Raw genomic sequence first — 43729 nt, 5'->3', positions numbered from 1 at the left:
CGACGGAGAACCCACGCGGTTCTCCGACGACTCCGTCTCCGTGTGAGACGCCCGGTGACGATCGCGATCCCGAACGATCCTCCGCGAGATGGATCGCCCGTTCCGGCACGCCCCCCGAGCCGTCCGGGGTGGCACGGGCGGCCAGGATCACGGCCGCGCCACCGCTACATCGGCCCGGGGTCGTCGGGGTCCGGGTCCGTCTCTTCGCCCGAGAGCAGGGCGACCACCCGGGCGAGCAGCTTGCCCGCGCGCGTCTTGGCCGCGCGGTCTTCTCCCGCCTTCTGCAGGGCCTTCCCGTAGCGCTCGGCCTCCCGCAGCACCGACAGCTCGACGGGCGGCTGCCGCTGCGCCTTGCGCAGCACGCAGCGGATGAACAGCTCGTAGCGCACGTCCGGGCGCTGGAGGAGCTTGATCGAGCCGCGCAGGTGCCTGACGGCCAGGTCGTCGTCGCCCTCCAGGTGCGCGATCCGCGCGAGCTGGTACAGGTTCCAGTGGTGGCTCCGGCCCCCGGCCTCGAAGTGCTGCTTGGCCGCCTCGTAGTTGCCGCGCTCCGCCTCCAGCCGCCCGAAGTAGTAGTGCGCCTTCTCGTTCAGCGGGGAGAGCTCGAGGGCCTTCTCGAGGGCGTCCTCGGTGTGCTCCGCCCAGCGGCGGTCGCCCTCCTGCTTCAGCTTCAGGTACGCCGCCGCGATCCCGATGTACGGGTCGACCATGTCCGGGACCCGCGCGCGCGCCTGCTGGAAGACGGTCAGCGCCTGCTGGTAGTCGCCCATCAGGTGGAGCGAGCGCCCGTGGGCGTTCTCGGCGGCGGCCAGCGCCAGCTCGTAGCTCTCGCGGTCTTCGCCGCCCTCGGGCGTGGGGATCTCGTCGAGCTCCCGCACGATGGTGGCGATCTGGGCCGCGATGCAGCGGAACTCCTCGCTCTCGCGCACGGCGTTGCCGTCCCGCTCCAGCAGGGCCTCCTGCTTGGAGGAGAGCGCCGACGCCCGCGCGCTGCGGACCAGGAAGACGAGCCGCCTGCGCTGCTCGTCCGGGATCTGCGGCGAGCGCCGGCGGCCCTCGCGCGGGAGCAGGCCCTGTGCGTTCGTCATCGTCTCGGCCTCCCCTCTAGTTGGCGGATGGAGAGGAGACGACGGGAAGCGGAGCGAGCTCCTCCAGCAGCTGGTCGAAGATCCGGATGGCCCGGTCCTGCTCCTCGACGGTGAGGAACATGGAGAGCGTCATGCCGCGGTGGTAGTCGAGCACCAGCGGGAAATCGGGCGAGCGGGCGAGGAAGTCCCTGAGCCGCTCCGAGTGCCCCCGGTGGTCGCCGTTGACCAGCCGGTCGAGCGAGTTGAAGTACTGGATCGCCTCGCCGGGGCGGTTGAGCCTGCGCAGCGTCTCGGCCAGCTTGAACTTCGCCATCCAGTTCCCGGGATCCTGCCTCGCCGCGTCCTGGAACTGCTCGCGCGCGTCGTCGAGCAGCTGCTCCCGCACGTCCGCGTCGTCGGCGTCGGCGAGCAGCTCCAGGCCGCGCTGGTAGTGGAGGAAGGCCGACCAATTCGAGGCCGGCTTGGACTCGGCCAGGTCGTACATGTAGTGCAGGGCGAACTCGCGGATCGCCTGCTCGCGGGCGTCGTCTCCGGTGCCCCTCTCCTTCCAGCGCCCGGCGTGCCCCCTGCCCGCGTGCGGCGGCCCGCCGGCGGCGGCCAGGCGCGGCATCGCCGCGGCGGCGCCGGGCCGCGCCCGGCCGGTCAGGCGCAGCAGCCCGGCGTGCAGGCGCCGCAGCGGCCCCCAGACCTGCAGCTCCCGCCTGCCGGGGACCCGCTCCACGAACAGGGTGACGGTGCCGTCCGGGGCCGCGCTGAGGTACCCGCTCAGCAGCCACTCGTGCGAGAGGTTGAAGAGGCTCTCGAAGAACGCGAGCACCTGCGTCGGGCGCAGCATGAAGAGCCCGATGGTCACCGGCTCGTCGGCGAGCATCGACCGCATCTCGGCCATGATCGAGAAGTTGGTGGGGAGGTAGGGGAAGCCGTCGAGGTCCTTCACCCGTCCCGCCGGCACGATGTCGCCGCGCTCCTCGATCTCCTTCATGGTCCGGTGGATTTCGCGCATGAGGATGCGGCTCTGCCGCTCCCGGTCCGCCTCCGGGGCGGTGAGGTCCACCACGGCCAGCCCGGTGCCCTTCCTCACCGGGAGCAGCTTGCGGATCCCGCCGACGAGCATCGTGAGCAGCCCCGCCATCACGACGCCGACCGCCAGCCAGCCCAGGAGCCGCAGGAGGGTCTTGCTGGAAGTTCCGAACTCGCTGAGCGCGCTGGCGGCGAACTCCCGGCTCATCGTGCGCTTCTCCTCCTGGGCCCGGCGCAGCTCGGCGTCCACGAGGTCTCGGAACGCGCGGGAGGTGCCCTTGGCGGACTGCAGGGCCGTCAGCTTCTCGATCGCCATGTCGAGCCGGCCGGCCCGGAAGTCCGCCTGCGCGAGCCTCAGCTTTTCACGGCCCGCCGCATCCGCGCGCTGGCGGGCGAGCTCGTGGAGCGAGTCGACCATCCGCAGCCGGCGCATGTTGAGGTAGACGTCGCCCACGGGGTCCAGGCGCAGCCCGGTTACCACCGACATCGCGCTGTCGGGGTAGCCCGCGTGCAGGTACGAGTGGGCGGCGTCCAGCGTGCGCAGCAGCAGGTCGAGCCTGCGCGCGTGCTCCGCCTGGGCGGTGTCGCGCAGCACGGCGGGGTGGCGCAGGAGGGCGCGCGCGCCCGCGAAGTCGCCGGCGGCTTCCCGCTCGAGCGCCTGCGTGAAGCGGTCGGCGTGCTGGGCCGGCGCGGGGGCCGCCAGGAACAGGGCGGCGGCGCCGCAGAGCCCGGCGAGGCGGCGCCGGTGGCGGGAACTGGGGAACGGAGAGCTCATCGGACGGTGGGGAAAGAGATTGGAGAGAGACCTGGAGATACCGACCGGCACCGACAGCGGCGGAACCGGGCCGGCCGGTCGCCGGCGCTTCACGTGATCAGCGTGGAGCGCGAGCCCGGCGAAGCGGATCCCGCCAACGGAGATCGTTCAGGAGGTCGACGGCTTTCCCGGCCCGGGGATCTGCCCGGGCCGCGTGCCTTCGACTGGATGGATGATGGGAAGCTTCGAGGGGGGCGGAGGCGTCCGGAGGCGTGGCGGAACGTCGGCCCGGACGACTTCGAGGGGTGCCACGCCCGGCCCTCACCGCCGATCGGTGCGGCGGGACAGCCGAATGGTACCTCGATGAACGGTAGCCCCTTTCGACCCAACGCGTTACGGACGACAAACATGCGCTGTGAGCGGCGACCGCGCAACCCCCCCGGACGTCCGGATGGCCCGACCGGGACGGCGTGTACGCGGGGCGGAGTCGTGCCCGCCCGCGGGAGGCGCTCATCCCGCGAACCGTTCCAGCCGGAACGGCGCGAGGTCGAAGCGGGTGCGGCCCTCCAGCAGGAGGTCGGCGTGGAGCTCGCCGATGGCGGAGGCGAACTTGAAGCCGTGGCCGGAGCACGGGCTGGAGAGGAGCACCTGCGGGTGCTCGGGATGGAAGTCGACCAGGAAGTCGCCGTCCGGCGTGTTGGTGAACAGGCACACCTGGCCCCCGCGCACCGGCGCGCCGGCCAAGCCTGGCAGGATCTGCCGCAGCGCCGCCCGCAGCGGCTCCACCTCGGCCGGGTCCACCTCGCGCCGCACCTGGTCCGGACCCGCGCAGACCTCGCCCTGGTGCATCAGCGCCGCCTTCACCCCCCGCTCCAGGCGCGGGAAGCCGTAGCCGATGAACCCCGGCGTGTGCTCCCACGCGTAGATAGGGCAGCGCTCCGGCTCGTACTCCTCTCCCGCCGCGCCGAGCCAGAACGGCACCTGGCGCTCGACGGCGAGCGGCAGGTCGAGCCCCGGCAGCAGCTCCCGCGTCCACGCGCCGGCGGCGACGAGGAGGCGCCCGGCGCGGTAGGTGCCCGCGGGGGTGCGCACCCGCACGCCCTCGCCGTCCGCCTCCCAGGCCGTCGCCGGCTCCTCGAAGCGCAGCTCCGCCCCGCGGCCGGCGGCCAGCGCCAGGTGCGCCCCGGTGCAGTCCTCCGGGCGCAGGAAGCCCGCCCGCGGGTCCACCACGGCGACGAACTCCTCGACCGGGTCGAACGCGGGCCAGCGGGCGTGCACCTGCCGCGCCGAGAGCACCTCGTGCGGTAGGCCGTGCTCCGCCGCGCTGCGCAGCGTCCCGGTGACGAGCATGCCGTCCGCGGGGCCGAGCATCAGACCGCCGGCGACGTGCATCAGGGGCGCGCCCGCGTCCCGCTCCAGGGCTTCCCACAGCTCGTACGCGCGCTGGACGAGGGGGACGTAGAGCGGGTGCTCGAAGTACATCTCGCGGATGATGCGGCTGTCGCCGTGCGAGGAGCCCAGAGCGTGGCGCGGCCCGAAGCGCTCCAGCCCCAGCACCTTCGCCCCGCGCGCCGCCAGGTGGTACGCCGAGGCGCTCCCCATCGCCCCCAGCCCGGCGACGATCACGTCGTATCGATCTGCCATCGCTCGGAATCGAGATCGGTAAACCGCATGTCTCACACGGAGTCAACGGAGTCAACGGAGAACCCCGATGCAGTTCTCCGTCGACTCCGTTTCCTCCGTGTGAGGCTTTGGGGTTTCGTCTTCAGGCCGGGGCCGGCGCCCTCGCGCGGTCGTCGGCCGGCTTGAGCCCGTACGCGGCGGCCAGCATGATGGACGACACCACCACGTGCGGCAGGTTGAGCATGATGTCGGCCGTCCAGGGCTGGTCGTTGACGAAGCCGTTGAGGAGCCAGAAGGTGGCGTCGAGCGCGTAGTACGACCCGAACGTCACCAGGAACAGCCGGCTGGCGCGCTCGGAGTGCAGCGCGGCCGCGAACGCCGCCAGCGCGGTGAGCCCGTGGGTGATGTCGTCGACGGCGCTGATGGCGAACGCGCCGAACATCATGCGCTCGTGCCCCGCGTGCGGCGAGATCCCCGGGATCCATCCCAGGATCACCACGATCGTGCCGAACAGCCCCACCCCGAACGCCACCTTCCTGAGACTGAGCATCACCCCTCCCGGTGTGTGTGATGGAGAGACGTTGATTTGAGCACGACCCTCAATGCTGTCATCCTGAGGGCGCGTGCGCTCGACTCGTTTCCGCGCGAGAGCCTGCGCGCCCGAAGGATCTATGGCCCGTATCGGCGAAGATCCTTCGCAATGCAGGCCACGGATCCTTCGGCCTGCGACGATTCGCGTGGACGCGGCTGCGGTCTGGCCGGCCTCAGGATAACCTCTTTCCGTGGTGCACAGCTGATTCCGGAGCCGGCCCTCAGTAGTCGTAGACGTGGTCCACCGCCAGCCGCCCCTCGGCCTCCATGCGCCGCAGGAAGGGGAGGAGGTCGCGCGTGCGCACCTTCAGCACGGGGCGGATGCGGCGCGCGTCGCTGGCCAGCGGGAGCGCGTACAGGAACTCCGCGTCGGGGCCCACGTAGCGCCACTCCCGCGGCGCCACCCCCGTGACCACGATGTCGTCGTTCCCCGCGATCTCCACCAGCGGCGTCGTCTCCCCGCGGCGGGCGCTCTCCCGCAGCAGGCCGCCGAACGCGTCGTAGCGCTCCGTGGTGAGCAGCGCGTGCCGGGGCCCCAGCGGGCGCCGCGCGAGCACGCGCTTGTCTCCCGGCGCCAGCGACGCGGTGTCGCCGAACACCACCAGGCCCATCCTGAGGTCCTCGGGCGCGTACGCGGCCCCGGTGGCGCCGCCCAGCATCCACGCGTAGGCGCCCTTGACGGCGTACTCCAGCGTGAGCGACAGGCGCCGCTCCCACTTGCGCAGCGGGTGCGGCCCCCAGAGCGGCACGTCGCTCCACAGGCGCCCGAGCTGCGCGCCGAACGGGTAGCGGTACCAGGGGATGGTGTGGATGAAGCGGCCGTAGTCCGCCGCCACCTGGTGCGCGAAGCGGTCCTCGTCGGTCATGCGCCCGCCGGCCGTCCAGGCGCTCAGCCGGCCGAGGGTGTTCTCGTACGCGTTCTTGATGCTGTACTCCACCGAGAAGCTGGTCCCGATCACCCCCAGCATCAGCGCGTACCCCGCGTTGCCGGGGTTCTCGCGGCGCGACGCGCGCGACACCTGCGCCCAGTTGCGCCAGAACTGCCCGATCGAGCGCGCGTAGGGGAAGGCGTGCGGGAGGCGGTCCTTCGTCCACGCGGCGTACTCGTCGGCGCTGTAGACGATGAACCACTCCGGGTGGGCCAGGAAGCTCTGCGACTCGGGCCGCGCGTACCCCTCCACGCGCGCCAGCGCCGCCCGCTCCGGCGTCCCCACGTCCAGCCGCGCCGGGCCCGCGGGGTCGTAGCGGTCCCACAGCTTGTTGCGGAAGCGGTTGCCGGGGTCCAGCCGGCGCTTGAGCGCGAAGAACTCGCCCGCGCGCGGGTAGGCGCGCCGGAACTGCTCGGGGGTGGCGTGCGGCTGGTACGGCAGGTACCAGCTGCCGCCGCTGGCCAGGGCGGCGTCGGACATCTCGCGCGTCCACGCCGCCACCTCGCGCCGGGCCTCGGGGCTGGTGCGCTGCTTGTAGTAGACCACGAAGGCGAACTTCTCCTCCCCCGCCCAGGCCAGCAGCGAGCCCGGGTCCGGCGTGGCGTGCCGGATGGAGACGTTCACCACGTTCACGCGGTGGCGCCGGAAGATGCGCCTCATCCGCGGCACGAACTCGTCGAAGCGGCCCACGGGGATGAAGTACTCCTGCAGCACGTAGGTGTACTTCTTCCGCGAGGCCGGCTCCAGCTCGGCCACGTCGTAGCTCGCCTCGTAGTTGCGCCACACCACGTGCTCGCCGCGGTACGCCAGCGGGTCCAGCACGTGCTCGCGGATCTCCTTCCCCCCCGGCCAGCCGGTGACCACGCGCGTGCCGAAGCGGCTGGTCGGGTAGCTCTCGCGCCGCGGCATCAGGCGGTCGGGGACGGTGACGGGGTCGTTAGTGCGCGTGAACGTCACCACGCTCACGCGGTCGTACTCGTTGGGGTAGATGTCGGCGTTGTGGAAGACGACGTCCGGGCGGCCGCGCACGGAGCGGCTGAAGTACGCGGCGTACCGGCCGACGGGCATGGTGGTGCGGGTGCGGCGCACGCGCACGTTGTCGGCCAGGTCCAGCGTGGCCTCGGTGATCACCCCCAGCCCGCCGTACCCGCCGATGGCGCCGTAGAAGACCTCTGCGTTCTCGGTGGGCGACGCGGTGAGCGCCGTGCCGTCGGCCAGGAGGATGCGGAAGCTCCGCACGGTGGAGATGATGGGGCCGAGCCCGGCGTAGCGCCCGTGCACGTTCACCGAGAGCGAGCCGCCCACGGTGAAGTTGCCGTACGACTGCATCACCTTCACCGAGAGGCCGTACCGGTCGATGGCCTCCTGGATCTGCCGCCAGGTGGCGCCGGCCTGCACGGTGAGGGTCTTGGCGGCGGTGTCGAGCCGGACGACGCGGTTGTAGCGGCGCATGTCGATCTGCAGCGCGCCCTCGGTGGCCGTCTGCCCCCCCATGCTGTACCGCCCGCCGCCGATGGAGACGGGGCCGGTGGTGCCGCGCAGCGCCGCCACGATCTCGGCCTCGCTGGTGGGGGCGATCACCCGCGCCACCTCCACCGGGTTCAGCTTCGTGACGTCGTTGACGATGGGCCCCGACACCGGCCCGATCACCGGCGTGTGCGCGATCCCCCACGCCGTGGTGACCACGGTGAGCAGCGCCACCGCCAGCACGAGCCATAGGACCACGCGCGCTGTCCGCCGCACCCCGCGCCCGAGCGCGCGGACGGCCCTGCGGCCGCGCCCGCCGGCAGGTCTGGGGGCAGCTTCTTTCGACTTCCTGGACCTCGAATCGGACGCAGCTGGCTTTGCAGGTGCGTCCGGAGGCCGCGTCGTCTTGCTGTCGCTGGCTTCCATTGGGTCTGCCGGCGGGCTGGTGGGGCGGGAGACTCGTCTCAGGGGGCGTACTGCGGGGGCGCGGTTCGCTCGTAGAAGGATCGAAACTCCCTCATCGTTCGACCACACCGTCAATGTAGCGGGTGCGCGCTTCCTTTCGCCACCCGAGGTGCGTGACGTCCGGTGGCCCGCGTGCGGACGGCGGGCGCGGTGGGAGCGTCCGCGTGGAAGCCGTGATGTGTCGCGGTGGACTGGCGGCCAGAGGCAGGGCTGCACGCCCCATGCGCCGGAGGCCCCGGCGGTGCGAGCGCCGGGGCCTCCAGGCAGTGGGCGTGGCGATGGTTCCCTTCGTACGCGCCGAGGTGCCGCGTCAGAGCACTCCGACGATCTCGAGGTAGCCGAACTCCACCGGCGAGTCGTCGGCGCTGTGGGGCTCTCCGGGGCGGAGCCTGACGCGCTTCAGCGTTTCGTTCTTCACGTGGGAAAGCCGTGCCTGCCGCAGGAGGTCGGCGAAGGTGCCGGTCACGTACCGCCACTGCCGGTTCGCGGGGTCGACGGGCAGGTTGCGCTCGTCGTTGCGGTAGTCGCCACGCTTGAGCCAGGAGCTCAGCCCCAGCCACACCTGGCGCTCCTTCTTGCGGGCGTCCTGGAACCCGAGCTCGAAGTAGACCGCGTAGTGCGCCTCGCTGGGGCTGCGCACCGCGATCTTGAACCGTGCGTGGGGAGACAGGCTTCCGTTGATCGACAGGTTCAGCGGGCTCTCCCACCGCGACAGCCGGACCATCCGGCCGAACGGGCCGTCCTCGACGATCTCGCATCCATCGCACCTGACCTCGATCTCGTCACTCGCGAGCAGGTTCTGGCCCGGCTTGGGGAACGTATACGTGGGCCACGGAGCGATGTCTTCGAGCTCGGCGAACAGGCGGTCCAGGTACTTGTGGATCAGCGTCTGGAGGTTGCTGCTCGTGAACTTCGCCGTCGCGGCGCCGGCCAGGTCCGAGATCTGGCGCCAGGACCGGCCCGGCGAGCAGGAGGTGAGCAGGAGGACCGGGGCGCCTTTCCCGTGGAAAAAGCCGAGCTCGTAGGCAATGTTGGGCCGCAGGTCGTCGACGAAGGCGATGGCGCCCACGCACCGTTTCAGCGCCTTCACCAGCTCGGTGTTGAGGGTGCGCCCGGGAGACACGCCCTCCGGAATCCCGAACACCTCCGCGTGTGTGCGTACCAGCCGCCGGGGATCGTGGGGACGGTCGTCGCGGATGTCCGGGCGCTCATAGGTGTTTACGGCGTTCTCGGCGGCCTGCAGGTACTCCGGCGCGGTCTGCGCGACTGAGAAAATGACCAGGATCGAGTCCTCGATCGGCCGCCTGGGTGGCGGAAAAACCGATGGAACCTGTAACCCTGTCTCCTGCGTTAGCATGATCGCCCTCCCCTTCGTCGATCAAAACAATCGCGCGCTGAAGTTACCGCACGCCTCCCGCCAAACTGCGGACCTTCATGATGTGGAGCCGGGTTCGCGCGGGCAAGCAAACATTTGTGGAAATCGACTCTGTCTTACAGGGCGGGACGAAGCTCGCCCTCGCGCCCCTGGAGTCCGGTGCGCCCGCACTGCATCGCAGGCAGAGGCGGCCTCGGCGGCACCTTTCGGAGCCACTTCGTTCCGCGACGATCATTGACAGTGGAAGACGTGAGAAGTACGATGCCCCTCCGTCGTCTTTCCCCGTAACTGCCTCCGTCGGGAGTAGCAGTTCCGCCCCCGCCAGCCGCACTTCGGGAGACACCGCGCGAACAACCTCGTTCGCGCGGGCCGACCTCCATCCCCCGCCCGGAGGGCACCCATGACCCGTCCGCTGGTCCACGAGATGTTCTCTCCCTTCACCCGCGAGCAGGCCGACGCCGAAGCGGTCGACGTGGCCGTGGTGGGCGGCGGGATGGGCGGCGCCTACACCGCGTGGCGCCTCAAGCAGGAGAAGCCCGAGCTGAACGTGGTGCTCTTCGAGTACAGCGACCGCATCGGCGGGCGGCTGTACACGGACCAGCTCCCCGGGATGCCGCACGTGAACGCCGAGCTGGGCGGGATGCGCTTCATCCCCAAGACGCAGGCCTTCGTGCGCGAGCTGATCGAGCAGCTGGGCCTGGAGACCCGCCCCTTCCCCATGGGTCCGGAGAAGGACCCCGGCGGCTCCAACAACCTGATGTACCTGCGCCGCCGGCTCCTGCGCGCCTCGCAGCTCACCGACCCCGCGCTGGTGCCGTACCTGATGAACCCCACCGAGCAGGGGATGACCCCCGACCAGCTGCAGAAGTACGTGATGGACTCGCTGGTGCCCAACGCCGGCGAGCTCACGCAGGACGAGTGGAACGAGGTGGAGGTGCTGAACGGCGAGAAGCTGTACAAGCTGGGCTTCTGGAACCTGCTGTACGAGGTGCTGAGCAGCGAGGCGTACCAGTACATGGACGACGCCGGCGGCTACTACACCAACGTGGCCAACTCCAACGCCGTGCTCTCGCTCCCGGTGTTCGAGTTCGGCCCCAGCGTCAAGTACGAGACGCTGGTGGACGGCTACGAGGCGCTCCCGCGCGCGCTGGCGGCCGAGTTCCAGGCCGCCGGCGGCGAGGTGCGCATGAACCGGCGCCTGGACTCGATGGGGCGCAACGAGCAGGGGTCGTACGCCCTCCTCTTCGCCGAGACCGAGCCGAACGAGCTGGGCAAGTCGCGCGACCGCCGCGAGCAGGGCGCCACCCGCACGCACCGCGTGGTGGCCAAGCGGGTGGTGCTGGCCATGCCGCGGCGCTCGCTGGAGCTGATCAACTGGGAGCCGTTCGCGCGCGACCGCGAGGTGCGCGAGATGGTGGAGGCGGTGATCATCCAGGCGGCGTTCAAGATCTTCCTGGCGTACCCGTACCCGTGGTGGCGCGTGCTGGGGCTGCAGGCCGGGCGCTCCATCACCGACATGCCGCTCCGGCAGACCTTCTACTTCCAGACCGAGGGCGAGCAGCCCCACAGCGACCCTAAGAACTACAACTCGCTGATGATGGTGAGCTACAACGACCTGGGGAGCGTGCCGTACTGGAAGGCGCTGGAGGAGGGCGACCCCTTCCTGGGCGAGCGCAACCGCTGGAACCCGGGGCGCGAGGCGAAGCCCGTCAACGGCTTCCCCGTCACCTGCCAGATGGTGGAGGCCGCGCAGGCGCAGGTGCGCGAGGTGCACGGGCTGGAGTTCGTCCCCAGGCCGTACGCCGCCGCCTACCACGACTGGTCCGACGACCCGTACGGCGGCGGGTGGCACGCCTGGAAGGCGGGCTTCAAGTTCTGGGAGATCATGCCGAAGATCCGCCAGCCCGTCCCCGGCGAGGAGGTGTTCGTCTGCGGCGAGGCGTACTCCATCAACCAGGGGTGGGTGGAGGGCGCGCTGCAGACCGCCGAGCTGATGCTGGAGGAGCACTTCGGCCTCGACCGCCCGAAGTGGCTCCCGCCCCCGGACAAGTACAGCCTGGGCTACTGAGGCTCCCTGCCGATCTGCCGGTAATCCCGCCCACCGTCCGAACGCGACGGGTTCCGTAGGGGCGAGCATGCGAGTCCGAGCACAGGCGGCCCGGCGCGGGAGCCCGCCTCCCGCGCACGAGCCGGCGTCCGCCGGTCGAGGCATGCCTCGCCCCTACGGATTTGCCCCGGCGCCGTCCGTCCGGCGGTCCGTCCACCGACCCCTGCACCCGGAGCTCGCATGGCTGCGACCTACACCGTCTCGGACTACCTGATCGACCGCCTGAAGGAGATCGGCGCCGAGCACGTCTTCGCCGTCCCCGGCGACTACGCCGGCGCCTTCCTGAGCACCATCGACGCCGACCCGGAGAAGCGGCTCGTCCGCGTGGGCACCACCAACGAGTGGGTGGCGGGCTACGCGGCCGACGCCTATGCGCGCATGAAGGGCGCGGGCGCCATGTGCCTCACCTACGGCGTGGGCACCTTCGGCGTGCTGAACGCGCTGGCCGGCTCGTACGTGGAAGAGGTGCCGGTGGTCCTGATCATCGGCTCGCCCTCGTTCAAGCAGCGGCACGTGGAGCGGCACGAGGGCATCCTCTTCCACCACTCCACCGGCACCCTCTGCGCCGACGCGGAGTCGGTGCAAAACGTGACCGTCGCGCGCGAGGTGGTGAGCGAGGGGTGGCGCGCCCCCCGCCAGATCGACCGCGCGCTGCGCGCGATGCTGGCGTGGAAGCGTCCCGTGTACCTCGAGTTCTACTCCAACGCCTGGACCGCGGAGTGCCGCCGCCCGCTGGGCCCGCTCGCGCCCGGGAAGCTGCCGACGTCCAGGCGCCGCCTGGAGCGCGCGGTGGAGGCGACGCTGGAGAAGCTGCGCGGCGCGCCGGCCCCCGTCGTCTGGGCGGGGGTGGAGGTCGCCCGCTTCGGGCTCCAGGATCCGCTCCTCGGCCTCATCCGCGCCACGCGGCTCCCCTGGGCGAGCGACCTGTGCGGGAAGGGGCTGCTCCCGGAGAGCACGGCCGGGTTCCTGGGCGTCTTCGACGGCGCCTCGTCGGTGGAGAAGGTGATGGACCTCTTCGACGCCTCCACCTGCGTGCTGGGGCTGGGGCCCATCGTCACCGACGACTTCGCCGTGTGGGCGCAGGAGCGCTACGACTACATGGTGCTGGCGTACGGCAACGCGGTGCGCGTGGGGCGGAAGACGTTCCGCGACGTGCCGCTGGCCGCGTTCATGGAGCGCCTGCTGGAGCGGCTGCGGGAGGAGGGCTGGAGCGCCCCCAAGGAGGCCGCGCCCGCGCTGGAGGCGGTTCCCACCCCGGGCGAGAAGGCGCGCGCCCTGCTGGCGTCGGTCGACACCACGCCGTCGGCGTCGGTGCCGGGAGGGGAGCGGCGGGTGACGTACAACCGCTTCTTCGAGCGCATCCGCGGCTGGGTGGACGACTCGATGGTGCTGCTGGCCGACACCAGCATCGTGCTGTACTCGGCGGCCGAGCTGCCGGTGGAGCGGAAGGGCGGCTTCATCGCGCAGGCGGCGTGGAACTCCATCGGCTTCACCCCGGGCGCGGCGCTGGGGGTGGGCTTCGCCGACCCTGGGCGGCGCGCGGTGGTGTTCTGCGGCGACGGCGGCTTCCAGGAGATCGCGCAGGCCGTCTCCGACATCGTGCGCGCGGGGCACGACACGGTGGTGTTCGTCTTCAACAACGCCCTGTACGGGATCGAGCAGGCGTTCGTGGACCCGTACTACTTCGTCCCCGATTCCACCGGGAAGCGGCACCCGCCCGAGGCGTTCGACCTGCTGCACGCGTGGGACTACGCGAAGCTCACCGAGGTCTTCCGCGGCGGGTGGGGCGTGGCGGTGGAGACGCTCGACGAGCTGGACGACGCCCTGGCGCGGGCGAAGACGCAGCGCGGCCTGTCGCTGATCGACCTGCGCATCCCGCAGGACTCCATCACCCGGCAGATGCTCCTCCAGGCCGGCGTGCAGCCGAAGGACATCCCCCCGCTTCAGGCCGCCGCGCCGGCGGTGGGGAGGGAGGTGACGGCGAAGAGACCGGCCAAGGCGAAGCGCGGCTGATACCGAACCCGGGAGATCGGTTGCCGTGTCGAGGCGGACGCGGCGCTCGCGCGCGGTGAGGCTGTCATCCTGAGGCCCGGTCACACCGGAACCAGTATTCGCCCGGATGACGGCAGGGCCGAAGGATCTACTCACCCTGGCAGGTGGGTGGGGCGCGGTAGCGGCACGGATGCCTGCTTGGACCTGGTGTGGTACCATCCTCCGGGATTCGCTTTGCAGTGGGAGCTGTCATTCCGAGCGGAGCCCGATGCGCTGAGCTCGCGTTCGCCACCGAAGCCGGCCGGGCTCCCGAGGAATCCATCCGCGGGCGGCAGGAGGCCGGATCGATGTACGGAGCCGGCATCCGGGCGGGGTGAGTAGATTCCTCGGGCGCCGCCCAGCTCAGGCGTGGATTCCGGATTGGTGCCGCGGCGCCGCTCGGAATGACATAGTTCGCGAGAGGACCGGGTTGCACACTGATTCCTGAATCCGGTATGAGCCGCACCTCGCGGCTGGACGCGCGAAGGCCCCGGCGATCCGCTCGCCGGGGCCTCCTCGTTCGTGACGACTCGATGACCCGCCGACTCAGTCCGCCGCCACCGGCTCCTTGACGGGCTCGCCCTCGGGCGCGCCGGGGAAGCCGTCGCCGGGGTAGCGGTACACGGGGCCCAGCGGCTCGCCGTCGCGCAGCATGGTGCCCTTGTAGCGCATGTGGTCTTCGTGTACGCCGAAGTTGGTGCGCTGCAGCTCGGCCACGCGCGCCAGGTCCTCCGGCGTGAGGTCGGGCTTGTCGGGCGCGGCGGCGAACTCCTCCAGCTGCTCCAGGTTGTAGATGTTGGGCAGCGTCGTCATCACCGCGGGCGAGGCCAGGATCCACTTGAGCGCCGCCTGCCCCAGCGTCATCCCGCGCCCCTCGTGCAGGAAGCCGAGCGTCTCGATCTTCTTCAGCCCGTTGACCAGCCAGGAGCGCGGCCGGTGGCGCCGGTGGTCGTTCTTGGCGAACTGCGTGTCCTCGGTGTAGTGCCCCTCCAGCATCCCCGACGAGTGCGTCACGCGCACCTGGATCCCCGCGCCGGCCTGCTCGGCCGCCTCCGTGAGGATCTGGCCGGGGAACGGCTCCAGGACGTTGTTGATGACCTGCAGGTTCTTCACCCGCCGCTCGCGCACCAGGTCGAGCCCCTCGAACAGGTAGCCGTTCGACGGCCCCAGCGCCGCGCCCCACGCCCGGATCTTCCCCTCCTCGCGCAGCCGCTCCAGCGTCTCCCAGACCGCGTCGTCGGCGACGTGCTCCTCCTTGGCGTTGTGGAAGCTGACGATCTCCACCACGTCGGTCCCCATCCGCTGGAGCGAGCGCTCCACCGCCGAGCGGAGGAAGGCCGGGTCGGGGTTGTGCGGGATCTCCTGCTGGCCGCGGCGCGCGTCGGGGTGGGCGTAGAAGTCGTAGCCCACCTTGGTGGTGATGGTCACCCGGTCGCGCCGGCCGGCGAAGGCGCGGCCCAGCAGCTCGTCCGCCCGCCCGTTGCCGTAGGTGTCGGCGCTGTCGAAGAGGGTGATCCCCAGGTCGTAGGCGCGGTGCAGCAGCGAGACCGCCTGGTCGTCGGTGAACTCGCCCCACCAGCCGGCGGCCAGCGTCCACACGCCGAACCCCACCTCCGAGGCGGTGATGTCGGTTCCGGGATAGGTGCGGTACTTCATGGTGCCCTCCGTCGGGCGGGAGTTGCGGGCATGATACGAGATCCAGCGGCATCGGGGACGGCGCGCCGGCGGGCTCCCGCGCCGGGAGCGGCCCACCAGCCGCGACGAGCTGGATTCCTCGGGTCGCTACCGCTCCCCTCGGAATGACATTCGTCCGCAAACCAGGCGGCGCGGCCGCTTCGGCGTGCCGCCGCGTCCGTCCCGATCCCCTCTGCGCGCGTCAGAAGACCAAGGTCGGCTGATTCGCCGCCCCGGGCAAGAGGGAGATTCCCCTACGCCGAGCGCGAGCCGCTTTCGCACTCACGCACTCACGCACTCCCCTAGCAGTGCGAGCTCATCGCCAGGCCGTGCTCGGCGTCCACCAGCGGGGCGCGGTAGTCGCCGGTGAAGCAGGCCACGCAGTAGGTCTCCTCCTTCTCCTTCACGCAGTCGACCATCCCCTCCAGTGAGAGGTAGCCGAGCGAGTCCACGCCCAGGTAGACCCGCAGGTCGTCGAGGGAGAGGCTCGCGGCGATCAGCTCCTCGCGGGTGGGCATGTCGATGCCGTAGAAGCACGGCCAGCGCACCGGCGGCGAGGCCAGGCGGAAGTGCACCTCGCGGGCGCCCGCCTCGCGCAGCAGGCCCACCAGCGCGCGGCTGGTGGTGCCGCGCACCAGCGAGTCGTCCACCACCACCACGCTCTTGCCGTCCAGCACCTCGCGCACGGCGCTGAACTTCATCCGCACCTTGAAGTCGCGCCCCGCCTGCCCGGGGGTGATGAAGGTGCGGCCCACGTAGTGGTTGCGGATGAGCCCCAGCTCGAACGGCAGCCCCGACGCCTCGGAGTAGCCCACGGCCGCCGAGTTGGCCGAGTCGGGGACGGAGATCACGATGTCGGCGCCGGGCGCGGGGCGCTCCTCCGCCAGGCGGCGGCCGAAGGCGCGGCGGGCGCGGTCGACCGTGTACCCCCACAGCCGCGTGTCGGGGCGGGCGAAGTAGACCAGCTCGAAGATGCACGGCTGCGGATCGGCCACGAAGCGGGGGATGCGCATCACCTCCTCCACCTCGCCGCCGCGGATGCGGATCAGCTCGCCGGGGAGCACGTCGCAGTGGTGCCGGGCGCCCACGATGTCGAGCGCGCACGTCTCCGACGCCACCACCAGCCCGCCGTCGGGGAGCTTCCCCATCACCAGCGGCCGGTAGCCGTACGGGTCGCGCGCGGCGTAGAGGACGTCGTCGACGGTGACGAGCAGGCAGTACGCGCCCTCCAGCTGCGCCAGCGCGTCCAGGATCTGCTCGTCGGCGGTCTCGGCGCGCGAGCGGGCGACCAGGTGGACGATCACCTCGCTGTCGATGGTGCTGCGGAAGAGCGCCCCCTCGTTCAGCAGCCGGTCGCGCAGGACGTGGAAGTTGGTGAGGTTGCCGTTGTGCACCAGCGCCAGCTCGCCCGAGCGGTACGTCTCGCGGATCGGCTGGGCGTTCTTGAGCCCCGCGCCCCCGGCGGTGGAGTAGCGGATGTGCCCCACGCCCACGTCGCCGTGGAGCTTCTCGAACACCTCCTCGCGGAAGACGTCCGACACCAGCCCCGCCTCGCGGTGCCGGTGGCTCTCGCGGCGCACGCGGTCGTACGTGGCGATGCCGGCGGCCTCCTGCCCCCGGTGCTGCAGGGAGTAGAGCCCCAGGAAGATGTGGCGGGCGGCGTCCGCGTTCCCCGAGACCGCGACGATTCCACACACGGGAGAGGAAGTCCTGCGTTGAAGGTTTCCAGAGCGCGGGTACTACACCGGTCTGCGGGAGCCGTGCGGCTGTCGACCGACGTTCGCGCCGCCGCGGATGGGGTGCCCCCTCCCCGGCCCTCCCCCGCTGCGCGGGAGAGGGAGCTTCGCGGGGCGGAGATCCACGCTTATCGCCAGGATCCCCGTAGGGGCGAGGCCCGCCTCGCCCGCCCCCGCCCCCGCGCAGATGCCTGCTCCCCGTCGCGAACCCCGTCGAGTACCCTCTCCCGGAGTCGGGAGAGGGTGGCGACGCGGTAGCGGCGCCGGGTGAGGGCCCCTCGCGGGCCCCTACGGCCGGTAGACCTCGGACTCCAGCGACGTCTCCACGTCGGCCGGGGTGCCGTCCATCCGGCGCGGGATGGCGTCGAAGTAGATCGCCGCCAGCCCGTCCACCGGCGCCTCGATCGTCCCGCCCCGGGCCGCCACGCGGAAGACGCCGCCCGGCTCGCCCACGGTGCCGATGCGCCGGGCCGTCACCTGGTGGAAGCCCAGCTCCCGCGTCAGCAGGTCCAGGTCGGCCGGCCGGCAGGAGAGGAGCACGCGCCCCTGCGCCTCGCCGAAGAGGAGCGCGTTCGCCGGCAGGTCGTCGTCCAGCTCCACGTCCACCCCGAACGGCGCGCTCCCGTCGCCGAAGGCGCACTCCGCCAGGGCCACGGCCAGGCCGCCCTCGGCGCAGTCGTGCGCCGAGGCCGCCAGGCGGGCCTTGATGGCGTTGTAGACGGCGCGCTGCAGCCGCATCTCCCAGGGGATGCTCACCTCGGGCGCGTCGCCCGCCACCAGGCCGTGGACCACCTTCAGGTACTCGCTCCCCCCCAGCTCGGCGGTGTTGGAGCCCAGCAGCAGGATCACGTCGCCCGCGCGCTTGAACGCCGCCGTGGTGGCGAAGTCCACGTGGTCCAGCAGCCCCACCATCCCGATGGTGGGCGTGGGGTAGATGGCGCCGCGCGGGTTCTCGTTGTAGAGCGAGACGTTGCCGCCCGTCACCGGCGTCTGGAAGGCCGCGCAGGCCTCGCCGATGCCGCGCAGCGCCTCGGACATCTGGTGGTAGACCTCGGGCTTGAGCGGGTTGCCGAAGTTCAGGTTGTCGGTCACCGCCAGCGGCATCGCGCCCGAGCAGACCAGGTTCCGCGCCGCCTCGGCCACGGCGATCTTCCCGCCGCGGTAGGGGTTCAGGTAGACGTAGCGCCCGTTGCAGTCCACCGTCATCGCGATGGCCTTCTCGGTCCCGCGCAGCCGCAGCACCGCCGCGTCGGAGCCGGGGCCCACCACGGTGTTCGTGCGCACCGTGCTGTCGTACTGCTCGTAGACCCAGCGCTTCGACGCGATGGTGGGCGAGTCGAGCAGCCGCTCCAGCGTCCACCCCGGGTCGCGCTCCTCCCAGAGCGGCTCCAGGGTGGCCGGGTCCCACGCGCGCAGCGCCGCGATCTCGGGGGACTCGACGCCCTCGCGGGTGTAGGTGGGGCACGCCTCCACCAGCGGCTCGCCGGGGAGGTCCACGATCACCGCGCCGTTCTCGCGCACCACGTAGCGCCCGGTGTCGGTCACCCGGCCGATCGTCTCCGCGTCCAGGTCCCACTTCCCCAGGATGGCGCGCACGTCCTCCTCGCGCCCCTGCTTCGCGACGACGAGCATGCGCTCCTGGGTCTCGGAGAGGAGGACCTCGTACGGCGTCATCCCCCGCTCGCGCACGGGGACGCGGGTGATCTCGATGTCCACCCCGGTCCCCCCGCGCGCCGCCATCTCGGTGGACGAGGAGACGAGCCCCGCCGCGCCCATGTCCTGGATGCCCACGATGTGGCCCGAGCGGATCAGCTCCAGCGAGGCCTCCAGCAGCAGCTTCTCGGTGAAGGGGTCGCCCACCTGCACCTGCGGCCGCTTCGCCTCGCTCTCCTCCGACAGCTCGGCCGAGGCGAAGGTGGCGCCGTGGATGCCGTCGCGCCCGGTCCTGGCCCCCACCGCCATCAGCGCGTTGCCGACGCCGGCCGCCACGCCGCGGATCAGCTCGTCGTGCTTCAGCAGCCCCACGCACATGGCGTTGACCAGGGGGTTGCCCTCGTACGCGCCGTCGAAGTAGACCTCGCCGGCCACGGTGGGGATGCCGACGCAGTTGCCGTAGTCGCCGATCCCCTTCACCACGCCGGCGAAGAGGTAGCGCACGCGGTCGCCCTCCGCCCCGTCGATCTCGCCGAAGCGGAGGGAGTTGAGCATGGCGATCGGGCGCGCGCCCATGGTGAAGACGTCGCGCAGGATGCCGCCCACGCCGGTGGCCGCGCCCTGGTACGGCTCCACCGCCGAGGGGTGGTTGTGCGACTCGATCTTGAAGGCCACCGCCAGCCCGTCGCCCACGTCGACGACGCCCGCGTTCTCGCCGGGGCCCTGCAGCACCCACGGCGCCTTCGTGGGCAGCTTGCGCAGCAGCGGCTTGCTGTTCTTGTAGCCGCAGTGCTCGCTCCACATGGCGCTGAAGACGCCGAGCTCGGTGTAGGTGGGCTCGCGCCCGAGGATGTCCAGGATGAGCCGGTACTCCTCGGGGGAAAGGCCGTGCTCCGCGACCAGCTCCGGCGTGATCGCGGGGTCTCCCGGGCGCGGTTGTGCGGCCAAGGTGCTCCGTGCGGTTGAATCGGTTCGGTCGAGGGCGCCGTTTCCGCGCCCAAAGGGCGGCTAAAGCCGCGGCTACAACAGATTGAACACCAATCCTGATCGAAAGCCCCTGCTGTCATTCTGAGGCCCGGCCACCCCGGACCAGCCTCCGCTCCGACGACCGCAGGGCCGAAGAATCTACCCGCCTCGCCGCGTGGGTCGGGCGCGGCAGCGGCACGGATGCCGGCTCGCGCCACCCCCCGGAAGTTTACCGGGCCTCGAAACGAGTCCGCGGAACCGGGCGGGGGCCCGGTTCCGCGGTAGTCTACCACCTCCACCCGACCCGCTCAAGGATTGCCGCGGGGGACGACGCGGGGCTGCACGCGGCGCTCGCGGGCGCGGCGGTCGGCGTTCATGGTGTCGGGGCTCGCGCGCACCGTGTTGGGCTCCACGCGGCCCTCGCGCTCGCGCCGCTCGTCGTCCACCGCCGTCGCCGGGGGGCCGAGCGCGCTGTCGCGCACGGCGCCGAAGCGGCGGGAGTCGGTGGGCTCGGGGCGCCCGCCCTCGGCCGGCCGCGTCTCGCCCGCGCGGATGACGGTGGAGCGCCCCTCGCCCGCGGCGTCGCTCCCGGCGCGCGCGGGGGGCCGCGCGCCGCCCGAGTCGCCGGTGCGGATGCGGGCGTCCTCCTCGCCGCGGCGGGGCTCGCCGCCCTCGCCCGGCTCCACGCGGACGCCGCCCACGCGCGCGGGCTCGGCCTGCTCGCCGCGGCGGCGCACCTGCATCTGCACCGGCGGCTCGGCGGCCGGCGCCACCGCGCCCGCGGCGGCGCTCACGTCGTCGTAGCGCTCCAGGGCGTCGTTCGCGCGCGGGCCCTCGAAGCGGCGGCGCGGGGTGCGCAGCACGGCGGCCACCACGCGGTCCTCGCGGAAGAACACCACGTCGTCCGAGCCGCAGCGGACGGGGCAGCCGTTCAGGTAATACCAGTACGTCCACTCGCCCGAGGCGCGCACGGCGGCCGGCGCCCCGAAGACGCCCCGCACCTGCTCCGCGGTCATCCCCTGCGAGATCGTGCCCCCCTGCGCCAGGGCCGGCGAGGCGGCCAGCACCAGCGCTGCCGCGGCCATGAGCCTAAGCCTCATCGTCCACCTCCGGTGTTGGAACCCCGGTGCGAAGTGCGAGGTGCGAAGTGCGAAGTGCGAAGTGCCCGGTCTCCTTGCAAACTGCTTTGATGATTCCGCCCCTGGGCGCAGACCGTTCATCCTTCCGGAGTCCCGCACTTCGCACTTCGCACTCAGCACTTCGCACTTGCCGTCACCAGCCCCGCGGCCAGCGAGCGGAAGAGCCCCAGCCCGTCGGTCGAGCCGAGCACGGGCTCGACGGCGCGCTCGGGGTGCGGCATCATCCCCAGCACGTTTCCGGCCGCGCTGACGATCCCCGCGATGCTGCGCGCCGAGCCGTTGGGGTTGGCGATGGGGGAGACCAGCCCCTCGGCGTCGCAGTAGCGGAAGACGACCTGCCCGTTCGCCTCCAGCTCGTCCAGCACGTCGGGCTCGGCGAAGTAGCGCCCCTCGCCGTGCGCGATCGGCACCTTCAGCACGTCGCCCACCCGGTACTCGGCGGTGAAGAGGGTGTCGGCGCGCTCCACCAGCAGGTGCACCGGGCGGCTGCGGAACTTCAGGCTCCGGTTGCGGATCAGCGCCCCGGGAAGGAGCCCCGACTCGCAGAGGATCTGGAAGCCGTTGCAGATCCCCACCACCGGCCCGCCGCCCTCCGCGAACGCCTTCACCTCGCGCATGATCGGCGAGAGCGCGGCGATGGCGCCCGCGCGCAGGTAGTCGCCGTAGCTGAAGCCGCCGGGGAGGAACACCGCGTCCACCCCCTGCAGGTCGTGCTCCTTGTGCCAGAGGAAGACGGCCTCCGCCCCCAGCCCGTCGCGAACCGCCTTGTAGCAGTCGTAGTCGCAGTTGGAGCCGGGGAAGGTCACCACGCCGAATCTCATCGCCCCGCGCTCCCCGCGAGCCCATGCACGCGCACGTCGTAGTCCTCGGTCACCGGGTTGGCCAGCAGGCGCCGGCACATCTCGTCGGCCCGCCCCGCCGCGTCCTCCTCGGAGTCGGCGGAGAGGGTGAAGACGATCAGCCGGCCCACGTGCACCTCGCTCAGGCCCGCGAAGCCCAGCGAGCCGAGCGCGCCCTCCACCGCCTTCCCCTGGGGGTCCAGGATCCCGCGGCGGGGCGTCACCCGCACCTCCACCCGAAAGTCCCTCACGTCGGCTCCTCGTGGTTGTCGCCGGGGCGCGGCTCCGCCCCGGCCCGCGGCCCCGGCCGCATCGCCTCGTACTCCACCGTCCGCACCTCCTCGGGGTGGGGCTCCTCGTCCAGCAGGGGGTCCTGCTCGGGGAGCCGCTCCTCGAAGCCGTGCAGCACCGTCCGGACCAGCCCGTAGGTGATGTAGAGGATGGCGAAGGGGAAGAAGAAGTACTCGGGCACCGTGAACGCCGCCACCAGCGAGGCGACGGCCAGCAGCACGGCGAAGCGCCCGCTCCACGTCCTCAAGGAGAAGCGCGGCACCACCGGGTAGAGCACGTTGCTCACCATCAGGAGGGCGATGAACATCATCAGCCACCCCGCCGCGCGCCCCGCCTCCACCCCCGAGAACCAGCGCGCCCACAGCTCCGTCTGCGTGAACGCGTAGAAGGTGGCCACGCAGCTGCCGGCGGTGGGCGAGGGGAGCCCGTGGAAGGCCACCTTGGCCGTGCCCGCCTGCTCGATGTTGAAGCGCGCCAGGCGGAAGACGGCGGCCACGATGTAGAGGAAGGCGACGATCCAGCTCCACTCCCCGCCGCGCTGCAGGAAGGTGAAGTACACGATCAGGGCCGGCGCCACGCCGAAGGAGATGGCGTCGACCAGCGAGTCCAGCTCCTCGCCGAACGCGCTCCCCGTGGCGGTGAAGCGCGCGATGCGGCCGTCCAGCATGTCGAACACCGCCGCCAGCACGATCAGCCAGCCGGCGGAGGCGTAGTCGCCGCGGGCGGCGTGCACCACGGCCCACACGCCCAGGAACAGGTTGCCGACGGTGAAGGCGCTGGGGAGGATGATGATCCCCCGCTTCAGCCGGCGCCGCCGCGGCGGGTCCCACAGCCGGTTCACGACGCCCTCCCGCCGCTTGAGGGAAAGTCGTCCAGCTCCATCCCGGTGAGCCGGCGGAACGCGTCCCGGTACCTCCGCGACGTCGCCTCCACCACCTCGGGCGGCAGGCCGGGGGCGGGGTACGCCTTGTTCCACTCCCCGCGCGCCACGAGCTCCTCCAGCCAGTCGCGCAGCGGCTGCTTGTCGAGCGAGGGCTGGCCGCGGCCCGGCCGGTAGCTCTCGGCCGGCCAGAAGCGCGACGAGTCGGGGGTCATCATCTCGTCCATCACCCGGATCGTGCCGTCCTCGTCCGCGCCGAACTCGAACTTGGTGTCGGCGATGATGATGCCGGCGCGCTCGGCCAGGTCGCGCCCGCGCCCGTACAGCGCCAGCGAGTGGCGGCGGAGCGCCTCCGCGGCGTCGGCGCCCACGATCTCCCGCATCCGCGCGAAGGGGATGTTCTCGTCGTGCCCCGTCTCGGCCTTGGTGGCGGGCGAGAAGACCGGCGGGTCCAGCCGGTCCGACTCCGCCAGCCCGGCGGGGAGCGGCTCGCCGGCCAGGGTGCCCGACTCGCGGTACTCCTTCCAGGCCGAGCCGGAGAGCCAGCCGCGCACCACGCACTCCACGGGGAAGGGGCGGAGCCTGCGCACCAGCATGGCGCGGCGCGCCCACAGCTCGCGGGTCTCCGCCAGCTCCGGGTGGCGCGCGGCGATCTCGTCGGGGTCGACCGAGAGGAGGTGGTTGGGCACCAGGTCGGCGGTGCGCGCGAACCACCAGGCGGAGATCAGGGTGAGGACCTCGCCCTTGCGGGGGACCGGGTCGGGCATGACCACGTCGAACGCGCTCACCCGGTCGGTGGCCACCATCAGCAGCGCATCGCCCAGGTCGTACACGTCCCGCACCTTCCCGCGCACCCGGAGCGGGAAGGGGAGGTCGGTGGTGACGAGCGTCGGGGTCAGGGCGCGGCTCCGTCGGTCGAGTGGTTTCGGTGAAGCGGAGAAAGTAATCGGCGCGCGGGCGCGCGGCAAACCCGCGCACGGGAACGTTGCGCCCATGTCTCGAAACGATGCGCCGCCGCCTCGGACGGACGCCCGCCCCCGCCCGGTGCGTTTCCTCTTATCCGTTGCCGACGAACGACTTACCATCTTCGACACACTTGCATCCCAGAATTCCCGTTTCTTGCACGTAGTGGCTTCTGCCCGCCGTGCGACCGGCGGTTCATGCTCCCATCCTTCATCCTGCCCCGTACGCGGCCCACCCTTCGCCGCGTTTCCGGGAAGAGGCACATCGTGCAGACGCAGTGCAGTGCATGGCGGGTCCCCGCGTTGCCGCCCAAGCTCCTCGCGCTCGCCGCCTTCCTCGCGTGCCTGGCGGCTCCCGCGCCGCTGCGCGCGCAGGACGACAGCGTCGCGGTCCCCGACGTGACGCGGCGGGGGATGCGGGAGGTCCGGCGGGAGCTGCGCGGCGCGCGGCTCGAGCTGGGGAGGGTCGATTCGGCCGACTCGCGGCTCCCGGCGGGGACGGTGGTCGCGCAGGACCCGCCGGCCGGCTCGCGGATGCGGCCGGGCTCTCGGGTGGACGTCACCGTCTCGCGTCCGCGGCGGCTCACCGTCCGCCAACTCCTCTTCCCCGCGCTTTCCTCCGGCGCCGATCCCTGTTCCTGCGCCCCCCCGGCAGTTCCGGTGCGGCCGGGCATCTCGGTGGGCCCGGCGCTGGTGCATCACGACTTCGTGCGCGTGCCCGACCTGTCCGGCGACACGCGGCGCGAGGCCGAGCGCGAGCTGACCGGAGTGGACCTGGTGCGCGGCGCCGTCGACTCGGCCGCCTCGACGCGCCCGGCGGGGACGGTGGTCGGGCAGCACCCCGCCCCGGGGACGCTCGTGCGGCGGGGCACCCCGGTGCGCCTGACGCTCGCCCGCCGGCCACCCGTCCGCGCGCCGGGCACGGCGGGAGACACGCTGCGGGAAGCCGGGCCCCGGCGGGCCGGCGCGGATTCGGTTTACGGGGGGCGCACCGATCCGGCCGGGCCGGCGCGCCCGCCGGGGACGGTGCCTGTTCCGGAGCCCGCGGCGCCGGTTCAGGTGCCGCCGGGGACGCGGCCGGGCGTTCCACCCGCCCGGCGGCTCCCGGTCCCGGTACCCGGCTTCGTCGGCCGGCCGCCGTCCTCCGGCGTCCCGACGGCCGGGTCCCATCCCGCTGCGGTCCCGGACGTCGCCGGGGGTGCCCCGCCAGCCGGGTCCCGTCCCGCCACGGTCCCGAGCGTCGGCGGAGGCGTACCGCCGACCGGGCCCCGTCCTGTCACTGTCCCGGACCTCGCCGGGGGCACACCTCCGACCGGGCCCCGTCCCGTCACGGTCCCGAGCGTCGGCGGCGAGGCGCCCGCGTTCCCCGTGATCGTCCTGTCTCCCGGGGCGGGCGAAGGCGGGTCCGCGGGGACCGGCTCCCGCCCGGCGGTGTCTCCCGGGTCGAAGCCCGTCGCGGTTCCCGACCTGGTGAAGCTCACGCTCGCGGAGGCGTGGGCCCGGCTCGAAGCGGCCGGCTTCACGGTGCGCACCGACCCGCGGCAGGCCGACGGCGCCTGGAGGGTGGTGTCGCAGCACCCCGCCGCCGGCGGCGACGCGCCGGCCGGGACTCCCGTGCTGCTGACCCTGGAGCCTCCCTCCCCGCCTCCCCCGAGCGTCGGCAGCCTCCCCTGGCTCGTCGCGGCGGGCGTGCTGGCGATGGGCGGCGTGGCGGCGCTCTGGCGGAAGCGATGGGAGCGGCGCGGCGGCGTGAGCGCCGTTCTGGTGGTGACCGGCGCCGCCGGGCGGACGCCGGGCTCGGCGAAGGTGCCGGTCGGAAAGCTGGTGTCCGCGCCGGAGGCGACGCCCCGCGCCCACGGCGGTGCCGCGGGCGTGCTGGGCGGCGCGGGCGTGCTGTGGAAGAGGCTGCGGAAGCGGCGCGGCGGCGCGAGCGCCGCTCCGGTGGAGACCGGCGTTGCCGGGCGGACCCCGAGCTCGGCGAAGGTGCCGGTCGGGAAGCTGGTGGCCGGACCGGAGGCGACGCCCCGCGCCCACGGTGTCGCCGCGGGCGTGCTGGGTGGCATGGCCGCGCTGTGGAAGAAGCTGCAGAAGCGGCGCGGCGGCGCGAGCACCGCTTCGGTGGAGACCGGCGCCGCCGGGCGGACCCCGGGCCCGGCGAAGGTGCTGGTGGCCGGGCCGGAGGTGGCGCCGCGCGCCCACGCCGGCGCCGCGGGGGTGCTGGGTGGTATGGCCGCGCTGTGGAAGAGGCTGCGGAAGCGCCGCGGCCGCGTGGGCACCGCTCCGGTGGTGACCGCCACGGCCGAGTGGGACCCGGGCCTGGCGCGGGTGGTGGCGGCCGGGGCGCTCGTGTCCGGGCCCGGGGTGAGGCTGCGCGCCCACGCCGACCCGGGAACCCAGAGCGTGGAGAGCGGTGGGCCGCTGGTCGCCGCGGAGGTGGAAGGATGAGCGGGGAGGTGACCACGCTGGCCGGCGCGCTGTCGCTGGACCGGGCCACGGTCGAGCGGATGCTGGCGGTGGCCGGGGTGAAGGAGAAGCTGGGGGAAGTCCCCGCCCGGATGCTGGGCGGGGTGCTCGACAGCGTCCGGGACCAGGTGCTCTCCCGCGTGCACCTGGTGCTCGACGTCCCCCTGCCGACGCTGCTGGCGGGCGCCTGGAGCCGCTGCATGGACCTGCGGAAGTTCTGCGACCCGAAAGCGCACCCGCCCGACGAGGTGAGCGTGGTGACGCTGGCGAAGCACACGGTGCGCTCCGTCCACCGGCCGCACGTGGCCGTGGAGGTGACCGGCGGGCCCGTGCCGGTCAGGCTGCGGATGGACTTCGAGGTGGGGTTCTGGGCCGAGGTCGAGGCGGCGAGGCTCACCATCCAGGCGGCCAGGCTCCGCAGGCTCCTGCGCGGCACTCTGGCCTACGGGGTGAAGCTCTCGTTCCAGGGGCGGGAGCTCAGGGAGACGAACGGGACTTTCACGCTGCCGGGGGAATTCTCGTTCGGCGAGGGAATCCCGATCCTCCCGACGATCCGGGTGGAAAAGCCCGTGGAGCCCGCCGCGGGTGCCGTCGCGGATCGATGAGCGCCGGTCAGGCCGCCTTCGCGACGGGCGGGCGGCAGGTGATGATGTAGCCCTTCTCGATAAACTGGAGTCCGAACTCGCGGTTGCGCACGATCACCTTCCCGTGCTCCACCGGGTGCTCCTCGTACAGCTCCTCCAAGTCCTCGAAGTCGGTGGGGATCACCATGGTGCGGTAGATGTAGCGGCGCTCCTCGGGGGTGATCTCCTTCCCGATCTCCTCGAGGAGCTGCTTGCTTGCCTCCCATTCGTCGGAGTCGGCCCAGGGCGCCGAAAACACAACATCCCAGGAAATCCCGGCATCCTCGCGAAGGAACAGCGCGAAGAGGGTGAACGGACCGTGCTTCTCGGACATCCGGAGCTCGATCTTCTGCATCTTCTCCACAATCTGCTTCATGACATTCATAACACCCTCACGAGCACCTGTGTGGAGCGGAGCATCTTCTCCGCGAAGGCTCGGCTGGTACTGCCGATCGGCCTGTATCGCTGCACGGGATCCCACTTCACTACGGCGTCCCAATGCAAGCCATACCTGCCGGTGATCCGAGGCGACTGCCCGGAAAGCTCCAAGAGCACGTCCAGCCGGTGTGTCTTCAGACTGTGGTAGTGCTCGAATTCCTTGTTCGTGTCGGGAAAGCCCGTCCACCGCAGCGTACGGCAGATGCGTGCCTTGAGCGCGGCCTCCACCGCGTAGCCGCAGATGTAGGCCGCCGCGTCGTAGCGGCCGGCGCGGAAGAGGGCCTTCGCGTCGCGCAGGCGGCCGCGGGCGAGGTGCTTCAGGTCGTCTGCCGCGATCATGAAGATAGTGGAAGGCGGGCCGCGGGTAAATGGACGAACCGAACGAAGGCGCAAGGATACAGGCGGGAGTTCCGCAACGCAATTGCCCGAAATGACCGCGTCCGCCGCGGGCGCCTGGCGAGCGAAACCATTGTGGCACAGGCGCTTTGCATGTATCGTGGAAACTCCAGTCGGGGGATCGGACGCTCCATCGTCTCCTCGCCGGCGCGCTCCGCCCGTCTCCATCCCGCTCCCGCAATCCCCGTCCGCCCGCCTCACCGAAGGAGGGTCCGCCTTGCACATCCGAAGTACCGCTCGCCGTCTTCCCGCGCTCCTCGCCTTCGCCCTGCTCGCCGCGGCCGCCGCGCTGACGGTGCCGGGCCCGGCGCGCGCGCAGGACATCACGGCGGCGCGCAGGCTCCAGGTGCCGAACGTGGTCGGGCGCACGCTCGACGAGGCCACCGCCGTGCTCGCCCGGGCGGGGATCAAGGTGGCGGGGACGGAGACCGTCACCGCGAGCGCCCCGGGCGGCACCGTGGTCCGGCAGTCTCCCGGGGCGGGGAGCGTGGTGCCGGCCGGGACCACGGCGACGCTGTTCGTGTCGAGCGGGCAGCGGGACCCGCAGCAGGAGGGGCAGGACACGGCCTCCCGGCCGCGCCTGGTGACGGTGCCCCCGCTGGTCGGCCAGTCGCTGCGGACGGCGGACGTGGCGCTCGCGCTTCTCGGGCTGCGCCGGGGCCAGGTGGACTCGGTGGACTCGCAGGCGCGGCCCGGCCGGATCGTGACGCAGGAGCCCGCGGCCGGCGCGCGCGTTCCGCGGGGGACGCCCGTGCGGCTGACGCTGGCCCGCGCCGCCGCGCAGCAGGCGGTGGCCGTCCCCGACCTGGACGGGCGCACGGTGGACGAGGCGGAGGCGCTCCTGGCGCGGGTGAAGCTGGTCCTCGGCCCCATCGACTCGCTCGACTCGGGGAGGCCGGAGGGCCAGGTGGTGCGCCAGCGCCCCGCGGCCGGGACCGAGGTGGCGCCCGGCTCGCGCGTGGGCGTCAGCGTCGCGCGCTCGGCGCTGGTGCGGGTGCCGGCGGTCACGGGGCAGCCCCTCGCCCGCGCCGGGGCCATGCTGCGCGAGGCCGGGCTGCGGGCGGCCGGGCCCGACACCGTGACGGCGCGCGGCGAGCCCGGCACCGTCGTCCGCCAGTCGGTGGCGGCGGGCGAGCTGGTGCGGCCGGGGACGGCGGTGCGGCTCTCGGTGGCGCAGGGCCTGGTGCGCGTCCCCAACCTGGCCGGGCGCCCGCTGGACGAGGCGGGCGCGCTGCTGCGGCGGGCGCGGCTCGCGCGCGGCGCCGTCGACTCGGCGGGCTCGGACCGGGCGGCGGGGACGGTGGTGCGCCAGTCGCCCGCCGCGGGGGCCGAGGTGGCGCCCGGGACGGCGGTGCGGCTCACATTGGCGCAGGGGCGGGTGCGCGTCCCCGACCTGGCCGGGCGCCCGCTGGACGAGGCGGGCGCGCTGCTGCGCCAGGCGCGGCTCGCGCGCGGCGCCGTGGACTCGGCCGGGTCGGACCGGGCGGAGGGGACGGTCGTCGGCCAGTCGCCCGCGGCGGGGGCGGAGGTGGCGCCGGGGACGGCGGTGGCGCTCACGCTGGCGCAGCCGCGCCTGGTGCTGGTGCCCGACGTGGTCGGCGACCCGGCCGCCGCGGCGGCGCGCGACCTGGAAGCCGCCGGGCTGCGTGCGGGCGGCGTCGACACGGTGGAGTCCACCGACGCGGCCGAGACGGTCGTGCGCCAGTCGCCCGCGGCGGGGACGCGGGTGCGCGCGGGGACGGTGTTCACGCTCGGCGTCTCCCGCGGACCGGATCTGGCGGTCGTAGACACGCTGGGCGGGGACACGCTGCCGCCGGATGGGCTCGACACCGTGAGGCCCGGTCCGACCGTCCCGAACCTCGTCGGCCGGACGCTGGCGGAGGCGCGGGCCGCACTGGCGCCGCTGGGGCTCTCGGCGGGCGTCGATCCCGCGCTGGGCGACAGCGCGAAGTGGCTGGTGGCCTCGCAGGCGCCGCCGGCGGGGACGGCGGCGGCGCGGGGGACGGCGGTCCGGCTCGAGCTGCGGGCCCCGCCTCCGCCGGCCGCCGGGCGCGGGGAGCGGCGCGCGCCGTGGCCGTGGATCGTCCTGGGGGCGCTGGTGGCGGGCGCGCTGCTGGCGATCCGGCTGCTGCGCAAGCGGCCGCCCGCCGCCCCGCCCGGGCCCGCCGCGCCGGCCACCGTGAAGGTGCCGCCCGTCGTCCGCACCCGCGGGGAGTGGGACCCCGGCGCGCCCGAGGTGGAGGTCGCCGGGAAGCTGCTGGGCGGCTTCGAGGTGACGCTGGGTGCCGCGGCCGACGCGGGAGAGCAGACCGTCGAGACCATGAGGGAGGGAGCCTTGATCGCCGCCGAGGAGGCAGAATGAGCGAGACCGTGGCCACGCTGGGGAGCGCGCTCGCGCTGGACCGCGCCGAGACCGAGCACCTGGTCGACGCGGGCGCGAGGGGGAAGGGCTTCGCCGGGATCACCAGGGACGTGCTGGCGTCGCTGCTGCCCGACATCTGGAGCGAGGTCGCCGCCCGGGTGCGGCTGGTGATCGACGTCCCCATCCCGAGCATCCTGGGCGCCGGGTGGAGCCGGTACGTGGACCTGCTGAAGTTCTGCGACGCCGAGCGCTACCCGCCCGACAGGGTGAGCCTGGTGCCGCTGGCGACGCACACCGTCCGCTCGCGCCACCGGCCGCACGTGGACATCGAGGTGAGCGGCGTGGTGCCCGTTCCCGTGACGCTGCGGCTGAACTTCCAGGTGGACGTCGCGGCCGACGTGCAGGGGGCGAAGCTCGCCATCCAGGGCGGGAAGATCGCGAAGCTGCTGGGCGGGACGGTGGGGCTCAAGGCGGCGCTCTCCTGCGAGGGCGAGCGGATCGTCGCGCGCGAGTCCACGCTCACCCTCCCCGGCGAGCACTCCTTCGGCGCGGGCATCCCCATCGTCCCGGCGATCCCGCTGCGCGACGTGGTGATCGCGGGGGTGACCCCGGCGCGGCCGGACGAGTAGGCGTCACGGAACGGGCCGCGTGCTCGTTCGCCTCCAGCCGCGACACGGCCGCCGAAGCACGAGCCCCTCTTCCGCACGGGAGAGGGGCTCGTCTTTTTCGGGCCGCCGGAGGCCGAGCCGTCACAGACCGGCCGCCGCGCTCGTTTTCCGGAAGTCCACGCTGGTCCGAGGTCCACTCGCGCGAAAGGAGCCGGGCGATGAGCATGCGTCGTAGGAGCTGTGCGCTGGCGGTGGCGGCCGGGGTGATCCTGGTGTCCGGCGGGTGCGCGCGGGACGTGCTGGCGCCGCAGGCCAGGGGCGAGACCGGCGTCACCTCCCGTACGATCGGCCCGGCGCCGGTCGGGATCGGCCAGCAGCCGCTGTTCATCGTCGACGGCGTGGAGATCGAGGCGGAACGGGGCAGGCTGGAGGGGCTCAACGCGGCCGGCATCCATTCCATCGAGGTCATCAAGGGCCCCGCCGCCGTCCACATCTACGGAACGAAGGCGCGCAGCGGCGCGATCGTCATCACGACGAAGGACGGGGCGGGGCAGTGACGCGCTTCGCGCTGCCGCTGTGCCTGGCGGCGCTCGCCGCCGCGTGCGCCGACGCCGTCACCGCGCCGGTGGCGCTCCTTCCCCGGGTGGAGCCGGATCTGGTCGCCACACTGGCCCGCAAGGCCGAAGGCGTGACGGTGACCACCTCGCAGGGCACGGCCGAAGGCGTGAGAGTGATGCCGGGCGAGGCAGTCCGGTGGTGTTGCGCCTGCCCGATCCGCCCGGGGGCTCCCGACGAGCAGCCGCTGATCGTCATCGACGGCGTGCCGATCGAGCCGGGAAGTCAGGCGGAGATCGAGCCGGAGGAAATCGTCGACGTCCAGATCCTGAAGGGCTTCGCGGCCACTGAACGGTACGGCTCCGCCGGTCGGTACGGCGTCATCCTCGTCCGGACCTCGCGCTCCACGGCTCGCGCAGGACCGTAGCCGCGGCGGAAGAGCGGCCTGGGTGAAGCATGAACCCCTCTCTTGGGCGACAGGGAGAGGGGTTCGTCATCTTCGGACTTCGGACGCGGGTCATACCACGTTCAGGGCATTGCTCTGGTCCAAACCTGAATAATCTCACATTCGGTTCAGATCTGAATCCCCGAACAAATCTCAGCAATTCAGGATCAGATCCCGTAGATCGGGCGGATCTTCGCCTCCAGGTAGCGCAGCAGCGGCTCGTGCGAGAGGCGGCGGCCGGTGATGCGCTCGCAGAGCTCGGGGGCGGTGTAGCGCCGCCCGTGCGTGAAGACGTGCTCGCGCAGCCACGCCAGCAGCGCGCCGAACTCGCCCCGCCGCACGTCGTCGTCCAGCCCGGGCAGCGCCTCGCGGATGGTGGTCCAGAACTGCGCCGCGTACAGGTTCCCCAGCGTGTAGGTGGGGAAGTAGCCGAACGAGCCCATCGACCAGTGGATGTCCTGCAGCACGCCGCGCCTGTGGTCGGGCACCTCCAGCCCCAGGTCGTCGCGGACGCGCTCGTTCCAGGCGCCCGGCAGCTCCGCGATGGGGAGGTCGCCCGAGAGCATCGCGCGCTCCAGGTCGAAGCGCAGCATGATGTGCAGGTTGTAGGTGGCCTCGTCGCTCTCGATGCGGATCAGGTTGGGCTCCACCACGTTCATCCCGCGGTAGGCCGTCTCCACGTCCAGCGCCGCCACCTCCGGCGTGGCGAGCTCCTCGCGCATCCGCGGCAGCGCCCACTCCCAGAACGGGCGCGAGCGGCCGACGAAGTTCTCCCACATCCGCGACTGGCTCTCGTGGATGCCGGTGCTCGCCGCCTCGGCCAGCGGCTGCCCGAAGCGCTCGGCCTTGGCCAGGTTCTGCTCGTAGAGGCCGTGCCCCGTCTCGTGCATCACGCTGGCGAGCGTGCTGGGGAACTGGTCCTCGGCGTAGCGCGTGGTGAGCCGCGTGTCGCCGGGGCCGATCCCGTCGCAGAACGGGTGCGCGGAGACGTCCAGCCTTCCCGCCTCCAGGTCGAAGCCCATCCGCCGCACCAGGTCCTTGCTGAACGCCTCCTGCCGGTCGACGGGGACCGGCATGCGGTGCCAGCTCGTGTCCGGCTTGGTCCCCGACTCGGCGACGGCGTGGATCAGCGGCGCCAGCCCGGCGCGGAGCGCGTCGAAGGTGCGGTGGATCTCGGCGGTGGTCATTCCCGGCTCGAACTCGTCGAGCAGCGCGTCGTACGCCTCGCCGCCCTCGGCCCAGCCGTACGCCTGCGCCTTCTCGCGGTTGAGCCGCACCACCTTCTCCAGCCACGGCGCGAACGCCGCGAAGTCGCTCCGCTCGCGCGCCTCGCGCCAGGCGTGCATCGCGCGCGAGCTGGTCTCGGCCATCTCGCGCACCAGCTCGGGCGGCAGCTTCGTCACCCGGCCGTAGTCGCGGCGCAGCTCGCGCAGGTTGGCCGCCGTTTCGGGGTCGGCGGTGAGCGAGGCGTCGGCCTGGCACTCCTCCAGCAGCTCGCCGATGCGCGGGGAGGTGCGGCGCTCGTGGATGATGGACGACAGCGCGGCGAGCTGCTCGCTCCGCAGCGCCGCCGCCCTGTGCGGCATGTAGGTCTCCTGGTCCCACCCGACCACGGAAGCCGCGGAGTACAGCGTCGCCGCCTCGCGCATGAGGCGGGTCAGCTCGGCGTAGGCGGGATGCTCGGGGCGCGTCTCGTCGGTCATTCGGTGGTCTCCGGCGGGTTCAGTCGATGGGGTTCGGTGCGGGCTGCCGCGCGGTGCCCTCTCCCTGGCGCCTGAGGCGCCTGTCCCTCCCCCAAAAACCCCTCGGGGGAGGGACCTCGGCGCTTCGCGCGACGGGCGGGGACGTTCCGCGCTCTCCCGCCCGCACTCACGCACTCACGCACTGTCACTTCGCACCCAGGATTTCGCACTTCGCACTTTCCCGTCACACCCTCAGCTCCGGCGCGGCGTCCCCGGCCGCGTCCGGGTAGCGGGCGAGGACCGGCTCCACCCACTCGGCCAGGAACTCGTCCACCTGCTGGGGGGCGCGGCCCACGTACAGCTCCGGGCGCAGGTCCTCCTCCAGCTCCCGGCGGGTGACGCCGAACGCCGGGTCGGCGGCGATGCGGTCCAGCAGGTCGTTCGGCAGGCCGTGCTCCTTCACCTGGCGGCCGGCCTCGATGGAGTGCACGCGCACGCGCTCGTGCAGGTCCTGGCGGTCGCCGCCGCGCTTCACCGAGCGCATCATCAGGTTCTCCGTGGCCATGAAGGGGAGCTCCTCCATCAGCCGGCGGCGGATCATCTCCGGGTACACCACCATCCCGCCCGCCACGTTGTGCAGCAGCAGCAGGATGGAGTCCACCGACAGGTACGCCTCGGGGACGGCGATGCGCTTGTTGGCCGAGTCGTCCAGCGTGCGCTCGAACCACTGCGACGCGGCAGTGAACGCCGGGTCGATCACCAGCGCGATGGCGTGGCGGGCCAGCGCGTTGATCCGCTCCGAGCGCATGGGGTTGCGCTTGTACGGCATGGCCGAGGAGCCGATCTGGTGCTCCTCGAACGGCTCCTCCACCTCCTTGAGGTGGGAAAGTAGCCGCACGTCGTTGGCGAATTTGCTCGCCGATTGCGCGATTCCCGCCAGGGTGGCCAGGCAGGCGTAGTCGGTCTTGCGCGTGTACGTCTGCCCGGTGACGCCGTAGACCTGCTCGAACCCCATCTTTTGCGCGACCAGGCGGTTCAGCCGCTCCACCTTCGCGCCGTCGCCCTCGAACAGGTCCATGAAGCTGGCCTGCGTCCCCGTGGTCCCCCGCACCCCGCGGAAGCGCAGCGTCTGGAGGCGGAACTCCACTTCCTCCAGGTCGAGGAGCAGGTCCTGGATCCAGAGCGTGGCGCGCTTGCCCACGGTGGTGGGCTGGGCGGGCTGGAAGTGCGTGAAGCCGAGCGTCGCCAGGTCGCGGTGCTCGCGCGCGAAGCCGGCGAGCGCGGCCACGGCGGCGGCGATGCGGCGGGCGACCAGCCGGAGGGCCTCGCGGTGCTGGATGAGGTCGGTGTTGTCGCCGACGTAGGCGCTGGTGGCGCCCAGGTGGATGATGGCGCGCGCCTCGGGGGCCTGCTCGCCCAGGTGGTGGACGTGGGCCATCACGTCGTGGCGCAGCTGGCGCTCCAACTCGGCGGCGCGCTTCAGGTCGAAGTCGTCCAGGTGGGCGCGGATCGCCGCGACCGCCGCGTCGGGGACGGGCAGCCCCAGCTCGCGCTCCGCCTCGGCCAGCGCCAGCCAGAGCCGCCGCCAGGTGCCGAACTTGAACTTCGCCGAGAAGAGGTAGCTCATCTCCGGCGAAGCGTAGCGCTCGGTCAGCGGGTTGGAATAGCGGTCGATCGCCATCGTCCGATCGTGAGGTTGCTCCGCACTGAGGATTTGGGCGTGTCCCTCCGCTGCGCTCCGGGCCGGGCTGCGCGCGCCGTAGGGCAGCAAACCACGCTGCCCAACGGCGCCGGGCCACCGCGGCCACAAACCCCCGTGGCCGCGGCGTCCCGGCCCTCCGGGCGCGCATCCCTCACGCGTGGTTTCGTTTGGCCGCCGCGCATCGCGAGTGCCTGAAGACACCCGCTGGAACCACGGAAAGCCTCGCCAACCCCGCGAGGCTTCAACCGCGCACCCCCGTCTCGTACCGCGCTCGATTTCGTCGCGCGAAGCGCCGAAGTCCCTCCCCCAGGGTGTTTTGGGGGAGGGACAGGCGCCTCAGGCGCCAGGGAGAGGGCCCCCCGCCGCGCCGAAGCCCGCCCCCTCACCCCTCCACCAGCTGCAGCCTCCGCCGCCTGGGCGGCTTCGTCCCCGCGTCGGGCGGGTAGGTGACGGCGGTCAGGAACAGCCCCTCGGCCGGCGCGGGGGGACTGGTCTCCAGCCCGGGCGCGCCCTCCAGCAGGTCGGCCACGTCGCCCACCGGCCGCTCGCCCAGCCCCACGTCCACCAGCGTCCCCACCAGGTAGCGCACCATGTGGTGGAGGAAGCGGTTGGCGGTCACGTGGAGCTCCAGCCCGATCCCCGGCCACTCCGCCCAGCGCGCCTCCGTCACCGTGCAGCGGTCGCCGCGCTCCTCCTGCCCCGCCTTGGCGAACGCCTTGAAGGAGTGGTCGCCCACCAGCAGCGCCGTCGCCTCCTCCATCCGCCCCAGGTCCACCGGCCGGGCCAGCGGCCAGCACCAGGGCGCGTTGAACGGCGAGTCGGCCGCGGGCGCCAGCCCCAGGCGGTAGACGTACGAGCGGCTGGTGGCGTCGTAGCGGGGGTGGAAGTAGGGCGGCGCCTCGGCGGCCTCCGCCACCCACACGTCGCCCGGCAGCAGCGCGTTCAGCGCCCGGCGCAGCGACTGCGCCGACCAGCGCTCGGGGACGTCGGCCGCGGCCACCTGCCCGGTGGCGTGCACCCCCCGGTCGGTGCGCCCCGAGCCGACCACCGCCGTGGGGCGGTTGGTCACCTTGCTGACGACGCGCTCCAGCTCGCCCTGGACGGTGCGCTGCTCCGGCTGCACCTGCCAGCCGTGGAAGTCGCGGCCGTCGTAGTGGACGGTCATGCGGACGCGGTGGAAGCCGGGCTCGCTCACGCGCGACAACCTGCCCGCCGTCCCGCGGGCTGTCAAGCGAACGCCGCGCGGCCCAACGCGTTCGCGTGATTGACACGGCGGCCCCGAGGCGGTAGCGTACTCTCCACACCCGAGAGAACGGAAAGGGAACAGGTTACAGGGGACAGGGGACAGCAGGCGCGTCTCCCCTGATCCCCGACGCAGTTGCAGGCTGTACCCTGTCCCCTATCCCCTGTCCCCCGCGGTTCCAGATGAACCTGTTCGTCCGGCTCCACGACGCCGTCGACCCCGAGACCGTCCTCCAGCGCCTCCTCCCCGTGCTGGCCGGCGCGAAGGGCGAGCGCCGCGTGGCCTACGCCTCGTACGACGCCGAGACGGGCACCCTCGCGCACCGCTGGAGCACCGGCGAGACCGGGCACGACATCGAGGAGGCCGCCATCGAGCTGGAGCCCGAGCGGCTGCACGCCCTCCTGGCCGACGACGCCGGCGGCGACCGGCCGCTGCGCCCGGTGGACAGCGCCCCCTCGTGGTGCCTGCGCGACCTCCTCCCGGGGCTCGAGCCCGAGCGCTTCTGGGTGCGCGCCCGCGCCGTGGCGCACGACGGCCGCTGGCTGGGCGTGCTGGTGGTGGCCGAGCCGCGCCGCTGGATGCTTCCCGGGCGCCGCGCCGAGGACTCGGTGGACGCCGGCGGCGACGTGCTGGAGCTCTGCCTCTCGCGCGCGCTGCTGCTGCGCGAGCGCGCCCGCGACGAAGAGGCGCGCCAGGAGGCGCTGCGGGCGCTGGCCGCGGGGACGGCGATGGAGCGGGTGCAGGAGAGCGAGCGCTCGGCCGCCGTGGCCCGCGAGGAGCTGGCGTCGCTGCGCTCGCGGATGGCGGCGCTGGAGCACGCCGCCGCCAGCGCCACCGAGATGCTGATGGAGGCGCACGTCGAGATCGACCGCCGCGCCGCCCGCCACCAGCGCCAGACGCGCGTCCTCTACCTGCTGCGCAAGCTGATGGAGAAGAACGCGGCGGGGATGGCGCCCCAGGCGCTGGCCGAGGAGATCGTGAAGACCGTCTCCGAATCGTTCGGCGGCAACCGCTGCTCGCTGCTGCTGATCGACGAGCACCACGGCGGCCCCGAGCTGCGCCTCTGCGCCGCCGTGGGGCTGCCGCCGGTGATCGCGCGCGACAGCGTGCGCGTGCCGCTGGGGCGGGGGATCTCGGGCGCCGTGGCCAGCAGCCGCACCGCGCTGGTGGTGCGCGACAGCGAGGAGAGCGTCACCCACCCGCTCATGCGCGACGCCTGGTACACCGGCCCCGCCTTCGTCTCGCTCCCGCTCCTCTGCCGCGGGCAGCTCCTGGGAGTCCTCAACCTGAGCAACTTCCGCGCGGGGACGGTGGACGACTACGAGGTGGAGCAGCTGCGCCTGGTCGCCCTCTGCGTGGGGCTCCTGGTGGACCACGCCGGCCTGCAGGGGCGCCTCTTCGACGGGCAGGCGGCGTGAGCGCTGCGGAGGCCGCGGCCCCGGTGGAGGCCGACCTCGGGGAGCTGATCCGCCAGGCCGCGCTGCGCCCGCTCACCGCCGCCGAGGCCGAGGCGGCGTTCACCGAGGTGATGGAGGGGCGCGCCACCCCGGTGCAGATGGCCGCGCTCCTGGTGGCGATCCGCGTGCGCGGGGCGGTGCCGCAGGAGGTGGCCGGCGGCGTGCGCGCCCTGCGCAAGGCGATGGTCCCGGTGCCGGCCGACCCGGCGGGGCTGGTGGACACCTGCGGCACCGGCGGCGGCGCGGTGCAGACCTTCAACATCTCCACGGCCGCCGCGCTGCTGGCGGCCGGGGCGGGGGTGCGGGTGGCCAAGCACGGCAACCGCTCCTTCACCTCGCGCTGCGGCAGCGCCGACGTGCTGGAGGCGCTCGGCGTGCGGCTGGAGCTCTCGCCCGAGGAGGAGGCGCGCGTGCTGGAGCGGTGCGGCATCGTGTTCATGTTCGCGCCGCTGCACCACCCGGCCATGAAGCACGTGGGCCCCGTCCGCCGCGAGCTGGGGATGCCCACCATCATGAACGTGCTGGGCCCGGTGACCAACCCCGCGCACGCGCGCCGCCAGGTGGTGGGCGTCTCCGACCCCGCGCTCCTGGAGCTGATCGCGGGCGCCCTGGCCGAGCTGGGGCACGAGCGCGCCCTGGTGGTCCACGGCGCGCCGGGGCTCGACGAGCTGAGCCCGATCGGCACGACGGAGGTGCTGGAGGTGGCGGACGGGCGGTGGACGCGGCATACCTTCGATCCCGCGGCCGAGCTGGGGTGGGAGCCCGTGGACGCCGCCGGGCTGGAGGGCGGCGAGCGGGCCGAGAACGCCCGCAAGGTGGAAGACGTGCTGCGCGGGGAGATGGGCGGCGCCGCCCGCGCCGCCGTGGTCCTGAACGCCGGCGCCGCCATCTACGTCGCCGGCCGCGCCGGCTCGCTGGTGGACGGCATCCGCGCCGCCGAGGCCACCCTCGACGCCGGCGCCGGCTGGGCCAAGCTGGGCGAGCTGCGCGAGGCGACGGGGTAGGGCTCTGCTTGGACCTGCAGCGTCATCGGGTTTTCCACTGGAGAAATGTCTTCGCAAACGCCTTCGTGACCCGGTAGGTCATCATTGCGGCACCACCGGCGTTTGAGAGAGGACCGCCAGGATCGTAACTCCGACTACACATCCAGCGGCAGCTAACAAGAGGATCTGAGCGACTACCAGTGAACGGGCTTTCTTGCCCAGTATATTCACCAGAGCGGCATTCGTGGTACCCCAGTTCCGATCATATTCCTCGTAGAAGCCCACCAGGCGCTCGGGCCACTCCGCCCGCGGTACCTGGCTTCGAATTGCAGCGATCCATTGTGGGGCAAGAAGTGACGAGGGAGCGGTGGGCATGAGCCGGATCCGCTGAACCCACAATGAAAAGCCTGCCGATAGGACTAATAACAGGACTGTGACGATCAGCAGTTCTGTCGTACCCGCACGTGCTCCTTCCGGGATTTCGCGTGCGAACGCAAACGCCCCGGCCAAAAAAATTCCCGAGATTGCCGCAGTGCCTTGTGCTTTCGTTTCAAGACTGCGCCAACTCTGTGTCAAATCACGGTATGTTTCGGAGTGGGCTTCAACGGCGAGCTTCAAGAGGGCAACATCATCAATGGTGACATCCTCTTCCTCATTCCTCACGGGCAGCGACGTAATCAGCATGTGACACCTTTGCATGAATCGACTGTGCCCGCCGGCACCTCTCCACCATCCGATCACCCCCCGCCACCAGCACCTCCGCCACCGCCCAATCCGCCACCACCGCCAGCACCTCCGCCACCACCGCCAGCACCTCCGCCACCGCCCAGGCCGCCACCGGTCGTTCCGCCTGCACCACCGCCGCGGGTGGCTCCACCGCCGGCGCCTCCACCGCCGGGCCGGAGGTAACCCAGACCGAAAGTCGGAGGAGGCACGTGCTTCGGACAGAAAAGTCCCTGTTCCGCCTCGTTTTCGCAGTCGTGTTCAAGGCACTTCGCCATTTTGCCAGTCCTCGTCGTACTGGTCATGTATCGACCGTGAACTGACTCACCGATAACCGAGGAGATGATCGCAGGCTCCACCTATTCAGCCATGTTTCCACTCTTCTTCCGTCACACGGTCGGACCGCGACCCAGCAGAGGGTCCGGCGCGCTGATCCAGAATCGATGTGTTGGGGTCAGCGCACGCCTGGCGGAGAGAAGCCGCCGGTGAGCGCCTCGACAGCACGGGCGACGGCGAGGACGCCGGCGTCGTCCCAGCGGCGGCCGACCACCTGGATGCCGATCGGGAGGCCGTCGACGGAGCGGGCGGCGGGAAGGACGACGACGGGGTTGCCGGTCATCGCCAGCAGCGACGCCCAGGCGCCCAGCGCCATCGAGTACGACGTCGCCCGCCCGTCCACCGCCACCGGCGCGCCCGTGCGCCGGTGCGTGATCGCCGGGACGGCGGCCACCGGGCAGAGCCACGCGTCGTAGTCCGCCAGCAGCGCCTCCATCGCCGCGGAGTGGCGGTCCCGGCGGTCGAGCGCGCGGAAGTAGCGGTGGGGCAGCAGCGCCAGCCCCCGCCGCAGCCCGCGCGAGAACGGCCCCCTCCCGAAGCGCAGCTCCGTCCCCAGCCGCATCGGCACGCGCGCGTACGCCGGCAGCGCCATCCCCGTCTCGAAGCCGTTGATCTCTCCCCACGTCACCAGCGCGTCGGCGCCGTCGATGTCCGGATTCGCCCGCTCCACGCGCGCCCCGGCCGCCTCCAGCTTCGCCGCCGCGCCGCGCACCGCCTCTGCCGTCTCCGCCGACACCGGGTAGCCGCCGAAGGAGTCCGTCCAGGCGACCCGCAGGCTCGCGGGCTCGCGCGGCGGCTGGAGCGCGAACGGCACCGGGGGCGCGTCGGGGAAGCGCGGGTCGGGGGCGGTGAGCAGCGTCATCGCCAGCTCCAGGTCGGCCACGGAGCGGGCGATGGGGCCGTACGAGCAGATGTGGCGGAGCGAGTAGGAGATGCCGGGGAAGTTGCCGTGGCCGCGCCCCGAGACGCGCGTCTCCGTGGGCTTCATCCCGATCGCCCCGCAGAAGTGGGTGGGGACGCGGATGGAGCCCGCCGCGTCGCTCCCCAGCTCCAGCGCCGAGAAGCCGGCCGCCACCGCCGCCGCGCTCCCGCCGCTGCTCCCGCCCGGCGTGCGCGCGGGGTCCCACGGGTTGTTCGTGCGCCCGTACAGCGGGTTCCAGCACTGCCAGTCGTACGAGCCGAGCGGCGCGTTGGTCATCCCCAGCACCACCGCGCCGGCCTCGCGCAGGCGGGACACCGCGAACGCGTCTTCCCGGCCCACGTGGCGGCGCAGCGGCGGGTAGCCGAAGGTGGTGCGCATCCCCGCCACGTCCCACACGTCCTTGATGGTGACGGGCACCCCGTGCAGCCGCCCCCGGCACTCGCCGCGCGCGAGCGCCGCGTCCGCCTCGCGCGAGCGCGCCAGCGCTGCTTCCGCGTGCAGGTCGACCACCGCGTTGAGCGGGGGATTCAGCCGCGCGATCCGCTCCAGGTGCGCCCGCACCACCTCCTCGGACGAGAGCTCGCCGTCGCGGATGCGCGCGGCGAGCTCCGTAGCGGTCAGGTAGCAGAGGGTGGTGGATTCGGATGCAGCGGGCATGGTGACGCCGATTCGGTGCGTGTCACGGGCTTCAGTGCGGGCGCCGCCGGTGGTGCCCCCTCCCCCGCGCGACCCTCGGCTGCTCGTTCCTCGCAGCCAGAGGGCGCGCTCCCCTCCCCCGCTGCGCGGGAGAGGGGGAACTACTCGTCCGGGAAGATTTGCGGCGTGGCGGCAGCGGTGATCGCCCTCAGGACTCGCGGGAGGTCCGAAAGGACGTCCTTGTTGGTGAAGCGGAGCACGGTGATCCCGCGCGCGGCGAGCAGCTCCGTGCGCTCGGCGTCACGCGCCCGCTGGTCGTCACCTTCGTGCACCGCGCCATCCACTTCGACACACAGCCGGTAGCGCGGGCAGTAGAAGTCGAGGATGAACCGGTCGATCGCGTGCTGCCGGCGGAAGTGCAGCCCGTTGAGCTGCCCGCGCCGCAGCGCCTGCCAGAGCACCTCCTCCGCCGGTGTCGCCTCGCGCCGCAGCTGCCTCGCCCGCTCCGCCAGCTCCGGAGATCTTGCTCGCATCGTCCACGGTAATCGAGCGTGCGATATGTTCACCCCTCTACCGCGAAGCGGGGGAGGGGAGCGCGCCTCTGGCTGCGAGGAACGAGCAGCCGAGGCCGCGCGGGGGAGGGGGCACCACCGGGCGGCGTCCGCGCGGATTTACGCCCCCGGCGCCGCCACCAGCTCCAGGAGCGGCACGCGGCGCTCCTCGCCCGTCTCCATGTCCTTCACCTGCGCCACCCCCTCGGCCACCTCGTCGGGGCCCAGGACCACCACGCGGCGGGCGCCGAGCGCGGAGGCGTTCTTGAACTGCTTGCCGACGCCCTGGTGCCTGAGCGCGTACTCCACCGACCTGCCCGCGTCGCGCAGCGCGTGCGCCAGGCCCAGGAGCGCGTCGCGCTGCTCGGGCGTCACCGCCACCAGGTAGTAGTCGAGCGCGTGCTTCGCGGCCGGGAGCAGGCCGCGGTCGGCCAGCAGCTCCTTCAGCACCACGTCGCCCATCCCGAAGCCGAGCGCGGGGAGGTCCACGCCGGAGACGGTCTTCAGCAGGTTGTCGTAGCGCCCGCCGCCGCAGATGGCGCGCAGCTCGCCCGCCACGTCGAACAGCTCGAAGACGATCCCCGTGTAGTACGCCAGCCCGCGCACCACCGACAGGTCGAAGCGCACGAAGTCTCCCAGCCCCATCGCGCGCAGGTGGCCGAAGTAGGCTTCCATCCGGTTGACCGCCTCGACCAGCTCGCCCATGATCCGGACGTCTGCCTCGCTGCGTTCGGGGATCTCCAGCTCGCCTTCGTCCTCGAAGTCCAGCTCGGCGGGGAACGAGAGGCCGAGGGCGTCCCCGCCATCCCCGTCGTCGCCGATCTCGATCCAGAACCCGTCTTTGTCCGCCGACCCGAAGTAGGCCGCCTTCAGGGCCTCGAAGTCCTTGTGGCGGAAGACGTCGAGCACCGCGCCGGCCACCTCCGCGCCGAGCCCCGCCTCGTCGGTCAGCCGCCTGGAGAGCGCCTCGCGCGTCTCGCGCTCCAGCTTGTCGACGATGTTGTAGACGACCGTGAGCCGGTCCTCGGGGACGCCCGCGTGCAGCAGGAGCGCGCGCAGCAGGCGGCGGTCGGAGACGCGGGCCACGAAGTCCTTCTCGGAGAGCCCGTAGCCGCGCAGGATGTCGATGGCCGCCGCCAGCAGCTCCGCGTCGGCCGAGACGTCGTCCTCGCCGATGATGTCCAGGTTGAGCTGGAAGTGCTCGCGCAGCCGCCCGCGCTGCTGCCGCTCGTAGCGGAAGAGCTGGGGGAGCGAGAACCACTTGATCGGCTTGCGCAGGCCCCCGGCGCGCGCGCCGGCCATGCGGGCCAGCGTGGGCGTCATCTCGGGGCGCAGCGCCACCTCGCGCCCTCCCTTGTCGGTGAAGTTGTAGAGCTGCTGGACGATCTCGGGCCCCGACTTCTCGGTGTACAGCTCGAGCGGCTCCAGCGGCGGCCCGTCGTACTCCTGGAAGCCGTACCGCCGCGCCACGTCGCGCCACACGCCGAAGATGTACGCGCGGACCGCGAGGTCCTCCGGGTAGAAGTCCCGGAAGCCGGGGAGTGCCTGGAAGCTTGCCATGGGGCGGGATTCTAAGGCCGGGAGTGAGAAAGTGCGAGAGCCGGAAAGTGCGAAGTGCGAGGTGCGAAGTGCGAAGTGCGTGGTGGTCGAACGGTGAGCCTTCCTTCCCGCGACGATGTCATCCCGAGCGGCGCCGCGGCGAGTGACCTCGTTATGCACGGAAGCCCGGCGGCGCCCGAGGGATCTACTCACCGCCGCTGGTGGCCAGCCCCGAAGCACCGAGCATCGCGTGGTCACCCCTGCGCGCCGTTATCCTTTCCATGAGCGCACTTCGCACTTCGCACTTCGCACTTAGCACTTCGCACTGCGGCTCCGGGCGTGTCCCTCCGCTGCGCTCCGGGCCGGGCTGCGCGCGCGGTAGGGCACGATACGACTGTGCCCAACCGCGCCGGGCCACCGCCGCCACGATACCCCTGTGGCGGCGGCGTCCCGGCCCTGTCGGGCGCGCATCCCT

Annotated in this window: 33 protein-coding genes and 1 pseudogene; 10 read left to right on the top strand and 24 right to left on the bottom strand. The window is 72.5% G+C overall.

Translation table 11 applies throughout. The features are described 5' to 3' along the window. Positions 1 to 164 precede the first annotated feature (164 nt). The 6 genes from VF746_05340 to VF746_05315 form a co-directional block, all read right to left on the bottom strand. On the bottom strand, positions 165 to 1088 hold the full coding sequence (locus VF746_05340) for a hypothetical protein (GenBank protein ID HEX8691819.1): 924 nt from the start codon (positions 1086 to 1088) through the stop codon (positions 165 to 167). 16 nt (positions 1089 to 1104) lie between these two features. Further along, positions 1105 to 2883: a tetratricopeptide repeat protein gene (locus VF746_05335; protein ID HEX8691818.1), complete on the bottom strand. Its 1779-nt coding sequence runs from the start codon at positions 2881 to 2883 to the stop codon at positions 1105 to 1107. 489 nt (positions 2884 to 3372) lie between these two features. After that, a complete protein-coding gene (solA, locus tag VF746_05330; GenBank protein HEX8691817.1) occupies positions 3373 to 4506 on the bottom strand; it encodes an N-methyl-L-tryptophan oxidase in 1134 nt (377 codons plus the stop codon). A 121-nt stretch (positions 4507 to 4627) separates the two neighbouring features. Continuing rightward, positions 4628 to 5035, bottom strand: coding sequence for a hypothetical protein (locus tag VF746_05325; GenBank protein HEX8691816.1), 408 nt, complete (start codon positions 5033 to 5035; stop codon positions 4628 to 4630). Between the two features lie 262 nt (positions 5036 to 5297). Then, positions 5298 to 7730: an FAD-binding oxidoreductase gene (locus VF746_05320; GenBank protein HEX8691815.1), complete on the bottom strand. Its 2433-nt coding sequence runs from the start codon at positions 7728 to 7730 to the stop codon at positions 5298 to 5300. Positions 7731 to 8247: 517 nt separating this feature from the next. Then, positions 8248 to 9294 carry a hypothetical protein gene (locus VF746_05315; protein HEX8691814.1) on the bottom strand — a complete coding sequence of 349 codons (1047 nt, stop codon included), beginning with the start codon at positions 9292 to 9294 and terminating at the stop codon, positions 8248 to 8250. A 418-nt stretch (positions 9295 to 9712) separates the two neighbouring features. Here VF746_05315 and VF746_05310 point away from each other — a divergent pair, with 418 nt between their 5' ends. Both VF746_05310 and VF746_05305 read left to right on the top strand, forming a co-directional pair. After that, positions 9713 to 11380, top strand: a complete 1668-nt coding sequence (locus tag VF746_05310; GenBank protein HEX8691813.1) for an NAD(P)/FAD-dependent oxidoreductase — start codon at positions 9713 to 9715, stop codon at positions 11378 to 11380. A gap of 219 nt (positions 11381 to 11599) precedes the next feature. Continuing rightward, positions 11600 to 13432 carry a thiamine pyrophosphate-dependent enzyme gene (locus VF746_05305; protein HEX8691812.1) on the top strand — a complete coding sequence of 611 codons (1833 nt, stop codon included), beginning with the start codon at positions 11600 to 11602 and terminating at the stop codon, positions 13430 to 13432. 564 nt (positions 13433 to 13996) lie between these two features. Here VF746_05305 and VF746_05300 read toward each other — a convergent pair. The 8 genes from VF746_05300 to VF746_05265 form a co-directional block, all read right to left on the bottom strand. Then, on the bottom strand, positions 13997 to 15106 hold the full coding sequence (locus tag VF746_05300; protein ID HEX8691811.1) for an aldo/keto reductase: 1110 nt from the start codon (positions 15104 to 15106) through the stop codon (positions 13997 to 13999). Between the two features lie 320 nt (positions 15107 to 15426). Beyond that, on the bottom strand, positions 15427 to 16821 hold the full coding sequence (gene purF / locus VF746_05295) for an amidophosphoribosyltransferase (protein HEX8691810.1): 1395 nt from the start codon (positions 16819 to 16821) through the stop codon (positions 15427 to 15429). Positions 16822 to 17148: 327 nt separating this feature from the next. Next, the gene (gene purL, locus VF746_05290) at positions 17149 to 19461 is read right to left on the bottom strand and encodes a phosphoribosylformylglycinamidine synthase subunit PurL (protein HEX8691809.1); all 2313 of its coding nucleotides are present in this window, start codon (positions 19459 to 19461) and stop codon (positions 17149 to 17151) included. A 326-nt stretch (positions 19462 to 19787) separates the two neighbouring features. After that, a complete protein-coding gene (locus VF746_05285) occupies positions 19788 to 20579 on the bottom strand; it encodes a hypothetical protein (protein HEX8691808.1) in 792 nt (263 codons plus the stop codon). 152 nt (positions 20580 to 20731) lie between these two features. Next, positions 20732 to 21439 carry a phosphoribosylformylglycinamidine synthase subunit PurQ gene (purQ, locus tag VF746_05280; protein ID HEX8691807.1) on the bottom strand — a complete coding sequence of 236 codons (708 nt, stop codon included), beginning with the start codon at positions 21437 to 21439 and terminating at the stop codon, positions 20732 to 20734. Next, entirely contained in the window at positions 21436 to 21708 is a 273-nt protein-coding gene (gene purS / locus VF746_05275) for a phosphoribosylformylglycinamidine synthase subunit PurS (GenBank protein HEX8691806.1), read from the bottom strand. Before purS ends, purQ begins: the two co-directional genes overlap by 4 nt. Continuing rightward, positions 21705 to 22589, bottom strand: coding sequence for a CDP-diacylglycerol--serine O-phosphatidyltransferase (gene pssA / locus VF746_05270; GenBank protein HEX8691805.1), 885 nt, complete (start codon positions 22587 to 22589; stop codon positions 21705 to 21707). The genes purS and pssA overlap by 4 nt, the downstream gene beginning before the upstream one ends. Further along, on the bottom strand, positions 22586 to 23623 hold the full coding sequence (locus tag VF746_05265; protein ID HEX8691804.1) for a phosphoribosylaminoimidazolesuccinocarboxamide synthase: 1038 nt from the start codon (positions 23621 to 23623) through the stop codon (positions 22586 to 22588). The genes pssA and VF746_05265 overlap by 4 nt, the downstream gene beginning before the upstream one ends. A 270-nt stretch (positions 23624 to 23893) precedes the next feature. Between VF746_05265 and VF746_05260 the strand changes: the two genes are divergently transcribed. Both VF746_05260 and VF746_05255 read left to right on the top strand, forming a co-directional pair. Then, positions 23894 to 26035 carry a PASTA domain-containing protein gene (locus tag VF746_05260; protein HEX8691803.1) on the top strand — a complete coding sequence of 714 codons (2142 nt, stop codon included), beginning with the start codon at positions 23894 to 23896 and terminating at the stop codon, positions 26033 to 26035. Beyond that, positions 26032 to 26658, top strand: a complete 627-nt coding sequence (locus VF746_05255; protein HEX8691802.1) for a hypothetical protein — start codon at positions 26032 to 26034, stop codon at positions 26656 to 26658. Before VF746_05260 ends, VF746_05255 begins: the two co-directional genes overlap by 4 nt. Before the next feature lie 7 nt (positions 26659 to 26665). Here the strand turns inward: VF746_05255 and VF746_05250 are convergent, their stop codons facing one another. Next, positions 26666 to 27061, bottom strand: a complete 396-nt coding sequence (locus tag VF746_05250) for a hypothetical protein (protein ID HEX8691801.1) — start codon at positions 27059 to 27061, stop codon at positions 26666 to 26668. Next, a complete protein-coding gene (locus VF746_05245; protein HEX8691800.1) occupies positions 27058 to 27453 on the bottom strand; it encodes a HEPN domain-containing protein in 396 nt (131 codons plus the stop codon). Before VF746_05245 ends, VF746_05250 begins: the two co-directional genes overlap by 4 nt. 274 nt (positions 27454 to 27727) lie before the next feature. Here VF746_05245 and VF746_05240 point away from each other — a divergent pair, with 274 nt between their 5' ends. The 4 genes and pseudogenes from VF746_05240 (at position 27728) to VF746_05225 (ending at position 31462) form a co-directional block, all read left to right on the top strand. Next, positions 27728 to 29872 (top strand): PASTA domain-containing protein, encoded by a 2145-nt coding sequence (locus tag VF746_05240; GenBank protein HEX8691799.1) that lies wholly within the window; start codon positions 27728 to 27730, stop codon positions 29870 to 29872. Continuing rightward, the gene (locus VF746_05235) at positions 29869 to 30501 is read left to right on the top strand and encodes a hypothetical protein (GenBank protein HEX8691798.1); all 633 of its coding nucleotides are present in this window, start codon (positions 29869 to 29871) and stop codon (positions 30499 to 30501) included. The genes VF746_05240 and VF746_05235 overlap by 4 nt, the downstream gene beginning before the upstream one ends. Before the next feature lie 188 nt (positions 30502 to 30689). Further along, positions 30690 to 31037 (top strand): annotated as a pseudogene (locus VF746_05230) (TonB-dependent receptor plug domain-containing protein). Next, on the top strand, positions 31034 to 31462 hold the full coding sequence (locus tag VF746_05225) for a TonB-dependent receptor plug domain-containing protein (GenBank protein HEX8691797.1): 429 nt from the start codon (positions 31034 to 31036) through the stop codon (positions 31460 to 31462). Before VF746_05230 ends, VF746_05225 begins: the two are co-directional and overlap by 4 nt. 185 nt (positions 31463 to 31647) lie before the next feature. On the opposite strand, the gene VF746_05220 is transcribed toward VF746_05225, so the two are convergent. From VF746_05220 to truA, 3 genes are all read right to left on the bottom strand, one after another. Beyond that, positions 31648 to 33183, bottom strand: a complete 1536-nt coding sequence (locus VF746_05220; protein HEX8691796.1) for a carboxypeptidase M32 — start codon at positions 33181 to 33183, stop codon at positions 31648 to 31650. 223 nt (positions 33184 to 33406) lie between these two features. Then, positions 33407 to 34843, bottom strand: coding sequence for an adenylosuccinate lyase (purB, locus tag VF746_05215; GenBank protein ID HEX8691795.1), 1437 nt, complete (start codon positions 34841 to 34843; stop codon positions 33407 to 33409). A 403-nt stretch (positions 34844 to 35246) separates the two neighbouring features. Then, on the bottom strand, positions 35247 to 36059 hold the full coding sequence (truA, locus tag VF746_05210) for a tRNA pseudouridine(38-40) synthase TruA (protein HEX8691794.1): 813 nt from the start codon (positions 36057 to 36059) through the stop codon (positions 35247 to 35249). Between the two features lie 230 nt (positions 36060 to 36289). Here truA and VF746_05205 point away from each other — a divergent pair, with 230 nt between their 5' ends. After that, entirely contained in the window at positions 36290 to 37525 is a 1236-nt protein-coding gene (locus tag VF746_05205) for a GAF domain-containing protein (GenBank protein HEX8691793.1), read from the top strand. Next, positions 37522 to 38568 (top strand): anthranilate phosphoribosyltransferase, encoded by a 1047-nt coding sequence (gene trpD / locus VF746_05200; protein HEX8691792.1) that lies wholly within the window; start codon positions 37522 to 37524, stop codon positions 38566 to 38568. Before VF746_05205 ends, trpD begins: the two co-directional genes overlap by 4 nt. Before the next feature lie 81 nt (positions 38569 to 38649). On the opposite strand, the gene VF746_05195 is transcribed toward trpD, so the two are convergent. The 5 genes from VF746_05195 to hisS form a co-directional block, all read right to left on the bottom strand. Beyond that, positions 38650 to 39231, bottom strand: coding sequence for a hypothetical protein (locus VF746_05195; protein HEX8691791.1), 582 nt, complete (start codon positions 39229 to 39231; stop codon positions 38650 to 38652). Continuing rightward, complete coding sequence (locus VF746_05190) at positions 39200 to 39424, bottom strand: hypothetical protein (protein ID HEX8691790.1); 225 nt, start codon at positions 39422 to 39424, stop codon at positions 39200 to 39202. The genes VF746_05195 and VF746_05190 overlap by 32 nt, the downstream gene beginning before the upstream one ends. Positions 39425 to 39724: 300 nt before the next feature. Beyond that, entirely contained in the window at positions 39725 to 41185 is a 1461-nt protein-coding gene (locus tag VF746_05185; GenBank protein HEX8691789.1) for an amidase family protein, read from the bottom strand. A gap of 140 nt (positions 41186 to 41325) precedes the next feature. Continuing rightward, positions 41326 to 41697, bottom strand: coding sequence for an endonuclease domain-containing protein (locus VF746_05180; GenBank protein ID HEX8691788.1), 372 nt, complete (start codon positions 41695 to 41697; stop codon positions 41326 to 41328). 138 nt (positions 41698 to 41835) lie between these two features. Then, positions 41836 to 43275, bottom strand: a complete 1440-nt coding sequence (gene hisS / locus VF746_05175; protein ID HEX8691787.1) for a histidine--tRNA ligase — start codon at positions 43273 to 43275, stop codon at positions 41836 to 41838. Between the last annotated feature and the right edge of the window lie 454 nt (positions 43276 to 43729).

This window comes from Longimicrobium sp. (assembly GCA_036389795.1).
Taxonomy (GTDB): domain Bacteria; phylum Gemmatimonadota; class Gemmatimonadetes; order Longimicrobiales; family Longimicrobiaceae; genus Longimicrobium.
The sequence above is the reverse complement of the archived record's forward strand: the minus strand, read 5'-3'. Positions and strand labels throughout refer to the sequence as shown.

What these genes read in the sequence shown, in the direction of transcription:
- VF746_05205 (HEX8691793.1), top strand. Translation starts at nt 36,290, where the DNA reads ATGAACCTGTTCGTCCGGCTCCACGACGCCGTCGACCCCGAGACCGTC.
- VF746_05245 (HEX8691800.1), bottom strand. Translation starts at nt 27,453, where the DNA reads ATGATCGCGGCAGACGACCTGAAGCACCTCGCCCGCGGCCGCCTGCGC.
- VF746_05185 (HEX8691789.1), bottom strand. Translation starts at nt 41,185, where the DNA reads ATGCCCGCTGCATCCGAATCCACCACCCTCTGCTACCTGACCGCTACG.
- solA (HEX8691817.1), bottom strand. Translation starts at nt 4,506, where the DNA reads ATGGCAGATCGATACGACGTGATCGTCGCCGGGCTGGGGGCGATGGGG.
- VF746_05340 (HEX8691819.1), bottom strand. Translation starts at nt 1,088, where the DNA reads ATGACGAACGCACAGGGCCTGCTCCCGCGCGAGGGCCGCCGGCGCTCG.
- VF746_05250 (HEX8691801.1), bottom strand. Translation starts at nt 27,061, where the DNA reads ATGAATGTCATGAAGCAGATTGTGGAGAAGATGCAGAAGATCGAGCTC.
- VF746_05195 (HEX8691791.1), bottom strand. Translation starts at nt 39,231, where the DNA reads ATGCTGATTACGTCGCTGCCCGTGAGGAATGAGGAAGAGGATGTCACC.
- VF746_05305 (HEX8691812.1), top strand. Translation starts at nt 11,600, where the DNA reads ATGGCTGCGACCTACACCGTCTCGGACTACCTGATCGACCGCCTGAAG.
- hisS (HEX8691787.1), bottom strand. Translation starts at nt 43,275, where the DNA reads ATGGCAAGCTTCCAGGCACTCCCCGGCTTCCGGGACTTCTACCCGGAG.
- VF746_05255 (HEX8691802.1), top strand. Translation starts at nt 26,032, where the DNA reads ATGAGCGGGGAGGTGACCACGCTGGCCGGCGCGCTGTCGCTGGACCGG.
- VF746_05220 (HEX8691796.1), bottom strand. Translation starts at nt 33,183, where the DNA reads ATGACCGACGAGACGCGCCCCGAGCATCCCGCCTACGCCGAGCTGACC.
- VF746_05325 (HEX8691816.1), bottom strand. Translation starts at nt 5,035, where the DNA reads ATGCTCAGTCTCAGGAAGGTGGCGTTCGGGGTGGGGCTGTTCGGCACG.
- VF746_05285 (HEX8691808.1), bottom strand. Translation starts at nt 20,579, where the DNA reads ATGAGGCTTAGGCTCATGGCCGCGGCAGCGCTGGTGCTGGCCGCCTCG.
- VF746_05310 (HEX8691813.1), top strand. Translation starts at nt 9,713, where the DNA reads ATGACCCGTCCGCTGGTCCACGAGATGTTCTCTCCCTTCACCCGCGAG.
- VF746_05265 (HEX8691804.1), bottom strand. Translation starts at nt 23,623, where the DNA reads ATGGGCGCAACGTTCCCGTGCGCGGGTTTGCCGCGCGCCCGCGCGCCG.
- VF746_05335 (HEX8691818.1), bottom strand. Translation starts at nt 2,883, where the DNA reads ATGAGCTCTCCGTTCCCCAGTTCCCGCCACCGGCGCCGCCTCGCCGGG.
- VF746_05315 (HEX8691814.1), bottom strand. Translation starts at nt 9,294, where the DNA reads ATGCTAACGCAGGAGACAGGGTTACAGGTTCCATCGGTTTTTCCGCCA.
- VF746_05300 (HEX8691811.1), bottom strand. Translation starts at nt 15,106, where the DNA reads ATGAAGTACCGCACCTATCCCGGAACCGACATCACCGCCTCGGAGGTG.
- VF746_05180 (HEX8691788.1), bottom strand. Translation starts at nt 41,697, where the DNA reads ATGCGAGCAAGATCTCCGGAGCTGGCGGAGCGGGCGAGGCAGCTGCGG.
- VF746_05235 (HEX8691798.1), top strand. Translation starts at nt 29,869, where the DNA reads ATGAGCGAGACCGTGGCCACGCTGGGGAGCGCGCTCGCGCTGGACCGC.
- purQ (HEX8691807.1), bottom strand. Translation starts at nt 21,439, where the DNA reads ATGAGATTCGGCGTGGTGACCTTCCCCGGCTCCAACTGCGACTACGAC.
- purB (HEX8691795.1), bottom strand. Translation starts at nt 34,843, where the DNA reads ATGGCGATCGACCGCTATTCCAACCCGCTGACCGAGCGCTACGCTTCG.